63 protein-coding genes and 1 pseudogene are annotated in these 53,920 nt (G+C 47.3%); 45 read left to right on the top strand and 19 right to left on the bottom strand.

Translation table 11 applies throughout. The features are described from left to right. Positions 1 to 119: 119 nt before the first annotated feature. The 3 genes from QUB51_RS20350 to QUB51_RS20340 form a co-directional block, all read right to left on the bottom strand. Entirely contained in the window at positions 120 to 2,207 is a 2,088-nt protein-coding gene (locus tag QUB51_RS20350) for an acylase (protein ID WP_333262969.1), read from the bottom strand. Positions 2,208 to 2,578: 371 nt separating this feature from the next. Continuing rightward, entirely contained in the window at positions 2,579 to 3,652 is a 1,074-nt protein-coding gene (locus tag QUB51_RS20345; protein WP_333058276.1) for a hypothetical protein, read from the bottom strand. A 102-nt stretch (positions 3,653 to 3,754) separates the two neighbouring features. After that, the gene (locus QUB51_RS20340; protein ID WP_333262972.1) at positions 3,755 to 5,224 is read right to left on the bottom strand and encodes a TonB family protein; all 1,470 of its coding nucleotides are present in this window, start codon (positions 5,222 to 5,224) and stop codon (positions 3,755 to 3,757) included. Between the two features lie 567 nt (positions 5,225 to 5,791). Between QUB51_RS20340 and QUB51_RS20335 the strand changes: the two genes are divergently transcribed. Genes QUB51_RS20335 through QUB51_RS20325 form a run of 3 tightly spaced genes read left to right on the top strand, consistent with a single transcriptional unit; the run spans position 5,792 to position 7,013 of the window. Continuing rightward, positions 5,792 to 5,953, top strand: coding sequence for a hypothetical protein (locus QUB51_RS20335; protein ID WP_333058278.1), 162 nt, complete (start codon positions 5,792 to 5,794; stop codon positions 5,951 to 5,953). 15 nt (positions 5,954 to 5,968) lie between these two features. Then, complete coding sequence (locus tag QUB51_RS20330) at positions 5,969 to 6,628, top strand: MotA/TolQ/ExbB proton channel family protein (RefSeq protein ID WP_333058279.1); 660 nt, start codon at positions 5,969 to 5,971, stop codon at positions 6,626 to 6,628. Continuing rightward, positions 6,612 to 7,013 (top strand): biopolymer transporter ExbD, encoded by a 402-nt coding sequence (locus QUB51_RS20325; protein WP_333058280.1) that lies wholly within the window; start codon positions 6,612 to 6,614, stop codon positions 7,011 to 7,013. Before QUB51_RS20330 ends, QUB51_RS20325 begins: the two co-directional genes overlap by 17 nt. A 236-nt stretch (positions 7,014 to 7,249) precedes the next feature. On the opposite strand, the gene hemL is transcribed toward QUB51_RS20325, so the two are convergent. Next, on the bottom strand, positions 7,250 to 8,548 hold the full coding sequence (hemL, locus tag QUB51_RS20320; protein WP_333058281.1) for a glutamate-1-semialdehyde 2,1-aminomutase: 1,299 nt from the start codon (positions 8,546 to 8,548) through the stop codon (positions 7,250 to 7,252). A 327-nt stretch (positions 8,549 to 8,875) separates the two neighbouring features. Between hemL and hisIE the strand changes: the two genes are divergently transcribed. Beyond that, positions 8,876 to 9,526: a bifunctional phosphoribosyl-AMP cyclohydrolase/phosphoribosyl-ATP diphosphatase HisIE gene (gene hisIE / locus QUB51_RS20315; RefSeq protein ID WP_333058282.1), complete on the top strand. Its 651-nt coding sequence runs from the start codon at positions 8,876 to 8,878 to the stop codon at positions 9,524 to 9,526. A gap of 226 nt (positions 9,527 to 9,752) precedes the next feature. On the opposite strand, the gene QUB51_RS20310 is transcribed toward hisIE, so the two are convergent. Continuing rightward, positions 9,753 to 11,015: an MFS transporter gene (locus QUB51_RS20310; protein WP_333262975.1), complete on the bottom strand. Its 1,263-nt coding sequence runs from the start codon at positions 11,013 to 11,015 to the stop codon at positions 9,753 to 9,755. A 322-nt stretch (positions 11,016 to 11,337) separates the two neighbouring features. On the opposite strand from QUB51_RS20310, the gene QUB51_RS20305 reads away from it, so the two are divergent. Continuing rightward, a complete protein-coding gene (locus tag QUB51_RS20305; protein ID WP_333058284.1) occupies positions 11,338 to 11,844 on the top strand; it encodes a hypothetical protein in 507 nt (168 codons plus the stop codon). A gap of 433 nt (positions 11,845 to 12,277) precedes the next feature. Here QUB51_RS20305 and QUB51_RS20300 read toward each other — a convergent pair whose 3' ends face one another. The 4 genes from QUB51_RS20300 to QUB51_RS20285 form a co-directional block, all read right to left on the bottom strand. Continuing rightward, the gene (locus QUB51_RS20300; protein ID WP_333058285.1) at positions 12,278 to 12,571 is read right to left on the bottom strand and encodes a TMEM165/GDT1 family protein; all 294 of its coding nucleotides are present in this window, start codon (positions 12,569 to 12,571) and stop codon (positions 12,278 to 12,280) included. A gap of 60 nt (positions 12,572 to 12,631) precedes the next feature. After that, positions 12,632 to 13,099, bottom strand: a complete 468-nt coding sequence (locus tag QUB51_RS20295) for a TMEM165/GDT1 family protein (RefSeq protein ID WP_333058286.1) — start codon at positions 13,097 to 13,099, stop codon at positions 12,632 to 12,634. A gap of 396 nt (positions 13,100 to 13,495) precedes the next feature. Then, a complete protein-coding gene (gene upp, locus QUB51_RS20290; protein WP_333058287.1) occupies positions 13,496 to 14,146 on the bottom strand; it encodes a uracil phosphoribosyltransferase in 651 nt (216 codons plus the stop codon). Positions 14,147 to 14,398: 252 nt separating this feature from the next. Beyond that, positions 14,399 to 14,632, bottom strand: coding sequence for a hypothetical protein (locus tag QUB51_RS20285; RefSeq protein ID WP_333209341.1), 234 nt, complete (start codon positions 14,630 to 14,632; stop codon positions 14,399 to 14,401). A gap of 24 nt (positions 14,633 to 14,656) precedes the next feature. Here QUB51_RS20285 and crtH point away from each other — a divergent pair, with 24 nt between their 5' ends. Further along, on the top strand, positions 14,657 to 16,201 hold the full coding sequence (crtH, locus tag QUB51_RS20280) for a carotenoid isomerase (RefSeq protein WP_333209339.1): 1,545 nt from the start codon (positions 14,657 to 14,659) through the stop codon (positions 16,199 to 16,201). 299 nt (positions 16,202 to 16,500) lie between these two features. Here the strand turns inward: crtH and QUB51_RS20275 are convergent, their stop codons facing one another. After that, positions 16,501 to 16,941 (bottom strand): pentapeptide repeat-containing protein, encoded by a 441-nt coding sequence (locus tag QUB51_RS20275; protein WP_333058289.1) that lies wholly within the window; start codon positions 16,939 to 16,941, stop codon positions 16,501 to 16,503. A gap of 530 nt (positions 16,942 to 17,471) precedes the next feature. Between QUB51_RS20275 and QUB51_RS20270 the strand changes: the two genes are divergently transcribed. Next, positions 17,472 to 20,837: an EAL domain-containing protein gene (locus QUB51_RS20270; RefSeq protein WP_333058290.1), complete on the top strand. Its 3,366-nt coding sequence runs from the start codon at positions 17,472 to 17,474 to the stop codon at positions 20,835 to 20,837. A 298-nt stretch (positions 20,838 to 21,135) separates the two neighbouring features. Here QUB51_RS20270 and sipA read toward each other — a convergent pair whose 3' ends face one another. Further along, positions 21,136 to 21,375 carry a regulatory protein SipA gene (sipA, locus tag QUB51_RS20265; protein ID WP_333058291.1) on the bottom strand — a complete coding sequence of 80 codons (240 nt, stop codon included), beginning with the start codon at positions 21,373 to 21,375 and terminating at the stop codon, positions 21,136 to 21,138. Positions 21,376 to 21,504: 129 nt separating this feature from the next. Next, a complete protein-coding gene (locus tag QUB51_RS20260) occupies positions 21,505 to 21,708 on the bottom strand; it encodes a hypothetical protein (protein WP_333262980.1) in 204 nt (67 codons plus the stop codon). 203 nt (positions 21,709 to 21,911) lie between these two features. On the opposite strand from QUB51_RS20260, the gene rbfA reads away from it, so the two are divergent. From rbfA to QUB51_RS20245, 3 genes are all read left to right on the top strand, one after another. Beyond that, a complete protein-coding gene (gene rbfA / locus QUB51_RS20255) occupies positions 21,912 to 22,322 on the top strand; it encodes a 30S ribosome-binding factor RbfA (RefSeq protein WP_333057776.1) in 411 nt (136 codons plus the stop codon). Positions 22,323 to 22,459: 137 nt separating this feature from the next. Next, the gene (locus tag QUB51_RS20250; protein ID WP_333057777.1) at positions 22,460 to 24,112 is read left to right on the top strand and encodes a glycoside hydrolase family 3 N-terminal domain-containing protein; all 1,653 of its coding nucleotides are present in this window, start codon (positions 22,460 to 22,462) and stop codon (positions 24,110 to 24,112) included. Positions 24,113 to 24,481: 369 nt separating this feature from the next. Next, on the top strand, positions 24,482 to 24,715 hold the full coding sequence (locus QUB51_RS20245) for a DUF4327 family protein (RefSeq protein WP_333057778.1): 234 nt from the start codon (positions 24,482 to 24,484) through the stop codon (positions 24,713 to 24,715). A 63-nt stretch (positions 24,716 to 24,778) separates the two neighbouring features. On the opposite strand, the gene QUB51_RS20240 is transcribed toward QUB51_RS20245, so the two are convergent. The 4 genes from QUB51_RS20240 to QUB51_RS20225 all read right to left on the bottom strand — a co-directional run bounded on the left by QUB51_RS20240 (position 24,779) and on the right by QUB51_RS20225 (position 27,445). Then, positions 24,779 to 25,183: a hypothetical protein gene (locus QUB51_RS20240; RefSeq protein ID WP_333057779.1), complete on the bottom strand. Its 405-nt coding sequence runs from the start codon at positions 25,181 to 25,183 to the stop codon at positions 24,779 to 24,781. Between the two features lie 362 nt (positions 25,184 to 25,545). Beyond that, positions 25,546 to 26,679: an ABC transporter ATP-binding protein gene (locus tag QUB51_RS20235; RefSeq protein ID WP_333209331.1), complete on the bottom strand. Its 1,134-nt coding sequence runs from the start codon at positions 26,677 to 26,679 to the stop codon at positions 25,546 to 25,548. A gap of 50 nt (positions 26,680 to 26,729) precedes the next feature. Beyond that, entirely contained in the window at positions 26,730 to 27,071 is a 342-nt protein-coding gene (locus tag QUB51_RS20230; RefSeq protein WP_445299452.1) for a hypothetical protein, read from the bottom strand. Positions 27,072 to 27,178: 107 nt separating this feature from the next. After that, complete coding sequence (locus QUB51_RS20225) at positions 27,179 to 27,445, bottom strand: HD domain-containing protein (RefSeq protein ID WP_445299451.1); 267 nt, start codon at positions 27,443 to 27,445, stop codon at positions 27,179 to 27,181. 144 nt (positions 27,446 to 27,589) lie between these two features. Here QUB51_RS20225 and QUB51_RS20220 point away from each other — a divergent pair, with 144 nt between their 5' ends. The 3 genes from QUB51_RS20220 to QUB51_RS20210 all read left to right on the top strand — a co-directional run bounded on the left by QUB51_RS20220 (position 27,590) and on the right by QUB51_RS20210 (position 30,376). Beyond that, on the top strand, positions 27,590 to 28,213 hold the full coding sequence (locus tag QUB51_RS20220) for a Uma2 family endonuclease (RefSeq protein ID WP_333057781.1): 624 nt from the start codon (positions 27,590 to 27,592) through the stop codon (positions 28,211 to 28,213). 76 nt (positions 28,214 to 28,289) lie between these two features. Next, entirely contained in the window at positions 28,290 to 29,840 is a 1,551-nt protein-coding gene (locus tag QUB51_RS20215; protein WP_333057782.1) for a thymidylate synthase, read from the top strand. Then, positions 29,837 to 30,376, top strand: coding sequence for a dCMP deaminase family protein (locus QUB51_RS20210; protein WP_333057783.1), 540 nt, complete (start codon positions 29,837 to 29,839; stop codon positions 30,374 to 30,376). Before QUB51_RS20215 ends, QUB51_RS20210 begins: the two co-directional genes overlap by 4 nt. 351 nt (positions 30,377 to 30,727) lie before the next feature. Here the strand turns inward: QUB51_RS20210 and QUB51_RS20205 are convergent, their stop codons facing one another. The 3 genes from QUB51_RS20205 to QUB51_RS20195 form a co-directional block, all read right to left on the bottom strand. Then, on the bottom strand, positions 30,728 to 31,213 hold the full coding sequence (locus QUB51_RS20205; protein WP_333057784.1) for a salt stress protein, Slr1339 family: 486 nt from the start codon (positions 31,211 to 31,213) through the stop codon (positions 30,728 to 30,730). 72 nt (positions 31,214 to 31,285) lie between these two features. Then, positions 31,286 to 31,891, bottom strand: coding sequence for a VWA domain-containing protein (locus QUB51_RS20200; RefSeq protein ID WP_333057785.1), 606 nt, complete (start codon positions 31,889 to 31,891; stop codon positions 31,286 to 31,288). A gap of 114 nt (positions 31,892 to 32,005) precedes the next feature. Beyond that, positions 32,006 to 32,482: an NAD(P)H-quinone oxidoreductase subunit N gene (locus QUB51_RS20195; protein ID WP_332978150.1), complete on the bottom strand. Its 477-nt coding sequence runs from the start codon at positions 32,480 to 32,482 to the stop codon at positions 32,006 to 32,008. Positions 32,483 to 32,912: 430 nt separating this feature from the next. Here QUB51_RS20195 and rplC point away from each other — a divergent pair, with 430 nt between their 5' ends. From rplC to QUB51_RS20035, 32 genes and pseudogenes are all read left to right on the top strand, one after another. Further along, complete coding sequence (gene rplC, locus QUB51_RS20190; RefSeq protein ID WP_190657996.1) at positions 32,913 to 33,548, top strand: 50S ribosomal protein L3; 636 nt, start codon at positions 32,913 to 32,915, stop codon at positions 33,546 to 33,548. A gap of 190 nt (positions 33,549 to 33,738) precedes the next feature. Continuing rightward, positions 33,739 to 34,371 carry a 50S ribosomal protein L4 gene (gene rplD, locus QUB51_RS20185; RefSeq protein WP_190657994.1) on the top strand — a complete coding sequence of 211 codons (633 nt, stop codon included), beginning with the start codon at positions 33,739 to 33,741 and terminating at the stop codon, positions 34,369 to 34,371. After that, entirely contained in the window at positions 34,364 to 34,672 is a 309-nt protein-coding gene (locus tag QUB51_RS20180) for a 50S ribosomal protein L23 (protein WP_006634999.1), read from the top strand. Before rplD ends, QUB51_RS20180 begins: the two co-directional genes overlap by 8 nt. A 175-nt stretch (positions 34,673 to 34,847) precedes the next feature. Further along, positions 34,848 to 35,711 (top strand): 50S ribosomal protein L2, encoded by an 864-nt coding sequence (rplB, locus tag QUB51_RS20175; protein ID WP_333057787.1) that lies wholly within the window; start codon positions 34,848 to 34,850, stop codon positions 35,709 to 35,711. Between the two features lie 113 nt (positions 35,712 to 35,824). Further along, complete coding sequence (rpsS, locus tag QUB51_RS20170) at positions 35,825 to 36,106, top strand: 30S ribosomal protein S19 (protein ID WP_041623488.1); 282 nt, start codon at positions 35,825 to 35,827, stop codon at positions 36,104 to 36,106. Positions 36,107 to 36,203: 97 nt separating this feature from the next. Beyond that, positions 36,204 to 36,563, top strand: a complete 360-nt coding sequence (gene rplV / locus QUB51_RS20165; RefSeq protein WP_006634996.1) for a 50S ribosomal protein L22 — start codon at positions 36,204 to 36,206, stop codon at positions 36,561 to 36,563. A 114-nt stretch (positions 36,564 to 36,677) separates the two neighbouring features. Further along, complete coding sequence (rpsC, locus tag QUB51_RS20160; RefSeq protein WP_006634995.1) at positions 36,678 to 37,406, top strand: 30S ribosomal protein S3; 729 nt, start codon at positions 36,678 to 36,680, stop codon at positions 37,404 to 37,406. Positions 37,407 to 37,521: 115 nt separating this feature from the next. Beyond that, a complete protein-coding gene (gene rplP, locus QUB51_RS20155) occupies positions 37,522 to 37,941 on the top strand; it encodes a 50S ribosomal protein L16 (RefSeq protein WP_333057788.1) in 420 nt (139 codons plus the stop codon). A gap of 160 nt (positions 37,942 to 38,101) precedes the next feature. Further along, positions 38,102 to 38,383, top strand: a complete 282-nt coding sequence (gene rpmC / locus QUB51_RS20150) for a 50S ribosomal protein L29 (protein WP_333057789.1) — start codon at positions 38,102 to 38,104, stop codon at positions 38,381 to 38,383. A gap of 68 nt (positions 38,384 to 38,451) precedes the next feature. Continuing rightward, entirely contained in the window at positions 38,452 to 38,700 is a 249-nt protein-coding gene (gene rpsQ / locus QUB51_RS20145; protein ID WP_006634992.1) for a 30S ribosomal protein S17, read from the top strand. Positions 38,701 to 38,816: 116 nt separating this feature from the next. Continuing rightward, entirely contained in the window at positions 38,817 to 39,185 is a 369-nt protein-coding gene (gene rplN, locus QUB51_RS20140; protein ID WP_006634991.1) for a 50S ribosomal protein L14, read from the top strand. Position 39,186: 1 nt separating this feature from the next. Next, complete coding sequence (gene rplX, locus QUB51_RS20135; RefSeq protein WP_333057790.1) at positions 39,187 to 39,549, top strand: 50S ribosomal protein L24; 363 nt, start codon at positions 39,187 to 39,189, stop codon at positions 39,547 to 39,549. A gap of 146 nt (positions 39,550 to 39,695) precedes the next feature. After that, positions 39,696 to 40,241, top strand: coding sequence for a 50S ribosomal protein L5 (gene rplE, locus QUB51_RS20130; protein WP_006634989.1), 546 nt, complete (start codon positions 39,696 to 39,698; stop codon positions 40,239 to 40,241). A 22-nt stretch (positions 40,242 to 40,263) separates the two neighbouring features. Further along, on the top strand, positions 40,264 to 40,668 hold the full coding sequence (gene rpsH / locus QUB51_RS20125; RefSeq protein ID WP_190657976.1) for a 30S ribosomal protein S8: 405 nt from the start codon (positions 40,264 to 40,266) through the stop codon (positions 40,666 to 40,668). Between the two features lie 123 nt (positions 40,669 to 40,791). Further along, entirely contained in the window at positions 40,792 to 41,340 is a 549-nt protein-coding gene (gene rplF / locus QUB51_RS20120) for a 50S ribosomal protein L6 (protein ID WP_333057791.1), read from the top strand. 2 nt (positions 41,341 to 41,342) lie between these two features. Then, positions 41,343 to 41,705 (top strand): 50S ribosomal protein L18, encoded by a 363-nt coding sequence (gene rplR / locus QUB51_RS20115; protein WP_333057792.1) that lies wholly within the window; start codon positions 41,343 to 41,345, stop codon positions 41,703 to 41,705. Between the two features lie 131 nt (positions 41,706 to 41,836). Further along, positions 41,837 to 42,385 carry a 30S ribosomal protein S5 gene (rpsE, locus tag QUB51_RS20110; RefSeq protein ID WP_190745441.1) on the top strand — a complete coding sequence of 183 codons (549 nt, stop codon included), beginning with the start codon at positions 41,837 to 41,839 and terminating at the stop codon, positions 42,383 to 42,385. Positions 42,386 to 42,531: 146 nt separating this feature from the next. Further along, positions 42,532 to 42,978: a 50S ribosomal protein L15 gene (rplO, locus tag QUB51_RS20105; protein ID WP_006634984.1), complete on the top strand. Its 447-nt coding sequence runs from the start codon at positions 42,532 to 42,534 to the stop codon at positions 42,976 to 42,978. A gap of 102 nt (positions 42,979 to 43,080) precedes the next feature. Continuing rightward, a complete protein-coding gene (gene secY, locus QUB51_RS20100) occupies positions 43,081 to 44,385 on the top strand; it encodes a preprotein translocase subunit SecY (protein ID WP_333057793.1) in 1,305 nt (434 codons plus the stop codon). Positions 44,386 to 44,390: 5 nt separating this feature from the next. Continuing rightward, on the top strand, positions 44,391 to 44,975 hold the full coding sequence (locus QUB51_RS20095; RefSeq protein ID WP_333057794.1) for an adenylate kinase: 585 nt from the start codon (positions 44,391 to 44,393) through the stop codon (positions 44,973 to 44,975). 293 nt (positions 44,976 to 45,268) lie between these two features. Beyond that, positions 45,269 to 45,493 (top strand): translation initiation factor IF-1, encoded by a 225-nt coding sequence (infA, locus tag QUB51_RS20090; protein WP_006276978.1) that lies wholly within the window; start codon positions 45,269 to 45,271, stop codon positions 45,491 to 45,493. Positions 45,494 to 45,861: 368 nt separating this feature from the next. Next, positions 45,862 to 45,975, top strand: coding sequence for a 50S ribosomal protein L36 (gene rpmJ / locus QUB51_RS20085; protein WP_015178722.1), 114 nt, complete (start codon positions 45,862 to 45,864; stop codon positions 45,973 to 45,975). 83 nt (positions 45,976 to 46,058) lie between these two features. Beyond that, a complete protein-coding gene (gene rpsM / locus QUB51_RS20080; protein WP_006634981.1) occupies positions 46,059 to 46,442 on the top strand; it encodes a 30S ribosomal protein S13 in 384 nt (127 codons plus the stop codon). A gap of 84 nt (positions 46,443 to 46,526) precedes the next feature. Next, positions 46,527 to 46,925 carry a 30S ribosomal protein S11 gene (rpsK, locus tag QUB51_RS20075; RefSeq protein WP_332978136.1) on the top strand — a complete coding sequence of 133 codons (399 nt, stop codon included), beginning with the start codon at positions 46,527 to 46,529 and terminating at the stop codon, positions 46,923 to 46,925. A gap of 174 nt (positions 46,926 to 47,099) precedes the next feature. Next, entirely contained in the window at positions 47,100 to 48,044 is a 945-nt protein-coding gene (locus QUB51_RS20070; RefSeq protein ID WP_333057810.1) for a DNA-directed RNA polymerase subunit alpha, read from the top strand. A gap of 124 nt (positions 48,045 to 48,168) precedes the next feature. Further along, entirely contained in the window at positions 48,169 to 48,519 is a 351-nt protein-coding gene (gene rplQ, locus QUB51_RS20065) for a 50S ribosomal protein L17 (protein WP_006634978.1), read from the top strand. A gap of 29 nt (positions 48,520 to 48,548) precedes the next feature. Then, positions 48,549 to 49,391 carry a tRNA pseudouridine(38-40) synthase TruA gene (truA, locus tag QUB51_RS20060; RefSeq protein ID WP_333057795.1) on the top strand — a complete coding sequence of 281 codons (843 nt, stop codon included), beginning with the start codon at positions 48,549 to 48,551 and terminating at the stop codon, positions 49,389 to 49,391. A gap of 139 nt (positions 49,392 to 49,530) precedes the next feature. After that, positions 49,531 to 49,986: a 50S ribosomal protein L13 gene (rplM, locus tag QUB51_RS20055; RefSeq protein ID WP_015178725.1), complete on the top strand. Its 456-nt coding sequence runs from the start codon at positions 49,531 to 49,533 to the stop codon at positions 49,984 to 49,986. Then, positions 49,986 to 50,399, top strand: coding sequence for a 30S ribosomal protein S9 (gene rpsI, locus QUB51_RS20050; protein WP_194067224.1), 414 nt, complete (start codon positions 49,986 to 49,988; stop codon positions 50,397 to 50,399). The genes rplM and rpsI overlap by 1 nt, the downstream gene beginning before the upstream one ends. Positions 50,400 to 50,704: 305 nt before the next feature. Further along, positions 50,705 to 51,013 (top strand): 50S ribosomal protein L31, encoded by a 309-nt coding sequence (gene rpmE, locus QUB51_RS20045; protein WP_333101798.1) that lies wholly within the window; start codon positions 50,705 to 50,707, stop codon positions 51,011 to 51,013. Positions 51,014 to 51,359: 346 nt separating this feature from the next. Further along, a complete protein-coding gene (gene prfA, locus QUB51_RS20040; RefSeq protein ID WP_333057797.1) occupies positions 51,360 to 52,454 on the top strand; it encodes a peptide chain release factor 1 in 1,095 nt (364 codons plus the stop codon). Positions 52,455 to 52,858: 404 nt separating this feature from the next. After that, a pseudogene (locus QUB51_RS20035) lies at positions 52,859 to 53,920 on the top strand (type II toxin-antitoxin system HicA family toxin); the annotation flags it as partial.

Here is a 53,920-nt window from a genome sequence, read left to right as displayed (position 1 = left end):
AACCGCAGAGGGCGCAGAGAACGCAGAGGGAGAGAATACAGAGAGGAATAATTCGGATGCTACCGGATTTGATATCAAGGGGAAACGGCGCACAGAAGTCTTCTTCCTTCTGCCTTCTGCTATAGTTTTTGGCGCGAACTTAGGTGAGCTTCAATTTCCGATCGCGATCGCCATACAGGGCGCAATTCCTTGCGAGCAAAAAGCTGCAACTGATCGCCTGCGTGGGGCGAGCCAGGTTGAGTGGCGTTGCCGTAACTGTTTAGCGCCATCGCTTTCACCGGATTGGAGAACTCGATCGCAGCGACAAAAGAATCGCCTGCAACCGCTTGAAAGCGATCGTCCTTCCCAGGAGCGAACCAGACTGAGCGAAATACACCCAAAGCACCGTCAGCTCCATTTGCCGGCAGATTCGCCACCCCAGGCAATCGGAAGACTTCCCCCCATGCCACATCTAACGCGCCATAAGTCGCCTCAACTTTGGTTGCTGTCGCGGACAGCACCCGCACCGCCTCCGCAGGATTTGCCAACCCGTCTGGCGTCGTTAGCGGCGCATCTTCGCTCCAAGGTTTGGCGAATAACTCATCAGCATCCATCGCTTTTTTCCAAAAGGCAAACAGCACCGCACCGCGACTGTCAGCATCGACTTTGCGATCCCAAGTGGCGAGAACTTCCGCAGCGCGGCGCGCTTGAGCACTGCCTTGCCGTGCGGCGGGAATTAAATCATCGAGGAGGCGATCGGCGAGTTCTACATGAGTGGAATGTTTGTATTGCATCAATTCATCGAAAGAGATTTTTTCATCTTCTAAGAGCATTTTTGCCGATCGCTGCGATCGCAAATCCATCGGGCCGCGCGGTGCCATGTAGGCGGGATAATTATTCGGTGCGATCGCACTGGGAAACGTCGTCGTCCAGGGAGGATCGTTGGTATTTTGCAACCAACCGCTGGGCGGATCGACAACGCGCGGCAAATCCGCATAGGGATGATTTTTGCTCCACAAAGTCTCTGACGTATTGCCTGCGATCGTGCCTGACCAGTATTTAAAATCTCCGTTTTTGCGTATGGGGACTTGACCGTTAAACAAGTGCATGATATGCCCCTCTCGATCGGCATACATGACGGTAAACATGGGAATTTCTAAGCGCTTTAAAACAGCCTCAAATTCATTGAAATTCCGGGCTCGTGCCATATCCCACCACTGCTGAAGGGCTGCTGGTTTATCGAGTCCGACAACGCGCAGGGCGATCGCTTTGCCCTGTTTTTCTGTGAGAATCGGCCCGTGAACAGAACGCCGCACTACTAGAGATTCCGATCGCAAATTCCCATTCTTTTCTTTGACTTTTAAAACCTTCTCTTCCCTGTCAAAACTTCGGACTTCGCCATCGAAGCGATAGCCATCGTTAGCGAGGGGCAATTCGTAGGCATCCCAGCCATCGTGAGTGTTGACAGTATGAGTCCATCCCAAGTTGTCGTTAAAGGCGATCGTTAATACAGGAAATCCGACGAGAGTCGCTCCGTAAGCGTTAATTTCTGGGGCAACCAGTTGTGCTTCGTACCATAAATATAAATCCGACCAAGGAAGGTGAGGATTTGCCAATAGCATGGCATTGCCACTTTGAGAATGGGAAGGAGCGATCGCCCAACCATTAGAGCCTTTGGGGGTGTGATTTTCAGTGAGATTTTCAACGCGCTCTGGATCGACTACAAAAGTAAAATTGATGACACGCTGCTCGTGTGCCAATACATCTGCCGGTTTGAGGGGCAATGCTACCTTTAATTCTTCCGTGAGCGCCTCTGGGTGTTCTTTTGCATAGGCATTCATTCCGCCAACAAAAGCATCGAGATAGTTGCGAAAAATGGGAGTTTGTGATTCATACCACGCCTTTGCACGATTAGGAATTCCCATAGTTTGCACCCAGCGATCGGATTCCAGATAATCTTCACCCCAAAATTCCGCAGCTTGTCCGCGAGCTTGCCCGTAAAGACGCAAAATCAGATTACCGTGACTTTGCATCTGCGCCCACCCAAAAGCGTAGAAAAGGCTTTTAGTATTCTCTCCGTAAATATGTGGAATTCCATAGGTATCCCAAAGAATTTGAGTGCCTGTTTGAGGCGAGGATTGAACCCCATTATTTAGAAGCAAAACTAAAATAAAACTCATTAATAACGAAACAATCCGTCGGTCTTGTTTTTTTAGTTGTAGAAACACTGGAAATTAATTGGCTAGGGTGGTTTAAACTGAGAAATTGCAGCCTTTTAAACAAGCTGCATGAACAAAACGCCGAGGATTTAAACCCCTTTTATGGAGAACAAGGGAAAAATTTATACCAAATCCGTTGCCCCAAAATGTAATCTATCTACGTCTATCTGAGTCGATATGCAGTTAAAAAAATAACTTTTCTTCGAGCTATCCAGAAAATCCTAAAAAAGACCCTGTGTAAATCGGATGTGAAATTAAAAACCCTCCGCTAGCTCACCAACTTGAAAAGCGCTATAAAACGCCGCTGTGCCTACTGTAAAGCGCCTTATGTTATTGGTGAGGAGGGGGGGTAAACAAGTAGGGCGAGATAGGTTATAAGGTTATTTTTTAATTTGACCTTGTTGCCAATTTCCTTCTACTTTCGTTCCATCTGCATAAATGTAGGAACCTTGCCCGTGTTTCTGGCCGTTGAGGAATTCACCTTGATAGCGATCGCCATTGGCGTAAATGCAGGTACCTTTGCCGTTGAACTGACCATCGCTAAATTCGCCTTCGCAGCGATCGCCATTCTTAAAAACGTAAACTCCTTTCCCGCTCATCTTACCCTTGACAAAAGTGCCTTTATAGCTATCTCCATTGGCGAACTCGCGGACACCTTCACCACTAAATTCTCCATTGTCAAACGGCCCTTGATAACGTCCTCCTTCTTTAAAAGTAAACAACCCCTGACCTTGAGTGTTGCCCTTGACAAACTCTCCTTCATAGCGGTTGCCATTCGGATATTCGCGAACCCCTTTACCGTGAAATTGCCCTTCACTAAATTGCCCCTCATAACGGCCTCCGACCGCAAAGGTATAAATTCCCTGTCCGTGAGGCAAGTTATTCAGCAACTCTCCTTCGTAGCGGTTCTTATTAGCATATTGACAGACGCCTTTGCCGTTAACTTTTCCTTCTTTAATATCTCCTTCGCATCGAGTGCCATTACTGAACGTAAAAGCCCCACGACCGCTGGGAGAACCACTCGTAAAAGAGCCTTCGTAACGAATGCCGTTAGTCGAGGTAAAAGTGCCTGTACCGTCGAACTCACCGTTTTTAAAAGTACCTTCGTAGCGGTTGCCGTTAGCAAATTCGCGGACACCTTTACCGTTGAATTCACCCAAGGCAAATTCTCCTTGATATTTACCTTCTTCTTTAAAGGTATAAATTCCTTGACCGTGAGGTTGGCCGTTGAGAAAAGAGCCTTCGTAGCGATCGCCGTTGGCATATTGACACATGCCGGGGCCGCTGAGTTTTCCCTCACTCAATTCTCCCTCGCAACGTCCGCCATCGGGTAAAGTAATTACTCCTGCCATTGCGCTGTGAGGGTTGGCAAACAACAAAGCCATTCCCAAGTTGGTACCAAGTAATAGAGTGAGTCCAACTCGCTGAAGTTTACTTAATATTGCTGACGACATTCCCACATTCATAATTCACAAAAAATTCAACTTTTAACTTTGCTATTCCTTGGACGGTGCTATAGAATTCCCAGCCAAATTGCTATAGTCTCAATAAAATCCCTAGTCAGTGAGCCGGAAGATAATGACTATTCTTTCCCCTTGAATGCCACTCTCTGATGGGGCATATTTCCTTTCTTGTACTTGTTTCATCGCTGCGCGATTCAAGTCGTTGTATTTGCTAGGAGTCAATATCTTGATGTTGGATGTCTTACCGTTGGGGTCAATGTCACAAATGAGTTCCACTTGGCCTTGGCGCCCTTCTTCTCTGGCTGCGATCGGATATTCAGGTTTACCGCAGCCACTAATGCAAGTGGCCAGAGGCGCGCCGGCAGGGCGCGAAGGACTCCCCCCTCTTCCTGGATTTGTCGGTTTTGGCATTGGCCCGGAACCGTTGCCAAATGGCTGTGACGAACCCCCGCCGCCATTTCCACCTCCACCGGGTGATGAGTTCGATGCACTTCCTGCTGGGCTACCAGAGGAAGGGAGGTTTCCTACATCCCCGATCGCACTTCCCGAATTTCCGCCACCTCCTGGCCTGGTGGCCGTGACTGGGGAGCCAGCCGCAGGCGATCGGGGCGATCGCCCCGAACCAGCCGCAAATGGCTCATCAGAAGGTATGTTGCCATTTTCGCGGGCACCGGATGGTGAGTTCGACGCACTTCCTCCGGGGCTATCAGGGGAGGAGGGGTTTGTGAGATCCCCGATCGCATTTCCAGAGTTACTACCGCCTCCTGGCCTAGTAGCTGTGACTGGCGGGCCAGCCGCGGGCGATCGCTGTAGGGGCCCGGAAGAAGGATTTAATGGCTCTGAGGAAGGTTCCCCGCTACCCGCCGAAGCAGGCGGCTGGTTTTCAGGGCTGTCTGAGGAGTTGAGATTTCCAGCATCTTTTGTAAAGTCTGGGAGACTCGCAGCACCCTTGGGGCGGGAGTCGCTAACGGGTGGTTCGCTTTTTGGAGGATCGGGCGAGGGGGTTTCGGGTTCCTGAGCGATCGGGGTTTGAGGAGTTTTTGGGGAATTGAAATCCTCTTGAGGTGCGGGGGAAGGCTCGATAGGAGTTGGTGGTGGCGTTGCCGCTACCGGTGGCTCCTCTGGAATCGGCGGTGGCGTTGCCGCTACCGGTGGCTCCTCTGGAATCGGCGGTGGCGTTACCGCTACCGGTGGCTCCTCTGGAATCGGCGGTGGCGTTGCCGCTACTGGTGGCTCCTCTGGAATCGGCGGTGGCGTTGCCGCTACTGGTGGCTCCTCTGCGGGAGTTGGATCTGGTGGCGGTTCTGGTTTTAACGTCTCAGGCGGGGGAGATGCCTTTTCTGGAATAGTCTGCTCTGGCTGGGTTTCCTCTACTTTTGGCTCATCAAGCACAACAATTTCAATTGCATCCTCTTCAAATTCAGCAGGTTTGACGAACTTGAGGCTCAACGGCAGCGCGACACCGTGCAGTAAGGTTGAGGCTAACAGACTGATCGCCAGAACTTTTTTGAGAGCTTCTTCTTGTTGTTGTCTTTGCGTCGCCGAAATATTTGAAAAACTCATGCCTTCTCACTCTCCTTTATGGATGGCAACATCCTCGCTGGCTCCCCGACATCACCCGAAACAAGCTACCAACTGCGGGTTGAGCTTGCTATCACTGATGAACCTACCCATCCTATAAGAAGACTGTCACCCTGTTCAAGACTCTTGCAATTAATTTTCATTATTTAATTTTGAGATAGGGGCTAGAGGCTACCAATCAGCATTTTCTTTGGGGGCGTCTACTTTGCTCTTATGGGCGGTGTCAATGTTCTGATTCTGGCAGGGCCAGGTTCCACAACGCCTTAAATGCAATACTCTAGCCCCTAATCTACCAACAAAATTCCACATTCTCAAGCTTTTCATAAAAATCAATTAATTAGTAAAACTTATTTTTTTTTGCTATCAGTTCGATAATTATTATCTAAAAGTGTGGCGCATGACTTGACAAACCCTGAACTTTGTGGAAACCTAGTTGAGAATCTTTTAAATTATTGAAGATTATTGTCAAGTCCTAACGCAAATATTTAGCAAAGAAGCACTGGCAGAACAATCTGTCGCGATCTCGATCGGGATCGCAGTAGGAGCATTTTGGGTACAGACGAAGATAGTCACATACAGGTAGTGCGATCGCCCTTGAGTGAAACAATTCGCAGCCTGAATCACTTGTGCCGACTTGACGCAGAAACTCTACCAACCTTCGATCGGGCTAATTACAGCATTAGGCAGCTTGCGATCACTCAACCGAGCTAGCGAGAGTACAAATCAATGGATGCTTTCATTTACATTTTTCGCGCCGCAGGCATTGTTGCTTGGCCGCTATTTGCCTCCTCAATCGCAGCAGTCGCGCTGATCATAGAGCGTCTTGCCTTTTGGTTTAGGGTAAATCGGCGGCAGCGGCGAGTCGTGCGAGAAGTGCTACAGCTTTACAGTCAAAACCCCGATTCCGCCATCAAAAAGTTACAAGTAAACAGCGATTTGCCCCTAGCCCGGATTTTTTTAGAAGCTTTAGAATTAGACTCCCCCAACATCGAAGAATTTCGTTTGGCCTTAGAGAGTGGTGCTCAGGCAGAAATCCCCATCCTGAAGCGATTCAATACAATATTTGACACCATTATCAGCCTTTCCCCACTATTTGGGTTGCTCGGAACAGTTTTGGGGTTAATTACCACCTTTAGTTCTCTCAAACTGGGGAATGCCACGGGCACCAATGCCGCAGGCGTTACTTCTGGGATTAGCGAAGCCCTCGTTTCTACGGCAATAGGGTTAGTTGTGGCAATCTTTACACTCTTATTTGCCAATATGTTTCGCGGGTTTTACTTACAGCAGATAGCTTTTATTCAGGAAGCTGGAGGCCAGCTAGAGTTAATGTACCGTCACCGCTACGAAAAACTACCAAGAGAATCTAATTATGCGCCTACCCGATGAACCTGAGACTATTGCCCAGATTAACATCGTGCCAATGATTGATGTGGTCTTCGCCATATTAACGTTTTTAATTGTTTCCTCTCTGTCTTTATCCAAATCCGAGGGTCTACCCGTAAATTTACCGAAAGCATCAACCTCTCAAGTTCAGGACTCGCCTGCTAAAATTACCGTCACCATTGATGCTAATGGAAAATTAATGGTTGATAAAAAGTTAGTCAACTTAGACCAGATTGAGAGTACAGTGCGACAGGTAATGGGGTCAAATCAGAACTCCTTAATTGTGTTGAATGCAGATAAAAGCGTCAATCACGGAAATGTTGTGGAAGTTATGGATCGATTACGCCGAATTAAGGGAGCTAAGTTAGGGATTGCTACCGCAAAGTAGAGAGTTCCTATAATTACTAATTTGTAATTCCCTCACACCCTTAAACATGAATTACCCCGTGAAAATTTACTAAAAAAGCCTGTAAGCCTGATTAAAAGGTAGTCCTGAATAGTCTGTATGATTCAGGACTTTATTTGATAAAGCAGTTAAAAATTAAAGTCCTTACTGCCAACAAACAGCAAGGACTTTAATTATTTATTCCTGAGTTTTAAGGATGAAAATCCTTACTACACACGTTAAATACTGGCCATCACTTCACGCGCTGCAGCCAAAGTTCGATCGATATCTTCCTCAGTATGAGCCAAAGAAGTAAATCCCGCCTCAAACTGCGAAGGAGCCAGATAAATTCCGTGCTCCAACATTCCCCGGTGAAAGCGGCTGAACTTTGTCAAATCCGACTTCTTCGCATCCTCATAATTGTGAACCGGGCCAGCCGCAAAAAACAAGCCAAACATCCCGCTAATTTGCCCGCCCCAAGCCGCGTGCCCGGTTTCCTTAGCAATTTTTAGCAATCCGTCAGACAGTTTTTTAGTAATCTTATCCAACTGTTCGTAAGTGCCGGGTTTTTGCAGCAATTCCAAAGTCTTAATCCCAGCAGTCATCGCCAAAGGATTTCCCGAAAGCGTACCCGCTTGATACATCGGGCCAGCAGGAGCCACCATCCCCATAATATCCCGCCTTCCCCCGTAAGCTCCCACCGGCAAACCGCCACCGATAACTTTACCCAAAGTAGTCAAATCCGGGGTGACACCGAATCTTTCCTGAGCTCCACCGTAGGCGATGCGGAAACCAGTCATTACTTCATCAAAAACCAACAAAGCACCGTTATCTTTAGTAATTTCCCGCAAACCTTCGAGAAAACCTGCATCCGGGGTAATAAAACCGGCATTCCCCACCACTGGTTCGAGAATTACGCCTGCTATCTCGCCGGGATTTTCGGCAAATAAAGCTTTGACTGCTTCTAAATCATTGTAGGGAGCGTTGAGGGTATTGGCAGTAGTGGATTTCGGGACGCCCGGAGAGTCGGGAAGGCCCAGAGTTGCGACACCGGAACCGGCTTTTACCAAGAACATATCGGCGTGCCCGTGATAGCAACCTTCAAATTTAATCAGTTTATCGCGTCCGGTGAAAGCTCGCATCAGGCGCAAAACGGCCATACAGGCTTCGGTGCCGGAGTTGACAAATCGCACCATTTCAATGCTGGGAACGGCATCGATGACCATTTCGGCGAGTACGTTTTCCAACAGCGATGGTGCGCCGAAACTCGTACCTTTTTCTAAAGATTCGTGCAAGGCTTTGATGACTTCCGGGTGGGCGTGGCCACAGATGGCGGGGCCCCAAGTGCCTACATAGTCAATGTATTGGTTTTCGTCAACATCCCAAATGTAGGCTCCTTTTACCCTGTCAAAGACGATGGGCTGTCCGCCCACGGATTTGAAGGCGCGGACGGGGGAACTGACGCCACCTGGCATCAACTTCTGGGCTGCAGCGAAAATTTCTTCTGATTTGGTAGTTTTCAAGGTTGTGGAAACCAATGTTTTCTCCTTAGTGAACGTCTGTTGTTGGTAGAATAATTTTATAGCCAGTTCAACATAAAGGTTAGGTCGATTCAAGGAAACTATTCTAGTAGATTTTAGGGTACAAACCAATCAGTAGCAATACTAGCTTGGGTTTTTTAGGCTTTGTCGCACTAGCACCGAGCGCCCTAAAATGTAATTTTTTGTAAAATAGTTCTTGACAATTTAGCCATCCCTTGCTCAATCTTCTCTCTTCCTCTGCGTCCTCTGCGTTCTCTGCGGTTAATAAAAAAACAATCTCCGACAGGAAAGCGTTAATCTATATTACCAAGTTGAAATAAAATTATGTCTACTACTGATTTATCGAGTTTGAGCCGATCGATCCCAATTGAAAAGATTCGTTACGACGATCGCGGTTTAGTGCCTGCGATCGTCCAAGATTATTTGGACGGTACAGTGTTAATGATGGCCTGGATGAATCGGGAGTCCCTGCAAAAAACGCTCTCTACCGGGCAAACTTGGTTTTGGAGTCGATCGCGCGCCCAATTGTGGCCCAAAGGCGCGACTTCGGGACACATTCAAAATGTCAAAGGGCTGCGTTACGACTGCGATAGCGATGCTTTGCTAGTCACTGTCGAACAAGTCGGAGATATTGCTTGTCACACGGGAGAAAGAAGTTGTTTTCACCAAGTTGATGGGGAAATTCAACCGCCGCCAGGGGATATGTTATCTCAATTATTTGCGGTAATTTGCGATCGGCGAGACAATCCTAACGAAAGTTCTTATACTTGCAAATTGTTCGAGGGCGGCGACAACAAGATTCTCAAGAAAATTGGCGAAGAGTCGGCGGAAGTTGTGATGGCTTGCAAAGATGACGATAAAGAGGGGATTGCTGGGGAAGTTGCGGATTTATTTTATCACGCTTTGGTTGCTTTGGCTCACCATCAAGTTGATTTGAGAGAAGTTTACCGCAAATTGGGCGATCGACGAAAATAAATTAGTTATTGGTTATTGGGCATTGGGCATTGGGCATTGGGCATTGGGCATTGGGCATTGGTATAGCCATCCTAAATCATTTGTAAATTTCTTACTCCCTCCCCTTACTAAGGGGAGGGTTGGGGTGGGGTAAAAAATTTACGACTCATGTAGGATTGCTATAGCAGCAACAAATGACTAATGACTAATAACTAATGACTGCTGACTAATGACTAATTACTAATAACTAATGACTGCTATTTTTCAACATTCGATCGAGCTTTTGCAAAATAAAAATAGCCGCGCCCACACTCAAAGCCAAACCCAACCAAAAATTATCCGCCGCCCCTTTACCTCTATCCAAAGCCAAACCGCCCAGGGGCGGCCCGATTAAATAGCCGATCGCCCAACACTGAGAATTAACCGCCAAATACACGCCCCGCAAAGACTCCGGCGCTAAATCCACCACCAAAGCCGAAGCAAAAGGCGTATAAGCAACAGTCGCCACCGACAACAAACTCAAGCCTAAAACAGCTAAAAATAGATTGCCAATTGCAGCCATTCCCGTCAAGCCGATCGCAATAAATCCCATTCCCCACAGCAGCGCAGAAATCATCAAAGCTTTCGGATGGGAAAACCGCTTCAAAGCTTTAACAACCGGCAGTTGCAAAGCCACAGTTAAAAACGTGCTAAAAGCAAACAAAACCGTAATTGTACCTGTAGAAAAGCCTTTTCCCGATGTCCCCACCGCGACAAACTTGCTAAAGTACAGCGGCATTGTGGTTTGGATTTGGGAAATATATAGTGTGAACAGAGTATTTACTAAAGCATAAACTAGAAGACTGCGATCGCTCAGCGCCACCATCCAGCCATTTTCCCGATTCTTTTTGCCTCTATCCCCTGGATTAGCTGGTTTGTAGGTTTCGGCGATCGCGATCGCAACTACTGCAAACAGCACTAAAAACGAGATACCATCAATAATAAAGAGCGATCGATAATTCCCCGTTATAGAAATTAACAAACCACCCAAAATAATCCCAACTTGCAAACCCAAATTATCAGCCAGCCGCGTCAAAGCAAAAGCCTCCTGTCGCTGTTCGCCCTCGGTTAAATCCGCCACCATCGTCTCGGTTGGAGGCCAATACAAACCCACCCCAAAACCCATCAGTAAATTGCCCGCAATTAAGCCAGCGAAATCATTAGTCCCCGCCAGTACAAAAGAAGCCGCCGCCGAAATAATTGTCGCCAGCAATAAAGTTCGCCGCCTTCCCCAAAATTTGGAATCGCAAAAAGAACCGCCCAAAATTCTGCCGAATATTCCCGAAACTGAACCGCTACCCAAACCAATCCCAACAGCAGTAGCAGATAAACCGACGCGATCGACAAAAAATATCGGCGCGTAAAATAAAGTAAAACCGGTGCCGCTTTGGGAGAGGAATCTGCCGGCGGCAAGAATCCAGACTTGAGGCGGGAGACGGGGCAACCAAGAGGATAATTGAAATTTAGGCATATACACTTAAATTAGGAGTTATTTCTGGACGCAGAAACCCGGTTTTTTTATGAAAAAAATACGTTATGACCTTTAATCAGGTTCAAAAACAGATGTCTTTGGTCGCAGTGCATAAGTCCTGTGAGTAATTATTAATTTATTCCGTACTTTTTCGGAATTAGTATTAATTAACCGAGGTGATGACAAACATAAGTGAGCTTAACAATTCTTCAGCGTCTGTTACACAAAAGTTACCATTAATTTAAAAATACTTAACACGATTTGAGAAAAAAGTTAGTTAAACTCTAGAAAAGGCAGAAGAAAATTTTAGAGGCTCAATTATATGACAGCTATTACAACATCAAGAGTGGAATCAATCAAACCGCGCTGGCAAGCAATTGTCATGGTTGCCCTAATTTTCTGGCTCAGCGTTAGCCTGATTTTGGATCTAGTAATTATGCCCAGTCTCTACGTATCTGGCATGACGACATCACCGGAGTTTGCAACTGCCGGGAATTTAATGTTCTGGGGATTCAACCGCGTTGAGTTAATCTGTGCGGGCGTGGTGGCAACGGGTTTGATGGTTTTGAGCAATTTAGTCGGTGACTTCGGCAAGCGCAGCCGCACAGCAATTTTATTATCATTGGTACTTCTGGCGATCGCCCTGATTGACACCTACGCCCTGACACCCCAAATGAGCGCCTTGGGACTGCAGCTAAATCTGTTCGATTCCGCAGCAGAAGTCCCCGCCGGGATGAATCTACTGCACCAAGGCTATTTTGCATTGGAAGCGCTGAAGTTGGCTGTCGCCGGTACGCTGCTGGGCTGGTGCTACCAAAACCAAGTTTAATCGACACCCTGCTCAGAGGTTGAGTGGAGAAAAAAGACTCAACCCGCAGCGGGGGGCGTGAATTCACGCCCCCCGCTAATTTTTTTAAATTTTAACGCGATCGTAAACACCGGATTTGATATTCATCGGCGTTAATCTGTGTTTATCTGCCCTTATCTGCGGTTCAAAACAAGAGAATTTCTTGGGCCGCAGATGACAATGTATTGACGCTAATTCACGCAGATGAAGATCGGAGATATATGAATAATCTCCGATGCTAACTGATTTTATACAACTATACGGTCAAGTTTCCTGAACCAGCGCAAAAACGGATACTTGCGAACTCCTCCCGTGGAGAAAGCAAAATTTTAGACTCTTGTTTAAACTCCCAGATTCATCTGTAGAGTAAATCTAAAATCTAAAATCTAAAATCTAAAATCTAAAATCGACTGCCCTACTCCGATGCTTCCGGTAAATCTGCTTTTGGCCACAGCAGGCGCAAACCCATTACCGCAAATCCGATCGCCGCGAGTCCCTTTACCAGTCGTTCCGGCAACACCTCTGCCGTGCTGAAGCCAATGGCCACGCCGATAAAACTGGCCAACAGCAGCGCCGACGCCGTACCAAAAAATACAGCCCGCGGCGAGTTACAACTACTGCCCAGGGCGATCGCAGCTAATTGACTTTTGTCTCCCAATTCTGACAAAAACACTGTAATAAAACTGATTCCCAAAAGTTGCCAGTCCATGTTTTTTTAGTTCTTAGTTAGCTATTGTAAAAATCTACGACTTACCGACAAGGCAGACAATTAACCCAGCACTTCCCACAGCAGAACCGCCGAAATCGCCAGTAAAATCACTCCGGCTGCTCTCTCCAAAGTTCTCGGAGCAATCCGACTAGCCAGCCACCTTCCCAGCAACACCCCCAGCAAACTGGTTGCTATCAAAGCCGAACCCGCACCCGCAAACACGATCCAAGGATTTCGAGATTCAGCCGTCATCAGCAAAATCGCGATCTGAGTTTTGTCTCCAATTTCAGCTAAAAAAATAGTTGCAAAAGTCGAAGCAAAAATTGCCCAGTGCTTGGGCTTCAGTTTCTTTTGTTCCTGACAAATATCGGGATTTACAGTCACTGAGAGTTCAGCGGGCTCCGGGGTTAAAGCAGCACAAATCTCAGTAACCTCTTTTATTTGTAGTTGTACCTGTTGTGGTAAATCATAATTGGGGTTTACTGAGTCAGAAGCAGACAAGCTTGGCGGAACAGAATCAAGTTTCACGGGCAATGAGTGCTAAACGCTATTTATTTTTGACTTGTACTTTTGATTCTAACTCTCTCGGTGCCTGCTTTTACCAAACCAGGGTCAATCGATTTTAGATTTTAGATTTTAGATTTTAGAATTGAAGGATTGAAGGATTGACCCCACGGATAAATACGTTCGGCAAGTTTCATCGGATACAGGTTTTTTATTTCTGGATCCTGAGTTTGCGCGTTGGAATGAATCACGTGGCGGGTATCCTGGATGCTTGATTTTCATCTTTTTCCCCCGATATTTCAGCAACTGGTTCCTGGAACCACTCACCCCCCCCCAAAAAGGCCTACAAGCCCCCAGACTTATCTGTCGAGTCAATCTAAAATCTAAAATCTAAAATCTAAAATTGACTGACTGGCTGGTTCATGTGCCGTAAGTTCGATCGCCCGCATCTCCCAAACCAGGTACAATAAAGCCCTGTTCGTTGACTATTTCGTCGATCGTTGCCGTGTAAATCATCAAACTTGGGTACTCTGCACTCAGCCTCTTCAAAGCCGGAGGAGCAGCCACCACAGAGATAATCCGAATCAAGCTCGGATCAATTCCCCGTGCAGTCAATTCCTGCATAGTCGCTATAATCGTCCCGCCAGTCGCCAGCATCGGCTCGCTAATTATCACCCGCGTTTCCGGGTTAAACTGCGCCGGCAATTTGTTCAAATAACAAGTCGGTTCCAGCGTCTCCTCATTTCTTGCCATGCCGAGGTGGTAAACCGAAGCCAGCGGCACAACCGTCTGAATTCCTTCGAGCAGTGACAAACCCGCCCGCAAAATCGGTACCACAACTAACGGAGCTTCTGGGTTGATAAAAGTCGCCGGACATTCTGCCAAAGGCGTTTGCACCGTTGTTTCCACTGTCGGCAGCCATTCTCGAATCGCCTCGTAAGCCAGCCACCTTCCCAATTCTGTCATCGCAGAACGAAAAAGTACCGATGGGGTGGCGGCGTCGCGGGCAACAGCCAGCCAGTGTTTAATTAACGGATGTGGAGGAACGTAAACGCGCAGTTGCAGGGACATGAGGAAATTGGGGAGATTGCTAGGTTTGAGGGATTTTATGCGGTGCGATCGATCTGCTTCGTTGGCGTAGCCCCCGTAGGGGCGGGCTTCCCCAACGGGCGATCGATCGCTCTGTGCAACTTATCACATCCTTGAGGGCGCATACAAGCCAGAGATTGAGTTAGAACCCATTCGCCGATCGACCTCCATCCGCTTATTGAAATATTTTTCTAATAGTATTGACATTAATTAGCAACAAGGCTATATTGATTTTTAGTGTTCTCCTCTCAAAGGATCGGCAGACGGGGGCAGTCGGCAATGGTAGACTGTTCCCGCATTTTTTTTTAAAAGCTGGGGCATCGGCCAAACAGGGCATCGGCCAAACAGGGCATCGGCCAAACAGGGCATCGGGCATTGCCGAACTTCGGTCTTCTTGACATCCGCTACATCCGCTACATAATCCGTTGCCGAACTTCTTGCTTCTGGAGCGATCGACTGTAAAATCATAGAATTATTAAGATTTTTAACCGAATGTCAGCTCCTACCCAATCCCAGTTATTTTCTCCCAACTCCCGCCCAACAGAGCAAGAGTTTGATGTAATTGTCATCGGTTCCGGCATTGGCGGACTCGTGACAGCCACCCAGCTAGCAGCTAAGAAAGCCAAAGTTTTAGTGCTCGAAAGCTATACAATTCCGGGGGGTAGCGCTGGATATTTCGATCGAGAAGGCTACAGATTCGATGTCGGCGCCTCCATGATTTTTGGTTTCGGACAGCGCGGCACCACCAACCTCCTCACCCGCGCCCTGAAAGCAGTCAACGTCACCTTAGAAACCATTCCCGACCCCGTACAGCTTCACTATCACTTACCCAGTGGCTTGGAACTTGAAGTTCCCCAGGCTTATGATAAATACTTGCAAGAATTAACAGACAGGTTCCCTCACGAACGCGAAGGAATCCACAAATTTTACGGCGAATGCTGGAGCGTCTTCAACTGCCTCAACGGCATGGAATTGCTATCCCTAGAAGAACCCGGATATCTCGTTCGAGTCTTTTTTCAGAATCCTTTAGCCTGTTTGGGATTAGTAAAATATCTGCCTCAAAATACTGGCGACATTGCGCGGCGCTACATAAAAGACCCTACTTTGCTGAAATTTATCGACATGGAATGCTACTACTGGTCTGTAGTACCCGCAGACTTGACGCCAATGATTAATGCCGGAATGGTATTTTCCGACAGGCATTACGGTGGCATCAATTATCCCAAAGGCGGAGTCGGTCAAATTGCCCAAAAATTAGTCGAAGGATTAGAAAAATGTGGCGGGAAAATTCAATACAAAGCTAAAGCGAAAAAAATTATCACAGAAAACGGTCGCGCTGTCGGAGTCGAGCTCGCAACCGGCGAAGTTTACCGCGCCAAGCGCATAGTTTCTAACGCCACGCGCTGGGATACTTTTGAGAAATTGCTTCCCGCAGAAGAGATGCCAGCTAGCGAGAAGAAATGGCAGCAACGCTATCAAAAAGCCCCCAGTTTCTTGAGTTTGCATTTGGGAGTGGAAGCAAGCGTAATCCCTGCGGGTAGTGCCTGCCACCACATTTTGTTAGAAGATTGGAACCAAATGGAAGCGCCGGAGGGAACTGTTTTGGTGTCAATTCCGACCGTGCTCGACCCGGATTTAGCTCCCGCAGGATATCACATCGTTCACGCTTTTACTTCGAGCTGGATGGAAGAGTGGGAAGGACTTTCGCAGCAGGAATATGAGGATAAAAAAGAAGAGGCCGCAGGGAGAATTATTGAAAGATTAGAAAAGATTTTTCCCGGTTTAGATGCCGGTTTGGATTATATGGAAGTGGGGACAGCGCGTTCTCACCGTCGCTTTTTGGGGCGCGAAGACGGAACTTACGGCCCGATTCCGCGACAGAAGCTAATGGGTTTGCTGGGAATGCCGTTTAATCGAACTTCTATGCCTGGTTTGTATTGTGTGGGCGACAGTACGTTTCCCGGACAGGGTTTAAATGCGGTGGCGTTTTCTGGGTTTGCTTGCGCGCACCGAATAGCGGTTGATTTGGGTTTTTAGTGGTAGTGGTAGGGTGCGTCAATCGATTGCGCGATTTTAGATTTTAGATTTTAGATTGACTTGCGCGAGATAAATGCGGGGGGCAATAAGTGATTTTCGATTTTAGATTTTGGATTGATTCCACGGATAAATCACGTGGCGGGTACCACATGAAGAAATTCGTGGTCAGATTGTTAGCTTGAAATACGATAGAAAATGTGAGGCTTCGGGGCAGTCTACAAAAAGACTAAAAACCCGGTTTCTGGGGAGAAACCGGGTTTTTAACCTCAAAATTGGTGTTTTCCATTCTTTTAACGAGTTTACTGGTCGTAGCTGCCGCCGACGCCGATTTGGGTATTGTAGATTTTTGCATCAATGATGGTCATATCTTCCATTGATGCGCCGGATACGTCAGCGGTGTTAATGATAGCCGCGGTCAGATTTGCCCGATCGAGGTCTGCGTCATTTAAACTAGCATTAGTCAGGAAAACTTTAGTTAAGTTAGCACCCGTCAAGTCAGCACCCGTCAAGTCAGCACCTTCGAGGTTTGCCTGAGATAGGTTTGCTCCTCGTAAATTTGCTTCTCTCAAATCAGCACCAATTAAATGAGCTCCCGTTAAATCGGCTCCCGACAAGTCGCACTTAAAACATTGCCCGGTTGACAATAACTGTTCGACGTGAACGGGATTTTCAGCGCGAGCCGGGCCTGCCAACACTAGGGGAGCAATTAAAAAAGTAGCGGCGAATAGATTGCGTTTCATAATCTCTTTTCCTCACAGACTCTGTATTCAAGTTCTTGTCTTGATATCTACAATCGTACCATGGTTGTTTTCGCAACTTGCGATCTAATTCACACATTGGCTGTGATATCGATTGCCCTCAACAACGCATACATGGTCTCGACCAGCTTGCCAAACTTAATTTTGCAAAACTTAACACTGCCGAACTTAATACAGTGCCTTTTTGTAGTAACCTTTTCTAGGTTAGCTAATACAGCCAACAGATGCGTCTTTCTGAAGAGGGAGATGATTCGCAATGCTATGGATGATTTTAGCCGATAATCTTATCGCAAAAAGTTCACAACAAATACATTATTTTTAATAAATGTGTCACGGGATAGAAAATTTAACTTAAAATAAAGATAAGCTTCTAACTTTATAGGTAGAAGAAAAGCAGTCACTGGCCCGATCCCCAGCCCAAGCTCTGCTGCATTTTTAACAATAAATTTTAATTAGGTCTCACCAGCGCCGTAAAAATCCACCTAGTGCTTGGAAATCAGCACTTTTTTGGAATGTCGCAGATTCCACGCGATCGCAAAACTCAATTAAATATGCTCAAAAACGATTCATCCAAGTATCTGCCCACCTTAGCTCAAGTAATAGACCGCTACCCCTTGACAGTGGCGCCCGATACCCCACTAGCAGAAGTAATTACCCTGATGGGCCAACGGCGCCCAAGTTGCTCTCTAAACGCAGTCATTCCACCAACCGATATCTATCAGCCACTAACAGAAATCGTAAATCCGCCCACATCAAGTGCATTCAGAGACGCCACAGGTATCTGCGTCTTTGTCGTGGAAAAATCACTCTTAAAATTATCCTCGCCTTGTGCTCCACATTCTCAATTGCAAGGAATCTTCACAGAAAGGGATCTTGTCGATTTGATTGCCTCGGGCAAAAACTTAAAAGGTGTCACCATCGCACAAGTGATGAGGCAGCCGACAGCAACTCTGACAAAATCCGAGAGTCAAGACATTTTCAGCGCCCTAATTCTGCTGGGGCAACGAAGAATTAAGCATCTGCCAATATTGGATAGTGAAGGTCAACTCTTAGGAGTAATTACGCCGGAAAGCATCCGCCAAGCCATGCTCAAACCGGCAAATATCTTAAAAATGCGCTGCGTGAAAGAAGTAATGACCGCACAAGTCATTCAAGCACCTCGCTCCGCGTCAGTTAGGAGTTTAGCTGAGTTGATGGCGCAGCACCGCGTTAGCTGCGTAGTAATTACTGAATCAACAGAATTATCGAGGGATTCACCGTTCCCTATTCCAGTAGGTATAGTCACAGAACGGGATATTGTGGAATTTCAAGCTTTAGATATAGATTTGTCGCAAACGATCGCCCAAACAGTGATGAGTACCCCCTTATTTAGCCTCAAGCAAGAAGACTCGCTGTGGGTAGCTCATCAGGAAATGCACCAGCGTTTAGTCCGCAGGTTGGTAGTAACGGGAGAATGCGGAGAACTCCTGGGAATAGTTACTCAAACCAACATACTGCGCGTACTTGACCCCATGGAAATGTCCGGGGCGATCGATGTTCTGCACGATTCAGTGGCAGAAAGAACTAGGGAATTGGAAAAAGCGATCGCATCCCTCAGCTTGACTAACGCCAGACTAGAAAGCGAAATTGCTATCCGCGTTAGGGCCGAGGCCAGACTCCACCTTTTAGAATCTGCTGTAGTGAACGCTAACGACGCAATCGTGATTATGGATGCCGGAGACAGCGATATCTCCGACCCCACCATCATCTATGCCAACGAAGCTTTTACCCAAATGACGGGCTACCTACCCCAAGAAATCATCGGACAAACCCCCAGTTGCTTGCGCGGCCCAGAAAGCGACCCCACCCAAGTCGCTAAAATTCGCCTGGGTTTCTCTCGCCGAGAACCCCTACGCCTAGAATTGATTAACTACCGCAAAGACGGTTCAACTTATTGGGTGGAACTCAACAGCGTACCCATTGCCGATACCTCCGGGAACGTTACCAACTGGGTGTCCGTGCAGCGAGATATTACCGATCGCAAGCGCATGGAACAAGCATTTTTTGAAGAAAAAGAACTCGCTCAGGTAACACTACAATCGATCGGCGATGCCGTCATCACTACTGACGCCGACGGCTGTATTTCCACCCTGAATCCAGTTGCCGAAACACTCACGGGTTGGTCTACCTCGGCAGCTAAAGGTTTGCCCCTCGCCAGCGTGCTGAGAATAGTTGACGAAACTACCAGGCTGCCGATCGAAAATATCGCCGAAATCGCTTTGTGCGAAGGTCGGATTGTTGACCAAGGGCGCAACAATTTGCTGATTGCCCACAACAACACCGAATTTGCGATCGACCACTGCGTCGCCCCCATCCACGCTAGCAGCGGCGAAATTGTCGGGGCCGTTGTTGTGTTCCGAGATGTCACCCAAGTGCGAACTCAAGCGCGGCAACTCACCTGGCAGGCAACTCATGACCCCCTGACGCAATTAGTCAACCGCCGGGAATTTGAGTACCAGCTAGAGCACGCCCTACACGGCGCTCAAGGTTACGGCCAAGAACACGTGATGCTTTACCTGGATCTCGATCGCTTCAAAATAGTTAACGACACCTGCGGTCATGCTGCTGGGGACGAACTGCTGCGCCAAGTCAGCCAGCTATTTAAAAGCAATATCCACAAAACCGATATTTTGGCGCGTCTCGGCGGCGATGAATTTGCCGTACTCCTGTACAATCGTCCCGTCGAACGAGGATTGAATGTTGCGGAAACGCTGCTGCGAAGCATTCAGGGCTTCCGCTTTGCGTGGCAGGACAAAACTTTTTCGATCGGCGTCAGTATCGGTTTGGTAGCAATCAATCCCAAAACAGCCTCGACATCTGCGATTTTGAGCGCCGCCGATATGGCCTGCTACGCTGCTAAAAATAAAGGTCGCAACCGGGTACAGGTTTATCAAGCCGGCGATCGAGAATTAATCAAACAGCACGGCGAAACCGAGTGGGTGGTGCAAATTCATCAAGCTTTAGAAGAGAATCGCTTTTGCTTGTACTCTCAGCCGATCGTACCTTTGCTCAACTCTCCCACCACCGGAACCCACTGCGAAATCCTCCTGCGCCTCCAGTTGGAAACTGGTGAGTTGGTGTCGCCGATGGCGTTTATTCCGGCTGCAGAACGCTACAACTTAATGCACGCGATCGACCGCTGGGTAATTAGCACGTTATTTAGCAATTTATCTAAAATTTTCACGGCAAATTTATTAGTTCAAAACCCCGGGGTAGGCAGCGATAAAATAGTTACCTTCCCTGCTTGCTCTCTTTTGTCTGATCTGCAATCCTCATTTGGCCAATATCCCAACCTTTATTCAATCAACCTTTCTGGGGACAGCCTCAACGAAGAAAAGTTTATCGAGTTTATTCAGGAACAGTTTTCTATCCATCAAATACCGCCGCAAATAATTTGTTTTGAGATTACCGAAACCGTGGCGATCGGCAATCTCAGCAAGGCAGCCAGCTTGATTTTGCAGCTCAAGGAACTAGGCTGCCAGTTTGCCTTGGACGACTTCGGCAGCGGGATGTCTTCGTTTGCTTACCTGAAAAGTTTGCCGGTTGATTATCTCAAAATAGACGGCAATTTTATTAAGCATATTGTCGATAATCCTATTGATGTCGCAATGGTGGAAGCTATTACCAAAATCGCTCACGTCATGGGAATTAAAACTATTGCCGAATATGTTGAAAATCAAACAATTATGGATAAACTCAATGAACTTGGGGTAGATTACGCTCAAGGTTATCATTTGGGCAAGCCTCAACCTTGTAACTTCACCTCTCCGATTTTAGAGGAAGTTTTGGGGGAGTTTCCTGTTAATTCTTTGGCTTTTGAGGCTAAGCTGGCTTGTTGAAGAAGGAACTTCGGCAACGAGCAAGCAATGAGATTTAACGGATTTAAGGGAGGGATGTTGAGGGAACAAGGAAAAGGGCTCGGAATGATTTAACCGCAGAGACCGCAGAGGGCGCAGAGGAAGAGAAGAGAGAGATGAATAATTCTGATACTAACGGATTTTATAGCAATCCTTGCAGGACTCGTGATTTGTTTACCCCATCCCAACCCTCCCCGAACCCCCTGGGAGTCCGTAAGAAATTCACAAATGATGCGAGGATTGCTCTATCAGATTAATTTTCCCCATTCCCCCTTCTCCATTACCCATTACCTTCTACAATTGTTTCTGCCGCTTCAATGTACTGACTGTCTAACAGAAAAGCACCTTTTTCAAAGCGAATGCCCCAATAATTGCCGGGACGCCGATCGATCACAACGCCTTCAGCGCCGATCGCAATTAAATTCGCTGGCCGCAGCATCGGCATCGGTTCGGCTGTTTTGACGTAAGGTGGCATCGCCACAACTCGGACTTTTTGACCGATTGTAAATTCTTTTTCCATGAGTTTTATTCCCTAAAAAAACGCGGCGATAAAGTAATTTTAACAAAAAATGTTTCTGTTTGATTGATTGATTAGGGATGATAATAGAATGGATAATTATGAAGTGTAATCAAGGGAATTACGGCGAAATTATTGATATTTTAGGGTTCCATCTTCGTTATATTCAAGTTCATAATATTTTCCGCCTAACCCTAAGTCATGAATACATCGTTGGTAGTTTTTGGCTCCCAGATCGAAAGGGTTAGTCCTGTTCAATCTTGCCCATTCAGCTATCTTTAGCTGGTTAGTTACCCCTGAAGCATCGGCTACGGTTTTGACAATCCAATCAAACATTTTTTTTCCTCTAAGCTGTCTCTCACTCTACCTCTCTATATTAGCTGCTATATATTCACCTATAGGCAATCAAACATTTTTTTTCCTCTAAGCTGTATCTCACCCCTAACTTGGACGATCGCCCGTAAAACCCCTGACCGATCGCGCTACAATTGTCAATCGGGATAAAAACGGCTGATTAGGAAAGTAGAGGAGTAGGTGCTATGGCTACAAGTCGTCGCATTGAGCGTGTAGCTTCAATGGTTAAACGGGAAGTCAGCCTGATGTTGCTGAATGGAATCAAGGACGATCGGGTAGGTGCCGGTATGGTTAGCGTTACCGATGTAATTGTTTCGGGAGACCTTCAGCATACAAAAATTTTTGTCAGCATCTACGGTACTGATGAGGCGAAGGCTGAAACTATGGAAGGTTTGAAATCTGCTACTAGCTACGTCCGCAACCAGTTGGGCCAACGATTGCAACTGCGCCGGACGCCGGAAGTGATTTTTCTGGAAGACCGTTCTTTGGAACGGGGCGATAAAATGTTGATACTGCTGAATCAGCTTTCTGCCGATCGCAAACCGGATACTTTAGATCCCGATGAAGAATTCGCTGAGGATGAAAGTCCCGATTGAAGCGAGAAGGAAGAAGGAAGAGGGGAAGAGAAGGAGATAGGGAAAATTCTCAATTCCCTGTTTTGCCGATTCCCGATTCCCAATTCCCGATTCCCAAATCTAAAATCTAAAATCTAAAATCTAAAATCTAAAATCGAATGATTGACAATCTTTCCTTGCCCGAACTGGTCGCCCAGATGTTCGTGGTGCGCGCTTCTGGCTGCTTGTTCGACCACCAAATTCGCTATCGGGAATGGGAACCAACTGCCAGCAAACTCCGCTATTATCTGGAAAATTTGGGCGTCGGTGGGGTGATTTTGGTCGGGGGAAGTGCTGCGGAGTTGGCAGTTCGATCGCACCAATTGCAGTCTTGGGCTAAGTTTCCGCTGTTGCTGGCGGCTGATATTGAAGAAGGTGTCGGCCAGCGGTTCGCGGGGGCGACTTGGTTCGGGCCGCCGATGGCGATTGCTGAAGTGGCCCGGCAGGATGCAGGTAAAGCCGATCGATATGCTGAACAAATGGGCGCTGTCACTGCGATCGAAGCTAGGGCGATCGGTCTCAATTGGATTCTCGCACCAGTGGTTGATGTTAACAACAATCCCGACAATCCTGTGATTAACGTCCGCGCTTTTGGCGAGACACCGGAAATTGTCGGGAAATTAGCCGCTGCTTTTATTCGCGGCGCAGGCCCGCACCCGGTTTTGACTACAGCTAAGCATTTTCCCGGCCACGGGGACACCGCGGTTGATTCTCACTTGGAATTGCCGGTTTTGCCGCATTCGCCAGCGAGATTGACTGAGGTTGAGTTGCCTTCTTTTGTTGAGGCGATGGCTGCTGGGGTCGATGCTGTGATGAGTGCTCACTTGCTGATTCCGGCTTGGGATGCCGAGTTTCCTGCTACTCTTTCTCGCAAAATTTTGATCGGGAAGCTGCGAGAAGAGTTGGGATTTGAAGGTTTGATTGTGACGGATGCTTTGGTGATGGGTGCGATCGCCAATAAGTACGGCGCTAATGAAGCTGCTGTTTTGGCTGCTGAGGCTGGTGCTGATGTTTTGCTGATGCCGCTTGACCCGGAAGGGGCGATTCTGGCTGTCTGCGAAGCTGTCACTCAAGGGCGGATTCCCATATCACAAATCCAGGAATCTGTCAAGCGAATTTGGAAAGCGAAAATAAAGGTGGGTTTGCCGATTTCTGACCCCCCCCAACCCCCCCTTGCTAAGGGGGGGAGCAAGAATCTACAATCGATCGACTCGATCGAGTCGATCGACTTAAGTTGGCTGGCAACTCCTGATGCCAGGGCAACTGCTGCCGATATTTTGCGAGATTCTTTGAAATTTGGCGGCAATCTACCTTTGCAGGTTGCAAAACCCGCAGAAAACCAGCTTTTGCGGAATTTGATTGTTGTAGATGATGTTTTGGGGTGCGAGTTTTTGGGCAACCACACTCCGGCGATCGCCCTTCCCGAACAGTTTGGTTACGAATTGCAACTGATTGACGATCGCACAGGGGCGATCGCTGAAAATACAGGTGCAGAGCATTTTTCTCCGACACTGCTGCAAATTTTCATTCGCGGCAATTGCTTCCGAGGCAGTGCTGGTTTGACCCAAGCAGCTCAAGATTGGTTTAAGAAATTATTAAAAACGGGAGAACTGCAAGCTGTGTTAATTTACGGCAGTCCCTACGTTTTAGAGCAATTTTTGCCACACTTGCCTCCGAGTCTTCCTTATGTATTTTGTTTTGGCCAGATGCCCACAGCGCAATCTCTCGTTCTAGAAGTGCTATTCGGCATTGACGCCACTGGTAATGATTGAGTTGCTTGCGGGAATTCTGAATCTTTCCTTTGCTGCTTGCTGCGTGAGGAGTTAAATTTATCAACCCGGTTTCTCGCGAGAAATTCTGCCTTTGGTGGCGAAGTATCCAGAAACCGGGAATTGGAGGCGGGTTCCTAAGTTCTCAATAGAGCTTTCCAGCAGATCCGCTTGCTACTGAGGAAAATGTGCTGCGTCTGAAAATCCCAAGACTGATCCCATCACTTACCGATCGTTCCTATAATTTTTTTAAATGGACGGCAGTGAATTGTATAGCTGTATACGGACAAAATTTAACTTCCATATTCCTAAGTTTGGACTATATTATTACCAGGGCCATAAAATTTTTTAGTAAAACATTGAGGGCGCATTATGATTCACTCCACTATTCCCCAAATCCAATACTCTTTAGATGTGATCCAAGATGAAGCGCGTCACCTTGTCCACGAGGGCGTGCTGAGCCGCCAACAGCCGATCTACACGCTTTGCCAATTCATTCCGCCTCGGGAATGGGCTTGTGTAGAGTGCGAATTAGAAAAATGCGACTTCTTGCTGCGCGATCGCATCGCCGACCTGATCGGTTCTGAAAAATGGGACAATGACTAAAGTTTGGTTCTGTTAAATTAAGTTGGCAAGTAAACTCCGGCTGTGTTAAAGACTCTTGATTCTTTAATACTGGGAATTTTCGGCGCGCAAATTTTCCAACTCGGCCCTTAGCGCTGCCATGTGTGCAGTTAATTCTTGAATCTCTAGCTTTACGTTAGACTGTACAACCGACTCGGGAGGAGCATCATTCGCTGCATCTGATTGCTTGGGCGAGACAGATTCACTGTCTGCATTCTCCCGATCGCCCGGTTGAGAGAAAATAGTATCTACAAAATTCCGGGCTTCTCGCTCAGTCATTTCTCCTTTTTCCAGCAGATCATCGGCTAGCTGACCAAAATCTGACTTCAGTTTGTCCAGATTTTCTTCTCGCTTCAAGGGATCTTGCAATGTCTCAATTAAAAAGGAAGTTGCACCTAAAGTTAGGTGAAATCCTGTTTGCAGCATTTGAGGCAGGTTGTCGGGATTCATCTAAAAATGCCGCTAGAACGTTTTTCTGAGTTTTTGGTTCGCTAGTTGCTCCCAAGTCGGGGCGCAAAGCCGCTTTTTAGCGCGAAGATGCTGGCGTTGTGGGTCGCGATCGCCCCGATTCAGGAAATATCAACTTTTGGGGGGAGGTTTTACCGTTGTGCCAATACTAATCGTATCATTACTGCGTAAATTAATAAATGTCAAGTGTAAATTTTTGTAACTACGAATCGAGACTTTCCCACTGGAAGGCTCAGTCTATTTTAGATTTTAGATTTTAGATTTTAGATTGAAGAGGACTTAGGCACGGCGACTAAAAAAACCCCGGTGGCTGATTACCCGTGCGTAAGTCATGTTCAAGCCCGTTAAGGATACAGCGCTTCACCGGTGGAAGGGTCAAATATAAATAGTCGATCGAAGTCAAGCTGTACCTTTAGCCGATCGCCCGATCGCAAGCGAACACTTGCAGGTATTTGTAACTGTACAGTAGTTTCAGCACTCAACAACGGCAAACTCGCCCGAATTAAAGTTTCTCGCCCCAGAGGTTCAACTACTTTTACCTCTAGATCGAGGGGGACTTTTTCTAAGGCCCAAACATCGCTTTTCAAATCATCTTCTTCTACTGTTTGTGGCCTAAAGATTTCTATATTTTCTGGACGGATGCCCAAATCAAATCCTTGTCCTTCTCTCGCCTGCAATTTTTTCTGAATCGAGGGCGGACAGGCTAAAGATTGATCTCCTACTTGAAAGGAGTCGTTAGTATAAATTGCCGGCAAAATGTTCATGGCGGGATTGCCTAAAAATGTCGCAACCATGCGGTTAGCTGGTTTGGCGTAAATGCTTTGCGGGTCTCCAATTTGTTGAATTTTTCCCCCATTTAAGACTACAATCTTATCAGCTAAAGTCATCGCTTCCACTTGGTCGTGGGTGACGTAAATTGTGGTAATTCCCAGCCGTTGATGCAGTTGTTTGAGTTCTGCTCTAGTGTCGTCTCGCAGTTGAGCGTCGAGGTTAGAAAGCGGTTCATCTAAAAGAAATACTTTCGGTTCGCGGGCGATCGCCCTTCCCAGTGCTACCCGCTGCTGCTGTCCGCCTGATAGCTGTTTGGGCTTACGCTTGAGGAGGTGGTCGATCGAGAGCGATCGGGCTACTGTTTCGACTCGTTCTTGAATTTTAGTCGGGTCAACATTCCGCATCCGCAATCCAAATGCCAAGTTTTCTGCGACAGTCATGTGCGGATAAAGCGCGTAATTTTGAAACACCATTGCTACATCCCGCTGTCTCGCCGGAATGTTGTTAACTAAATTATCTCCGATGTAAAGATTACCGGAAGTGGCGGTTTCTAAACCTGCAATTGTCCGCATAATTGTGGATTTTCCGCAGCCGGAGGGCCCGACTAATACCCAAAATTCCCCGTCCGGGATTTTGAAGCTGATGTTTTCGATCGCGGTGACGTTTTGGTAGCGTCGGGTAATATTTTCTAAGCGAACATTTGCCATTTTTTGACTGTAATTGGTAATTGATAATTAGTGCTTTTTACCTTCAGTCTTCAGCTTTCAGAAAACTGTTCTAATTCTAAAACTGTGCGGTCTAATTCTTCCACTATAGGCGTTAACTCAGCTTTGCGGAATGCTTCTACTAAAGAACGATAATACCAGAGAGAACCCTCTTTGCCGCCTTTGAAGCGTTCCCAAACAGTATCTCCTAATTGACGGGAATCTTTCAGGATCGATCGAGCATTATAAAGTTTATCAGCAGCCGAGACTAATCTGACTGAGGCAGAAGCTGTAGAAATGCGATCGATATAAGCTTGTTTTCGCTGTCCCCAAGGGGGTTTCGGCGTCTCGTCACTGTCGGTACAGCCGTCTACAATCGCTGTTACCGAAAGCATCCAGGATACCCGCCACGTGATTCATCCGTCCAGAAATAAAAAACCTGTATCTGATGAAACTTGCCGAACGTATTTATCTCGCGCAAGTCAATTCTTCAATCTAAAATCTAAAATCTAAAATCTAAAATCGATTGACGGTATCCCCAAAGCGGCGGCGGATGGCTTCGCGGGTGGTGGGGCCGCCTCGATCTTCGATCGCCGGAGTGAAGCAAAGCTGCGATCGCCTCATCTTCATTTGCCCCATATTCTAAAGCTATACTAGCAGTGCCCAACAAATGGGCAATGTAGGGAACGCCGGAACCTTTGCGAACTTGGGTAGCGTGCAATTCGGCCCCATAGGTGAGGGCTTCAGAAAAACGGTTTGAGAGAATCATGAAAGTCACCTTTCTGAATTGCTATGATATATAAATTGTCGGGCTAAGTTGAAAAGACAAAATCTACCAAGTTCAATCATGTCATCGAATGCGATCGAGAGCGATCGCTTGTAAAATTATAATCGTTAAAGAGATGTTTATAGCATGACAGCTACTATAATTATACCAAACAGTGGCGACCAAAACTCAGACCAAGAACTACCGCAAAAATTAGAAAATGTAGCAGAAATTCCGCCACAATCTGAGACTAAAAAAGTCATATCTCTCGAAAAGTTTTTAGTCAAGCCTCCTGATAGAATGGAATGGGTTGACGGCAACTTAGTTGAGAAAACAGGAATGACATTCAAGCACGGTCTCGCTCAAGCTAAATTATCTACATCCTGGAGAAATTACAAACATTCCAGCGGACAGGGAGGAGAAGTTGTTACAGAAGTCCTTTGCCGCACTAGCAAACAGGGTCGCCGTCCCGATGTTGCTTACATTACTCCTGAACTGCTGCCACAATCAGGCAATTTTACAGCCTTTTCCCAAAGTTTTCCTTTGATAGCGGAAGTTGCTTCTCCCGAAGATAGTGGCGAAGAGTTATTTGCCAAAGCTCAGGAATATTTGGAATCGGGATGTTTAGAAGTTTGGTTGCTGTTTCCTGAAGCTAGATTAATATTTGTCAATGCAGGGCAACGCTGGCGGTTGTTTAATGCCGATGAAGTTGTTAACACTCAAAGTGTGCTTGCAGGTTTTAGCGTAGCTGTGAGTGAATTGTTGGCTTGAGGAATTTGTTCAAACAAAATTATCAAAGATTCTGCAGTATTGATATAGTAGTACGCGGTGCAAAAAACGGTAAGCCATGACAGCCACAAATCTCGTCAATAAATTTGAGTACAAACCCCTATACAAACCAAATCAATTAATTTGCGGAACGGGGCAAACAGCCATTGTCAGCGGCTGGACAGTAAAAAGTGCGATCCTTTCCAAGGGCAGCGCTAACGGCAAAAAATTACAACCCAATGAATTTGCTGTCATCGGACAACTATACTCTCCTACTCGCGGCATCAACTTCTTAATTAGAAACTTGCTGTGCAATCCCCACGTCCGCTTTTTAGTAATTCTCAACGCTACCAAAGAAGACCGCAACTCCGGTGCCGCAGCGTGCCTAATCGACTTTTTTCGTAACGGCTTTGAAGCAGGCAAAAGCGATACAGGTAGAGATTGCTGGCTAATTAAATCTTCAATATTTGGCTACATTGATATTGAAATAGCAGCAGAAGCCTTAGAACTATTGCGTCATTCAATAGAATGGAAAGAAGCAAAAAACATAGCAGAAACAGTGACTTTTGTCAAGTGTTTTTCTGAAAAAGAATCTGTTGAACCCTGGGGAGAACCCGTAACTTTTCCGCTAGTCGAAATCGTCCCCACCGTACTCCCCGGCCAGAAATACGGACACAGAATCGAAGGCAAAACTATCGCCGAAACATGGGTAAAAATCATTCACCGAATTAAGACCACCGGCACCTTGCGGCCGACTGGTTACGACGGACAGTGGCAAGAATTAATCGACTTAATGGCAGTGATTACAGATGAACCTGCGGAGTTCTATTTTCCCGAACCGAATTACTTACCAATCGACCGCGATTTCCTCGAACAGTACAAACCGCAAATGCTGGAAGATGCCCCGTATAACGAAGGCATTAAATATACCTACGCACAGCGGATGCGGTCGTGGTTTGGACGAGATCAAATTGAAGAAGTTATTACCAAACTAATTAAGGAAATTGACGCGGCAAGTGCTGTAATTAGTCTGTGGGATGCAGGCGGAAATGTTAACAGAAGGGCTGACGGTTCCTCAGACCACCAGCACAGCGGCAGCCCTTGTTTAAATCACATTTGGGTGCGAGTTGTAGACGGTGAAATATCGCTAACCGCAACTCTCCGCAGTAACGATATGTTTGCGGCTTGGCCGGCTAATGCCATGGGTTTGCGGGCTTTGCAGCAGCACATTCGAGATGAAATTGCGAGGCGTTCCGATTATAATTTGACGATGGGCCCGTTGGTAACGCTGAGTCAATCGGCTCACTTGTATGACGATACCTTTGAAAATGCCGATCGACTAATTCAAACCCAATATGCTAAAATCTGCGAAGATCGAGACTTTTTCGATGCAGCAGGCAATTTTTTAGTTGAAGTAGCCGACAATCAAATAGTTGTCACGCAAACCACCCCCGGCAGTGGCGAAGTTGTCACCTGTTATTCTGGAAAAAACCCTCTCAAGTTAGTGCGAGAAATTTGTGCAGCTTCCCCGGCTATCAAAGGCGAGCATATTGGTTATTTGGGAATAGAATTGCAAAAGGCGGCCGAGTGTCTGAAAACCAGCAACCAATACATTCAGGATAGAAAATGAATCTAGAAGAAGAAAGACCGAATTGGGACGAATACTTCTTAATGTTAGCAAAATTGGCCGCTACTCGATCGACTTGTTTGGCTTTTCCTGTAGGCGCAGTGATAACTAAAAACAGGCAAGTTTTAGCAACGGGTTACAACGGTTCGCCGTCTGGTTCGGCACACTGTACTACTCAAGGCTTCTGCTATCCCGGTTTGAGTAGTTGCGACGCCAGTAAAACTTTGCCCTCAAGGGCGGTTCACGCGGAAGCAAATGCGATCGCCAAAGCTGCTAAACACGGTATATCTACTGCTGGGGCAAGTATTTACGTCACTTTAGAACCCTGCATCTATTGTTTGAAATTAGTCATTGCGGCGGGCATTAGAGAAGTGTTTTACGAAACGAGTTTTAACAGCGGAGAAAAAGCTGCTTTGAGAGATACTTTTATCAGTGAAGGTATTGTTGAGTTAAAACAAATTCAGCTATCTGAAGATACAGCAAAAAAGGCGGCTTTGTTTTTGTTGCATCCTACATCTGTTGCCAAAAAATTAGTATAGGATCAATCCTTCCCGTGGTTGTCGCAGCCACAGGAAATAACTGTGCTGTGTCCCTATAAATGATATTTATTTGCTGGCAATTTGTAGGGATACGGCAGTGCCGTATCCTAAATCCCGTGTGATACACAGGATATTATTTCCGGTCCCTAATACGGTAGGGGCGGGTTCACCAAAAATATCTGCCAATAATTGACAATCTCAAAAACCCGCCCTTTTAATCGCTCGATCAGACAGGATATGATATTTATTTTACCCTTTGCAAAGACACAGCACTGCCGTGTCTTTACAACAAATAGAGATGGCAATTAACCAAAAAACGGCCTGACAAATTATGAATACGGTGTAGTTCAATCAATCAAACTCATTCACCACTTGCAAATAGTCGATCGCCGCATCTATCCTCGAAGAATACTTAAAAGCAAACTGATCGAACCAATATCCCTCATCGGAATTCTTATCCAACTTTTTCAGCCAAACCTGAGCTTGCCTAACTTTCTGTCTGTGCGTTTGTACCTCCAACTGCGGCACCGCGACTTTTTCTGCTGGCTGCGGTTCCAGTGAAGCTACTTCCTGAGCTTGATTTTGTGCTTCGTGCTCAGCCTTAAGCGGTTGCTGTGAAGCCACTTCTTGAGCTTTATTTTGCGCTTCGTACTCAGCCTTAATTTGAGCTAAATCCTTGTCCAAAGGACTAGCATACAAATTTATATCTGATGTTTTAAATGTTGGATTTGCCGGCGCTTGTGCTTGCACCGGCGCCTGAGTTTTCAACTCAGCATTTTTTTGAGATGCTTGATACTCTGCCTTAAGTTCACCTAACAGGCGTTCGATAGATTCCATAACTTAAACCCCCTAAAAAATGCTGCTGGGCTAACTAGCCCAAATATAATCGCGTGAACTTCGCCCGCCTCCTCAATCAGTTATTGCATTCAGCAATACCTCTGTCAGGGTCATTCCTTCAATATCATCCATCGTGACAGTATCAACGATATCAAATTTAGCCCCGGCGCTTTGCAGTTCGTCATCCAATATTTTGAGAAACTTAGTAGCTTCCGGCGCATTTCCTACTTGAATGAAAGAAATCGCCAACTCTTCATCTCGATCGAGCTTCCGGGAAGCCTCTATAATCGTTTTCATCACTTCTTTGCGATCGTCCGGTTCGCCGTCCGTCACTACTAATATTGTTTCCCCATTTTGCTTAGTCTTACCGGATGCTTTGCGCTGAAAATAACTGTTCAAGGCGTCTTGCAGAACAGCCGCTAAATTCGTAGTTCCCGAAGGTTCGTTTTCTTGGAAAATTTGCACGACTTTAGCTGATGTTACGTTGTCGTAGCGCTTGAAGCGACCGGAAAACACATAAACTGTTATGCCATCAGGATCGAGTTCTTCGCATTTATTCGCCAATGCGATCGTCGATTCTTGCATGAGCGCCCACCGACTTTTACCGCCCATCTGGTCTTTTGTGTACATACTGCCGCTTTTGTCAATAATGATGGTATAATCGCGGTTCTGAAGCATAAGATTTTTCCTGTTAATTAAGTTCCAAAAATATCAAAACCAGCGAGCAGAAGCTGTTGAGCTTTAGTTGCTCGCTGCGTTTTTTAGTTGATTTGCGATCGCAAATACCGGAATTTAAGCTGCAACTAAAGCATCTTTAAGTGGCTTCCAGCTAAAAGCTCGATCGCCCCCCATCTCAACTGCTATTTTAACTCGCGGTTCTAACGTCGGCAAAACAGTCAAATACTCAATCTCCTGACTCGACAAAATCTGCCCTTCAATAATCCACAGCACCAGTCCTTTTGCTTTAGGTGGCAAATTGTCTAATTGAGTTTTCAACATCGGCGGCACGTAGTACGTATAACCCACAGCCCCTTCATTGCCAGTAGTTTTCTTGCCCAAATGCGGTGGCCGCACGCCGTGAACCCCCGTTAAATACATCGCCAAATCACCCAAACCCCGCGCCGAAATCGTGTACGCACCGTAGCCCGCAGCCCTCAGCCTGCGGAGGTAGCGCCCCTCAAATCCTCCTTCTAAAGGAACGTACAGGGCCAGCGACCCCGACTTTTCCAAATCCCGAATCAGATCAGATCCTGTCGTAATCAGTCCCATAAATTGTGTTTCCTGCTGTATCAAAATTTGGTCGATCGCTGCTTGCGAGCTGGAAATATTATAAATCCTAAAGTTGAGGCGAAAAATTCTCATCGCGGCCTTGACAAACGGCAAACACTTCATGTACTATTGTGAATTGTCGCCGTAAAGGATACTGAGTGGTTTGCTGCTCAAGTCCTGGCGCAAACAAGCAAGACCGAGACAAAACTCGGAGATAAAGCCGGTAAAAAGCCGCGAATCTCAACCCTTGCAAGACTTCCACAAGCTCGCTCCCAAATTTAAAACTCAAATTTTAAACACCGAGGAAGGCTGTTGGTTGATAACAGTTAATTGCAGGAACACTGAAATAAATGTTTCTGCACAAGAGCAAGCGGATTGACGTAAATTTCGCAATCCGAAACCTCTTGCGTAAATAAAAGGAAGAAAATCCGTGTCTGTAGGCATTCTTGGCACTAAACTAGGCATGACTCAAGTGTTTGACGACCAAGGGAGAGCCATCCCCGTCACCGTCATACAAGCAGGGCCTTGTACAGTAACTCAAATCAAAACCAAACAAACTGACGGCTACGGTGCCGTTCAAGTTGGATACAACGAAGTCAAACCAAAGGCTCTCAACAAGCCAGAACTAGGACACCTTGCCAAGTCGGGGGCGAATCCATTGCGCCACTTGCAGGAATACCGCTTGGAAGACACCAGTTCCTTTGAATTAGGTCAACAACTAAAAGCAGATACCTTTACACCGGGACAAATAGTAGATGTCATCGGTACAAGCATCGGTAAAGGTTTTGCAGGTTTTCAAAAGCGCCACAACTTTAAACGAGGCCCCATGTCTCACGGTTCCAAGAACCACCGCGAGCCTGGATCGATCGGACCTGGAACTACTCCCGGTCGCGTTTATCCTGGGAAAAGAATGGCAGGACGTATGGGCAACGTTCAAGTCACCGTCCGCAAACTAACAATTGTCCGGGTGGATACAGAGCAGAATTTGCTGCTAATTAAGGGAGCAGTTCCCGGCAAAGCTGGCGCCTTAGTCAATGTTGTGCCTGAGAAAAAAGTAGGACGTTAGTCAGTAGTCATTAGTCAGTAGTCAGCAGTCAGTAGATAGTGGTTGGTCGTTAGTAGCAAGCAATAACTAAGAACTAAAAGCTGAAAACTAAGAACCCAAAACTAAGACCTGAAAACAGACAACAGACGACAGACAACAGACAACAGACAACTAACAACAGACAACTAACAACAGACAAAGGACAAAAGATATGGTTAATTGTGTAGTGCGAAATTGGCAAGGCGAAGAAGTTGGAGAAACAACTTTAGAACTGCGCGTAGCCAAAGAAGAAAATGCGTCTCACATCGTTCACAGAGCATTGACGAGGCAACTAAATAATGCCCGTCAAGGAAATGCTTGCACCAAAACTCGATCGGAAGTCAGAGGCGGTGGCCGCAAACCCTGGCGTCAAAAAGGCACGGGTCGAGCCAGAGCAGGTTCTATCCGTTCTCCGCTGTGGCGGGGCGGCGGTGTCATCTTCGGGCCAAAACCGAGAGACTTTGAAGTCAAAATGAACAAAAAGGAACGCCGTCTCGCTTTGCGGACAGCATTCCAAAGTCGCACCGAAGACATCATTGTGGTTGAAGAATTTGCAGAGCAATTTCCGAGACCGAAAAGCAAAGAATTGCTGAGTGCGATCGCCCGCTGGGGCATCGAACCCGATACAAAAGTTCTGTTAATCTTGCCAGAACCGCAACCAAACGTCTACTTATCCGGACGCAACATCGAATTAGTAAACGTCATCTTGGCAACCTCCCTGAATGTTTACGACGTTCTCGCGGCTGACAAAATTATCGTCACATCTACAGCCATAGCTAAAATTCAGGAGATTTACGGTGAGTAAAATCGACCCCCGCGACTACGCAGATTTGATCCAGCGTCCGATTCTCACCGAGAAAGCTACCCGAATGATGGAATTAAATCAATTCACATTCGACGTAGCTCCCAAAGCGACGAAGCCTCAAATCAAAGCTGCAATCGAAGAACTATTTAAGGTCAAAGTCATCGGCGTCAACACCCAAAACCCGCCGCGCAAAAAGCGTCGAGTTGGCAAATTCGTCGGCTTTAAACCTTGTTACAAGCGAGCAACCGTAACTCTGACCGACGGAGACTCGATCCGCAAACTCCTATTCCCAGAAGTCTAGACGATTTTGGATTTTAGATTTTAGATTTTAGATTTTAAATTGCGGTTAACTGGTGGAAATTCTCGAACCAGAAAACTCGTAAGTTAACCAAATATCGCCAATCTTCAACCTAAAATCTAAAATCGATAAACGTCAAATCCAAAATCCAAAATCCAAAATCTAAAATAGATCGATTATGGGCATCCGTTCTTACCGACCTTATACCTCCAGCACCCGAGAACAAACCGTCTCGGACTTTGCTGAAATTACCAGATCAGAGCCAGAAAAGTCTCTAACCAGCAACAAGCACACCAAACAAGGCCGCAACAACCGAGGCGTCATCACCTGTCGCCACCGGGGAGGCGGTCACAAACGGCTGTATAGAGACATTGACTTCCGCCGCGACAAACACAGCATTCCCGCTACCGTCAAGGCGATCGAATATGACCCCAATCGCAACGCCCGCATCGCCCTCCTGTTCTACAAAGACGGCGAAAAACGGTACATCCTGCACCCGCTCAACTTAAACGTCGGTACAGTAATTGTCTCAGGCCCAGACGCGCCGATCGAAATCGGTAACGCCCTCCCCCTGAAGAACATTCCCCTCGGTACAAGCATCCACAACGTCGAGCTAGTACCCGGAAAAGGCGGACAAATCGTTCGCTCCGCCGGCTCCAGCGCTCAGCTAATGGCAAAAGAAGGTAGCTACGTCACCCTCAAACTGCCATCCGGCGAACAGCGCAAAGTCCGCGCCGACTGCTACGCCACCATCGGTCAAGTCGGCAACACCGACGCCAGAAACATCAGCCTCGGCAAAGCAGGCCGCACCCGCTGGAAAGGTCGCAGACCCACCGTTCGCGGTAGCGTCATGAACCCGGTAGACCACCCGCACGGCGGTGGCGAAGGCAGAGCTCCCATCGGACGTCCGGGGCCTGTCACTCCTTGGGGTAAACCAGCATTGGGTGCAAAAACTCGACGCAAAAACAAGCGCAGCGACGCTTTAATAGTCCGGCGCCGCCGCAAAGCTTCCAAACGCGGCAAGGGCGGCAGACAAAGCTAGTCATCAGTCAGCAGTCTTCAGTGCTTAGTTATTAACTGCTAACTAATGACTGAGGACTGATGACCAATGACTGCTGAAAGCTGACTAATGACTCCTGAATTACTAAAAAAATCATGTCTCGATCGCTAAAAAAAGGCCCCTTTGTCGCAGATCATCTGATGACAAAAATCGAAAAACTCAACGCCGCCGGCCAAAAACAAGTAATTAAAACTTGGTCGCGCTCTTCCACAATCCTGCCCCAAATGGTAGGTCACACGATCGCCGTTCACAACGGCAGACAGCACGTACCCGTCTACCTCACCGACCAAATGGTAGGTCACAAACTCGGAGAATTTTCCCCCACTCGCACCTTTAGAGGTCACGCGAAAAGTGGTGATAAAAAGGCAAAAAGATAGCCGAATTAGGTGACAGGTAATAGGTAATCGGACAAACTTTTTCCCAATTACCAATTACCTTTTTCCCAATTACCAATTACCAATTACCCAAATCGAAATGGTTATAGATACCACATCCGAAATTAAGGCGATCGCCCGTTACATCCGGACATCCCCCTTCAAAGTGCGCCGAGTCCTCGACCAAATTCGCGGCAAAAGCTACCAAGAAGCGCTGATTTTACTCGAATTCATGCCCTACCGCGCCTGCGAACCAATCGTCAAAGTTTTGCGATCGGCAGTAGCAAACGCCGAACACAACGCAGGATTGGATAAATCCAAGCTAGTAGTGTCTCAAGCTTACGCAGACCAAGGCCCAGTCCTCAAACGCTTTAGACCCCGCGCTCAAGGTCGCGCCTACCAAATCCGCAAGCCAACCTGTCACATTACCGTAGTAGTAGCTCCGCTCGTAGAAAACTAAACCAGGGAAAAACGTAAGAGGTAATAAACAGCTTAAAGTTGAAAAAAATGGGTAATCACCAATTACCAATTACCAATTACCAATTACCAATTACCAATTAACTCATCAACTATTATGGGCCAAAAAATACATCCAATTGGTTTTCGCCTCGGCATTACCCAAGAGCACCGCTCTCGCTGGTTTGCCGATCCCAAAAACTATCCAGAACTCTTGCAAGAAGACTATAAAATTCGCAAGTACGTTCGTAAAACCCTCAGCAATGCCGGTATTTCATCGGTCAAAATTGAGCGGAAAGCCGATCAAATCGACCTAGAAGTGTTCACAGCCAGACCAGGCGTTGTCGTAGGCCGCGGCGGAGCAGGCATCGAAACCTTGCGCGTCGGTTTGCAGCAGCAACTCGGTAGCAACCGCCAAATCCGCATCAACGTCGTCGAAGTTCAGCGAGTAGATGCCGATGCCACATTGATCGCAGAATACATCGCTCAGCAACTAGAACGGCGCGTATCCTTCCGCCGAGTAGTCCGCCAAGCAATCACCCGCGCCCAAAAAGTCGGCATCCAAGGCATCAAAATTCAAGTCAGCGGACGCCTCAACGGTGCAGAAATTGCCCGTACCGAATGGACGCGCGAAGGAAGAGTCCCCTTGCACACGCTGCGGGCCGACATCGACTACTCTTACTGCACTGCTCAAACCATCTACGGTATTCTGGGCATTAAAGTTTGGGTTTTCAAAGGTGAAATTATTCCCGGACAGGAACAAGAGGCAGCACCAAATGCCGCAGTGCCCCGTACCAAACAAAAGCGCCGCCGCCAGAACTTTGAAGATCGATCGAACGAAGGCTAGCTAATTGTTAACTGTTAGTTGTCACTTGTTAATTGTCAGTTGTTCCAAACCAATTAGCAATTAGCAATCACCAATTACCAATTACCAATTACCAATTACCCAACTCCCTTTCGCCATGTTAAGCCCTAAAAGAACCAAATTCCGCAAACAACAGCGCGGGCGAATGAGCGGTGTTGCCACCCGCGGCAACACAGTTAGCTTTGGCGACTTCGCGCTCCAAGCCGTCGAACCCGCCTGGATCACTTCCCGCCAAATAGAAGCCGGACGGCGCGCCATGACCCGCTATATCCGTCGGGGTGGCAAAATCTGGATTCGCATTTTTCCCGACAAACCAGTCACCCAGCGCGCAGCAGAAACCCGGATGGGTTCTGGTAAAGGCTCACCAGAGTTTTGGGTTGCCGTGGTCAAACCGGGCCGGGTAATGTTTGAAATTGGCGGCGTAAGTGAAGAAACTGCCCGCGAAGCAATGCGTTTGGCATCTTTCAAATTACCAATTAAAACCAAGTTCATCACTCGCGAAGAAGACCAGTCATAGCGAAGAGCGAAGGTAGAATTAGGTCTGTATTAATCAGCATTTTAAACGGCTACAGCATTTTAAAATCTGGCTTTCATAACTTTTCTTTCCTTCGACCTTCAGCCAAGCGAGACAATTCTGTCTTCTGTCATACCGCTCGCTAACGATAAAGCACACAATTATGTCTTTGACCAAGATTAAAGAAGCTAGAGAATTAAGCGATGCTGCAGTAGCAGAGCAAATTTTAGCCGTCAAGCGCCAACTAATGGAATTGCGGCTCCAGCAAGCTACCGGCCGCATGGAAAAGCCTCACCTGTTCAAGCACGCCAAACACCGGCTAGCTCAATTGATGACAGTTGAACGCGAGCGCCAAATCCTTGCTGAGAAAGAAGCTGCAGCAAAATCAGCCCCAGCTAAAGAAACAGCAGATTCTGCTCCCAGCCCAGAAGTCAGCCCAGAGTGAGCAGCAGCCTAGCCTCGGCTCGCACAGTAGCTAAAAACAAGTCAATTGCACAACAAAAATAGGTAGCTATGGCAATTAAAGAACGAGTTGGCGTAGTAGTCAGCGACAAGATGGATAAAACCGTCGTGGTAGCAATCGAAAACCGCTCCTCCCACACCAAATACGGCAAAATCGTAGTCCGCACCAAGCGGTACAAAGCTCACGACGAAGAAAATCAGTGCAAATCCGGCGATCGCGTCCGCATCACTGAAACTCGCCCACTGAGCAAAACCAAACGTTGGACGGTTGCTGAGATTTTTGGGACAAAAAACGGCTAAGAGTTAATTGCGATCTCGCGCTCGCCCGATCGGTACTTGATTAATCAATTAGCCGTCAACAGTCAACAGTTAACAGTCAACAGTTAACAGTCAACAGTTAACAGTCAACAATCACCATGATTCAACCCCAGACATACCTCAATGTCGCCGACAATAGCGGAGCCCGCAAACTGATGTGCATCCGCGTATTGGGAGGCGGCAACCGTCGCTACGGCGGAGTCGGCGATGTCATCATTGCCGTCGTCAAAGACGCCATCCCCAATATGGCCGTCAAAAAATCAGATGTCGTTCGGGCTGTCATTGTCAGAACCCGCAAAGGTTTGCGCCGCGACAGTGGCATGAGCATTCGTTTTGACGATAACGCCGCCGTTATTATCAACGTAGACGGCAACCCCAAAGGCACTCGCGTCTTCGGCCCCGTCGCCCGCGAACTGCGCGACAAAAACTTTACTAAAATCGTTTCCTTAGCCCCGGAGGTACTTTAAAATGTACGGAAAAAAGGGTAAACCAACTAGCGAGCCGCAGCGCTACAGAATGCACGTCAAAGCAGGCGACACCGTGCAAATAATTACTGGCAAAGAGAAAGGAAAAGTCGGAGAAATCTTAAAGACATATCCTAAAGTCAGCAAAGTAATTGTTAAAGGTGTAAACATCAGAACAAAGCACGTCAAGCCCCAGCAAGAGGGAGAGTCCGGGAAAATACTCACGTTTGAGGCTCCCATTCACAGCTCCAATGTCATGCACTATTCCGAAAAAGAAAAAATAGCTAGCCGCGTTTGCTATACATTTAGCGAAGACGGTCGGAAACTGCGACAGCTCAAAAAAACTGGAGAAATCATCGATAATTAGTCATTAGTCTTTAGTCATTAGTCATTAGACAAATGCTTTCCTGACAACAGTCAACGGACAACAGTCAACGGACAACTGACAACAGTCAACTGACAACTAATAATTCCCTGACCAAGCCCAGGGACAGTTAACGAAACACAAAAACTATGCCGGACAAACTCAAAGTTCTTTATCAAGGAAAAATCGTTCCCACACTGATGGATCAGTTTAAATATACTAATATCCATCAGGTTCCTAAACTCGTCAAAGTCACAGTGAACCGCGGTTTGGGAGAAGCATCTCAAAACGCTAAGGCACTGGATTCGTCGATCAACGAAATTGGCATCATCACCGGTCAAAAACCAGTGGTGACGCGGGCGAAAAAAGCGATCGCAGGCTTCAAAATCCGCAAAGGAGTACCCGTCGGCGTTATGGTGACGCTGCGCGGCGATCGGATGTACGATTTTCTCGATCGGCTGATCAACCTCGCACTTCCCCGCATCCGCGACTTCCGCGGCATCAGCCCCAAAAGCTTCGACGGGCGCGGCAACTACAGCTTGGGTCTGAGAGAACAGCTAATTTTTCCAGAAATAGAATATGACCGCATCGATCAAATTCGAGGCATGGACATTTCAATTATCACCACAGCAAACACCGACGAAGAAGGACGCGCCTTGCTTAAAGAAATGGGAATGCCGTTCCGGGACAACTAAGCACTAGAGTAAGAAGCAAAAGATGGCAGCTAACGATACCATAGCAGATATGTTGACGCGCATTCGCAATTCTTGCATGGCGCGCCACCAAACAACGCAAATTCCAGCTACAAAAATGACCCGCAGCATCGCCCAAGTCCTCAAAAGTGAAGGCTTCATCGGCGAATTTGAAGAAGCAGAAGCAGAAGGGGTCAAGCGACATTTAGTGCTTTCTCTAAAGTACAAAGGTAAAACTCGCAAGCCCATTATCACGGCACTTAAGCGAGTCAGCAAACCAGGACTGCGCGTTTACTCGAACCGTAAAGAATTGCCCAGAGTATTAGGCGGAATTGGCATTGCCATTATTTCCACCTCCAGCGGCATTATGACGGATAGAGAAGCTCGACGCCAAGGTTTGGGCGGTGAAGTGCTTTGTTATGTTTGGTAGTCATTAGTCATTAGTCATTAGTCACTGGTCGTTGGCAACAGACTCAAAAATCAATCACTAAGGACTAATAACTAAGCACTAATAATCAAGGACTAATAACTAAAAACAAAGGACCAAAAAACTATGTCGCGAATTGGCAAGCGTCCGATTAGCATCCCCACGAAAGTCACCGTCACCCTAGACGGTCAAAAAGTAGCCGTCAAAGGCCCTAAAGGTGAACTTTCCCGAGTTATCCCAGCCGAAATCCTCATGGGAATTGAAGGCGAGACTTTACTCGTTACCCGCCGAGACGAATCTCGCGTCGCCAGACAACTGCACGGCTTGTGCCGCACCCTCGTCGCCAACATGGTCGAAGGTGTATCAGAAGGTTTTCAGCGGCGTCTCGAAATTATCGGCACAGGTTATCGGGCACAGGTTCAAGGACGGAACCTGATTTTAAACGTCGGTTACAGCAAACCCGTTGAAATGCCCCCTCCAGAAGGCATCACAATGGCAGTTGAAGGCAACACCAACGTCATTGTCTCCGGCATTGACAAAGAACTCGTAGGCAATACAGCAGCCCGCATCCGCGCGGTGCGTCCGCCCGAAGTCTACAAGGGCAAAGGCATTCGCTACAGCGGCGAAGTTGTCCGGCGCAAAGCTGGTAAAACAGGCAAAACAGGTAAGAAGTAACAATGAAGCTTACTCGCAAAGAATCAGTCCAGCGCAGACACCGCCGTGTTCGGCGCAAGGTGTTCGGCACCGCCGAACGTCCCAGACTAGCGGTATTTCGCTCAGATCAGCACATCTACGCTCAAGTCATCGACGACACCGCCCAGCACACTTTGGCCTCCGCGTCAACCCTCGATCCCGAATTGAAGTCAACTCTCAGTTCTGGCGGCAACTGTTCCGCGAGCGTGCAAGTCGGTCAGTTGATTGCCAAACGCTGTTCCAGCGCTGGCATAGTCAAAGTCGTATTCGATCGCGGGGGCAACCTCTATCACGGTCGTGTCAAAGCCCTCGCAGAAGCAGCTCGCGAAGCGGGGTTAGACTTTTAGGAAGAAGGAAGAAGGAAGAAGGAAGAAGGAAGAAGGAAAAAAGAATATACAACAAAATTCTTAATTCCTAATTGTTAATTTCTCATTTCCAACTACCAGTTACTAATCCCCAATTCCCAAAGAACAAAACTATGGCAGAACAAAAAGAACAGCGCAACAAGAAAAAAAGCAGCAGCAACAACAAAGGGCGCGAAAAAGAATCCGAATGGCAAGAACGGGTTGTTCAGATTCGGCGCGTTACCAAAGTAGTCAAAGGTGGTAAAAAACTCAGCTTCCGCGCCATAGTCATTATCGGCAACGAACGCGGTCAAGTAGGAGTAGGAGTCGGCAAAGCTAGCGACGTAATCGGTGCCGTTAAAAAAGGCGTCGCTGACGGCAAAAAGCACCTAATTGAAGTCCCCCTCACCAAATCTAACTCCATCCCTCACCCCATCAACGGTGACGGTGGCGGAGCTAAAGTGATGATGCGGCCGGCCGCTCCAGGAACCGGGGTAATTGCAGGGGGAGCAGTGCGAACTGTTCTCGAACTAGCAGGAGTCCGCAACATCTTAGCCAAACAGCTAGGTTCTGGAAATCCCTTAAACAACGCCCGAGCCGCAGTCAATGCCCTCTCCACCCTCCGCACCTTGTCCGAAGTTGCTCAAGAGCGCGGAATTCCAGTAGAAAATCTCTACGGTTAGGGCACGCGAGAATGGGAAACTGTAAGTTTTGAGTGTTAAGTGCTTGCGGTGAAAATAAAAAAATCCGCAACTCAAAACTCACGCACTCAAAACTACTGCGTACCCCCTCTCTAAATACCAATTACCAATTACCAATTACTAAAACTATGAGATTGCAAGACGCCCGACCCAAAGCAGGCTCCCAAAAGCGCCCCCGACGCTTGGGCAGAGGTATTTCTGCCGGTCAAGGCGCGAGCTCCGGCAAAGGGATGCGCGGTCAAAAATCTAGAGCCGGTAGCGGCACTAGACCCGGTTTTGAAGGAGGTCAAAATCCTCTCTACCGCCGTCTCCCCAAGTTGAAAAGCTTCCCTCTAGTGAACCGGAAAGAGTACACTACCATTAATGTAAGTAAATTAGCATCGCTGCCAGCAAACACCGAAGTTACTCTCACCTCTCTGATCCAAGCAAAAATTGTCACCACAGACGACGGGCCGCTGAAAATCTTAGGAGATGGCGAACTGAATGTACCTTTGCAAGTGCGCGCCTCGGCTTTTACCGCAGGTGCTCGCACCAAAATTGAAGCTGCAGGCGGAAGTTGCGAATTAGTTGCGTGAAGATTTGAGGTTTGAGAGTCTGTCCAAATCTCAAATCCTCAAGCTTGCTATCAGAAAATGATTTAGTCGAAAATCCCAAATCTAAAATCCAAAATCGTAACTATGGACGTTAGTAGAGAGAAAGCGCCAACTGCACAAGAGACGTTCATGCAGATGGCTCAAGCTGCTGGTTTGCGAGGCCGCATCCTCGTAACCGTTGGCTTACTGATTTTAGTACGCCTGGGTGTCCACTTGCCAGTCCCCGGCATCGATCGAGTCGCCTTTGCCCAAAACGTCCAAAATAGCCCTTTAATTGGCTTTCTGGATTTGTTCTCAGGAGGCGGCTTGTCTGCTTTGGGGATTTTCGCGTTGGGGATTTTGCCCTACATTAATGCTTCAATTATTGTGCAACTTCTAACTGCGGCTCTGCCAAGCTTAGAAGACTTGCAAAAAAATGAAGGGGAAGCGGGGCGGCGCAAGATTTCTCAAATTACTCGCTACGTTTCATTGGGCTGGGCAATTCTGCAAAGTATTGGCATTGCGATTTGGGTCAGCCCTTTTGCTCAATCTCCAGCGCCTTTATTCATAGCAGAAACTGCTTTGGCTCTGACAGCCGGCTCAATGTTTGTGATGTGGATATCGGAAGTGGTGACGGAACGAGGTATCGGGAACGGAGCTTCGTTGTTGATTTTTATCAATATTGTGTCGGTATTGCCACGCTCTTTGGGACAAACTTTTGAATTGGCTCAAAGTGGGGACACGCAAGTTGTCGGCCGCGTAGTCGTTCTACTGCTGGTCTTTTTGGTGACGATTGTCGGGATTGTTTTTGTTCAGGAAGGTACTCGCCGCATTCCGATTATCTCTGCCCGGCGCCAAGTCGGCCGCAAAGTTTATCGGGAGAGCCGGAGTTATCTGCCCCTGCGCTTGAATCAAGGCGGAGTGATGCCGATTATTTTTGCATCTTCGGTGTTGATTGTGCCTTCTTTCCTCGCTCAGTCTCTCAATAACCCGTTTTTGGTTCAAGTTGCTAATGTTTTGAGTCCGAACGGCCCAGCCCCTTGGGCTTACGCGCTGTTTTATCTGACTTTGATTCTATTCTTCAGCTATTTCTACGCTTCGTTGATTGTCAACCCCGTAGATATGTCTCAGAACTTGAAAAAAATGGGCGCTAGCATTCCGGGAATTCGTCCGGGTCAGAAAACGAGTGATTATGTGGAGAAGGTTTTGAACCGTTTGACTTTCTTGGGAGCGATTTTTCTCGGTCTGGTGGCCATTGTACCAACTGCTGTAGAAAGCGCGATCGGAGTGCAAACTTTTAGAGGTTTTGGCGCAACTTCCCTACTGATTCTAGTAGGTGTCGCGATCGAAACTGCTAAGCAAATTCAAACTTACGTCATCTCCCAGAGATATGAAGGAATGGTGAAGTAATCGTAATGCAATTTATTTTCATGGGGCCTCCAGGGGCGGGAAAGGGAACTCAGGCTCAGATATTAGGCGCTCTCTGGAAAATACCCCACATTTCTACCGGCGAAATCCTGCGCGCCTGCGTGGTGGCGAAAACTGCCTTGGGTCTAAAGGCGCAAGCCTACATGGACAGGGGTGAGTTGGTTCCCGACCAATTGCTGATGGATATCGTGCAGGAACGCTTGAATGAACCGGACGCTAATGCGGGCTGGATTCTCGACGGCTTTCCCCGCACTGTTACCCAGGCAACTTTTTTAGACAAACTGCTGCACGAGCTTAGCGGTGCCGAGGGGAGTACATCGAACCCAAAGTGTGGTCTCAAAGCTGTTAATCTCGACGTTCCTGACGACATTTTGGTGTCTCGCCTGCTGTCGCGGGGCCGGCAGGATGACAATGAGGAGACGATCCGCCGTCGGTTGCAAGTTTATCGCGAGCAAACTGAGCCTTTGATTGATTTTTACAGCGGCCGTCAACAGTTAGTTGCGGTTGATGGCGATCAAGCAATGGAATTAGTCACCGCAGAACTGCAACAATCTCTCTCGATCGACTCTTGAACCCTCTCAATACAGCTTGTTACTCACAAGCTTTTGCTAAGATATGTTAACTAGGAGCTTTTTGTGCTATCAGGTTTTGTGAGGGTTGCTAGAGACCGGATTGAACTCGATACTAATTGCCACAACTTTACTCAAGTAAAGCTAAAACAAGCGGTTGGTTGAGTATTAAAGTCGATCGAGGCGCCCTAATTATTGCCCCCCGTTCCCGTTGGACTCCTACCAGTAAATAGGTTTTGAGGCTCACGCCGGGACACTCCTAGTTAATCAAATGTAGAGTTGAGGTAAATACCAAATTGTCTAAGCAAGATTTAATTGAAATGGAAGGGACAGTGACGGAATCCCTGCCCAATGCGATGTTTCGCGTTGACCTAGATAATGGGTTTAACGTGCTGGCTCACATTTCCGGCAAGATCCGCCGCAACTACATCAAAATTCTGCCTGGCGATCGCGTCAAAGTCGAATTGACTCCCTATGACTTGACCAAAGGCAGGATTACATATCGCCTTCGGAAAAAATAGGCTTAGATAAAACTTTCTAAAAACTAATTCTAAGTTTAATTTAGAGAGAATTTGGTAAAAAGCTTCAAATTTATGCTATAATGCTACGTTTGTAGTGTTGCCGAGAAGGGCGTCAACAACCTACCGGTGTATCGGGTTAAGTCATTGTTACACCGTAAAAACATCGCTCGCCACCACTCTGGCGCAGGCGAACTTTACCCAGCAATGGGAGTGGGTGCAAGCGGGCTCCTTCATGAAACAACCCGCACTTTATACAATTTAATCGAGGAGAGGTCTACACCTTGCCCAGCCTCTCCTCCCACCGCTCTACGGGCAGTCCCAGCGTGCCTGTTCTCCGCTAGAGCGGGGTTCTCCAGGCAGGAAGAAAGATGAAAGTTCGAGCATCTGTCAAAAAAATTTGTGAGAAATGTCGCGTCATCCGCCGTCGCGGTCGAGTGATGGTGATATGCACTAACCCGAAACACAAACAACGCCAAGGTTAGAAAAAAAGAAGATTGGGCACTGCACGCAGGTGCATCCTAATTGAACATTGTAGCCAAACAGGAAAACTAGGGAGAGAAAAAGTGTGGCACGGATTGCCGGGGTAGACCTTCCACGCGATAAGCGCGTCGAAATAGGTCTGACATACATTTACGGAATAGGCTTGTCGCGAGCCCAAAAAATTATCGCTGCAACAGGCGTAAATCCTGACACTCGCGTCAAGGATTTAACAGAGGCCGACGTGACAGCTCTGCGGGCTCATGTAGAAACAACATACCAAATCGAAGGAGACCTCCGGCGCTGGGAGTCAATGAACATCAAGCGCCTGATGGACATCGGAACTTATCGCGGTCGGCGTCACCGTTTGGGTCTGCCGGTGCGGGGACAACGAACCCGTACCAACGCCAGAACCCGTCGTGGCGTCCGCCGAACAGTTGCGGGCAAGAAAAAGGCACCTTCCAAGAAGTAACATCTTTTTGGGAAAAATACGCTGGGGGCTGCTGGCTCCTAGCGCTTCGGGACATTAGTTGAGAGAAACGTTAAAGAGACTAATATGGCGCGACCACAAACAGGCAAGAAATCTGGTGCAAAAAAGCAGAAACGGAATGTACCCAATGGGGTAGGCTACATCCAGTCTACCTTTAACAACACGATTGTAACTATTACCGACCTCAACGGCGAAGTGATATCCTGGGCATCTGCAGGTTCCAGCGGTTTTAAAGGAGCTAAAAAGGGAACTCCCTTTGCCGCTCAAACAGCAGCAGAAAGTGCTGCCCGCAGAGCCAACGACCAAGGAATGCGCCAAATAGAAGTAATGGTGAGCGGGCCTGGAGCAGGTAGAGAAACTGCAATCCGGGCGCTGCAAGGGGCGGGACTGGAAATCACCCTGATTAGAGATGTTACCCCAATTCCTCACAACGGCTGTCGCCCTCCCAAGCGGCGTAGAGTCTAAAACGATTTGAGATTTTAGATTTTAGATTTTGGATAATGGCTAACTGCTTAAAGTCAAAAACTAATGGTTCTAACTGTTGCCCCGTCCATCCAAAATCCGAAATCCGTTCAGGGGTATGCTCTGCAATCTAAAATCCAAAATCAAAAATCCAAAGTGGAAAAGGGAGGTCACTCCGTGGCGCAGTTTCAAATTGAATGTATAGAGTCTAACACTGACAAAGACCGCAGTCAGTACGGAAAATTTGTCCTGGAACCGCTCGATCGCGGTCAAGGAACAACTGTTGGGAATGCGCTTCGGCGAGTTCTGCTGTCAAACTTGGAAGGAACAGCAGTAACTTCAGTCCGAATCGCGGGCGTCAATCACGAGTTTGCCACGATCGAAGGGGTACGTGAGGATGTTCTAGAAATTCTCCTGAACATGAAAGAGGTCGTCCTCAAAACTCATTCTCAGCAGCCCCAAATCGGCAGGTTGCGGATTGAGGGGCCTGTCACAGTAACGGCCGATAGATTCGATTTGCCCTCTGAGGTGGAATTGATCGATCGTTCCCAGTACATTGCAACTCTCTCCCCAGGCTCAGTTCTGGAAATGGAATTCAGAATTGAAAAAGGCATCGGATACCGAGCAGTAGACCGCAGTCGCGATGATGGGTCGGCTTTGGATTTTCTCCAAATTGACGCCATCTTTATGCCGATTCGCAGAGTCAACTACAGCGTTGAAGATGCTAGGGTAGGCGGTACTGTCGAGAAAGACCGGCTGATTATGGAAATCTGGACTGATGGCAGCGTGACTCCTCAAGAAGCTTTGAGTCAATCTGCCAACATCCTGGTAGATTTATTTTCACCTCTCAAAGACATCACCCAAGATTCTCTCAAACCAGAGTATCCAGGTGAAGCCGATCCTACTAGCCAAATTCCGATCGAAGAATTGCAGTTGTCCGTCCGGGCTTACAACTGTCTCAAGCGGGCTCAGATCAACTCAGTCGCAGACTTATTGGATTATACCCAAGAAGACTTGCTCGAGATCAAGAACTTCGGGCAGAAGTCTGCTGAAGAAGTGATTGAAGCTTTACAAAAACGCTTGGGCATTACCTTGCCACAGGAAAAATCAGCTAAAAGTTAATCAACGGGTAACGGGTAAAAAAGTTCTGAATTTTAAGTAGGTGAGTTTTTAAGTTAAAGAAATCACCCCCCTAGATCGCGGACTATCCCGGCACCCAATTACCAATTACCAATTACCAACTGCCATGCGTCACCGCTGTCGCGTTCCCCAACTCAGCAAACCGGCTGACCAGCGCCGCGCCCTACTGCGCTCGCTGACCACCGAATTAATCCGCCACGGTAAAATCACTACCACTCTCGCCCGCGCCAAAGCGCTGCGCTCAGAGGCGGACAGGATGATTACCCTGGCCAAAGATGGCTCCTTAGCCTCTCGCCGCCAAGCTATGGGCTATATCTACGATAAACAGTTAGTACACGCCCTGTTTGAGGCTGCCCAAGAACGGTACGGCTCGCGCAACGGCGGCTACACCCGCGTAGTGCGAACTGTCCCCCGTCAAGGAGACAATTCCGAAATGGCGATCGTTGAACTGGTTTAATTCAATTTTGGGTTGGAGATTTGTGATTTATGACTGACAATCCAAAATCCCCAATCGAAAATCCCCAATCGATACAGCGCGTTGCTCTAGTAATCCAATACCTCGGCACTAACTTTCACGGTTGGCAGCGACAGCCGAACCAGCGTACAGTACAAGAAGAAATTGAAACAGCAATATCGACTGTTCTGGAACGCCCGGTAACGCTGCACGCTGCTGGGAGAACCGATGCGGGAGTTCACGCCGCTGCTCAAGTAGCGCATTTTGATGCCCACGGCCCAATTCCGGCTCACCGCTGGGCAAGCGTTCTCAACTCTCGACTGGCAAAAGATATTTTAATTCGAGCTTCGGCAAAGGTGGAACCTACCTGGCACGCTCGGTTCTCAGCCAGTTGGCGGCGCTATCGCTACACCCTTTATACAGACCCGACCCCTAATTTGTTTGTGCGTCCTTTTGCTTGGCACTGCTATCACGCCCCTGTGGATGAATCTTTGATTCAAACAGCTTTGACACCGCTCATCGGGCGGCATCACCTGGCTGCTTTCCACCGCGCGGGTTCTGCCCGCCCCCATTCCTGGGTGGACGTGCAAGCGGCCGAGTGTCAGCGTTCTGGGCCTCTTATCTATATAGAGGTTCAGGCGAGCGGGTTTCTGTACGGGATGATGCGGCTGCTGGTGGGGTTGCTGGTGCAGGTGGGTCGCGGGGAAAGGCCGATCGACAATTTCACCGATATCTGGGTCAACGAACGCCGAGAAATGGTAAAATATGCCGCTCCCGCTCAAGGTTTGTGCCTGCTGCGGGTTGGCTATTCAGAATTTCCCTTTCCCCCAGAGGTCTGGTACGACACTCAGCCAAAATTAGTCATTAGTCATTAGTCATTAGTCATTAGTCATTAGTCATTAGGTAACTACTAATAAAAAACTAAGGACAACTAACAATTAAAAACTGACAACTGACAACTGACAACTGACAACTAACAACAGTTAACAGTTAATAGACAACTAACAACAAACAATGAACAAAACTTACGTCCCTACTCAAGACTCCCTAGAGCACAAGTGGTACGTGGTCGATGCCGCCGACCAGCGACTGGGCCGTCTGGCAACTGAAGTTGCCATGTACCTCCGGGGGAAACACAAACCGACTTACACTCCTTCTATGGATACCGGCGACTTCGTAATTGTCATCAATGCCGACAAAATCGCTGTTACTGGCAAAAAACGCACCCAGAAAATCTACCGCCGCCATTCTGGAAGACCGGGCGGGATGAAAACAGAAACTTTTGCCAAATTGCAAGCACGTTTACCCGAAAGAATTGTCGAAGAAGCTATACGAGGAATGCTGCCTCACACTTCTCTGGGCAGACAACTGTTTACTAAACTCAAGGTGTACGCTGGCCCCAACCACCCGCACCAAGCTCAAAAACCAGAAGAATTAATTGTTCACACGATTCCGGGAGGAAATGAGTAATGCAAGCAACAGATACATCGGGTCGCGCTGTGTACTGGGGTACCGGCCGCCGCAAGTGTTCCGTAGCGCGGGTGCGCTTGGTTCCCGGCACTGGCATACTGACTGTCAATGGTAAAGAGGGGGATTTGTACCTGCAATTCAATCCTACTTATTTGGCTCTGGCTAAGGCTCCTCTGGAAACTTTGGGTCTGGAAAATGAGTACGACATTTTGGTAAAAGTCGAAGGCGGTGGCTTGACAGGTCAGGCTGACTCGATTCGCTTGGGTGTCGCTAGAGCACTTTGTCAATTAGACCCGGACAACCGCAAGCCTCTGAAGACTGAGGGCTATTTGACTCGCGACCCGCGGGCCAAAGAACGGAAAAAGTACGGTTTGCGGAAAGCTCGCAAAGCTCCTCAATACTCGAAGCGGTAATCGAGGTTCGGCAGCGGATTGTGTAACGGATGTAACGGATGTAATGGAAGTTCGGCAACGGATTTTTTAACGGATGTAACGGATGTAACGGAAGTTCGGATTGACGGAAGAAGGAAGAAGGAAGAAGGAAGAAAGAAAAGGCAAAAATTATCTATCCAGATTTTATCTGCCTTTTTTTGAAGTTTATTTCCGATTCCTGATTCCTGGTTCCAACAGATATAAGGCAAAATTCTTGCTGTTGTTGGTGTACAAGTCCTGCGGCAGCTAAAATGGTTGTAAAGTCAAAAATTAGAGAGTAAAAAACAATGGCAAAAGAAGGCATTCACCCTGAGTGGTATCCCGAATCTCAGGTTTATTGCAACGGGGAACTTGTGATGACTGTGGGTTCAACTAGACCAAAGCTTCAAGTTGATGTCTGGTCGGGAAATCATCCTTTCTATACTGGCACTCAGAAGATTATTGATACTGAAGGTCGTGTGGAGCGCTTTATGCGGAAATACGGCATGACCGAGGTAGAAATGCCGAAGGCAGATGCTTCCTCTGGACCGCTGAAAATGGAAGATCCGAAAGCAGATGCTTCTAAGGCTGCTGGTAAAGGCAAAAAGAAGAAGTAGCCGGATTGTCATTTGTCCGCAGTTTGTTGAGAGTAGTTCTTTTTACTGGCAACTTACCGCCCTCGGATTTTAGATTTTAGATTGAAGACTTCGCTATGCAGGCAGTTGAGTTCTATCGCGTAGAGTTCGATCGACATTCTATCCGAACTGCTCTTGATTTCTAAAATCTAAAATCTAAAATCTAAAATCTAAAATCGATCCGCCCTCGGATAGGAGAGTTTAGATTGAAGACTTCGCTATGCAGGCAGTTGAGTTCTATCGAGATTCTATCCCGACTGTTCTTCAAATCTAAAATCTAAAATCTAAAATCTAAAATCTAAAATCGATTGACAAAGGACAACTGACAATGGCTGAATCTTATTTGCTGGATAAATTGAAGTCGGTAGAGCAAACTTTTAATGAGTTGACTCGCCGCATGGCTGACCCGGATGTGGCTAGGGACAATCAAGAGTTTCAACGGGTAGCGAAAGCTCGATCGTCCTTGGAGGAAGTGGTCGATACTTTTGCTCTGTGGAAAACCACTCAGGAAGATTTGGTGGGCGCGCGACAGGTTCTCAAGGAAGCCGCGGGCGATCGAGATATGCAAGAAATGGCTGGGCTGGAAGTTCAGGAACTTGAGGCGAAGCTGGAGAATTTGGAAAGTCGTTTGAAGGTTTTGCTGCTCCCCCGCGACCCGAACGATGACAAGAATATTATGCTGGAAATTCGGGCGGGTACTGGCGGAGATGAGGCTAGTATTTGGGCGGGAGATTTGCTGCGGCTGTATTCGCGCTACGCTCAAACTCAAGGCTGGCAGGTGAAGTTGGTGAGCGAGTCGCTGGCGGAAATGGGCGGCTTTAAAGAGGTGATTCTGGAAGTTACAGGCGACAGCGTTTACAGCAAGCTGAAGTTTGAGGCTGGAGTACACCGGGTGCAGCGAGTGCCTGTGACTGAGGCTGGCGGCCGGGTGCATACTTCGACGGCGACGGTGGCTGTGATGCCGGAGGTTGATGATGTGGAGATTCACATCGATCCGAAGGATATTGAGATGAGCACGGCTCGATCGGGCGGCGCTGGCGGTCAAAACGTGAACAAGGTGGAAACTGCGGCGGATTTGTTTCACAAGCCGACGGGAATTCGGATTTTCTGTACTGAGGAGCGCAGTCAGTTGCAGAATAAGGAGCGGGCGATGCAGATTTTGCGGGCTAAGCTCTATGAGATGAAGTTGCGGGAGCAGCAGGATGAGGTGAAGTCGCGGCGTTTGGCTCAGGTTGGTACTGGTTCGCGATCGGAGAAGATTCGCACCTACAACTATAAGGACAATCGGGCTACTGACCACCGTTTGGGGGAAAATTTCTCGCTCAATAGTGTTTTGGAAGGGGATATTGAGGGGATTATTCAAACTTGCATTTCTCAGGATCAGCAGGAACGTTTGGCTGAGTTGGCTGCTTCTACTAATTGATGGAGTGATGGGGGCACATCTTGGGGTGTGCCTTTGTTCTCTGATGAGGTGGTAGATGTGGTTGAGTAGGGTGTCCCAAATTTGGTTGGCGATGCCTACGGCTGGCTACGCCAACGCGATCGGATAGTTGAAATGTTCGAGGTCGTATTGTACAACTTCTTCTAGTGGTTGTAAGGTTTGCTGGTTTCGGCGGGTTTTTATGGCTGCGATCGCCTCTTGTTGCCAACGCGCAAATAGTCTGTAGCTGAAGTTATATTAGATATATTCTCACTCAGATTCATTTGGCTGTTGACCTTATGAAGCACATTATGAAGCAAAAACTTCCCCGGATCAACGCGACTACGCTGATTAAGAGTTTGGGGCGATTTACCCTGCTCGCGACCTTTTCTTTTGGTCTGGGGACTTTGAGAAACTGGGAACATTATAACAACTATTGGCATGGCACAATCTTTCGTGTGCAAACAGTTGATTTCAATATGTTATCTCATACTCTGCCAGTAAAACTATCCTATACCTTATTACAAGGAAGCATAGGAGAATTGCAGCGAACTTTAGACAGCAACTATGGATTATTTGGGCTGATTGTTACTGATTGCAAAATATCTACCAAAGATTGCCTATCCGAGCAAATTCTTTATCAATCAAAATCTTCTCAGCAGTGGACAAAGGAAATTTCATTAGCAACTTTGTCAAATCATCCATACGACTTACTACAAAGTCCACCTCCGCTGCAAGTAGAGCGGCAATATGCTAAACCTGGTGATAGTAAACCCATCCCTACTGGTAAAGTTAACTCAGGAGAAATAATCGGTCGTGTGTACTATGTCCGGGGAGTACCGCCGACATTTATTGAAGATTATAATAATTGGATTAAAGAGCCATTTAAAGTAACAGGTTCCCGGACTCTTTACACATCGACAGTCGCTTTATTTTTGGTGAGCGGTTTGATCGCGTGGATAATTATTGAGGTGATTTTATATGCCAAACGGAATGAGCAGCACCATGCACAGCAACAACGGGAACAATTACAGCGGGAAATTCAACAGATTAAGCTGCAATTAGAAGAGAAAAACCAGCAAACTATCGAATTAATTGACCAGCGAGAGAGAGGTCTTGCTGAACTGCAATCTTATCGGCAAGAACAGGAGCAAAATAAGAGAGAACTGGAAAATCAAATTGCATCTTATGAAAGCGAACTGGCTCTTAAAGAACAGCAACAGCAAGAAACTGCTCAAACTTTAGAAGAATTGCAATTACTACGGCAAAAGTTGCAAGAAACGTCTCAACGAGAATCTGAAGCAAAGCAGCTGATTAAGCTGCAATTAGAAGAGAAAAACCAGCAAACTATCGAATTAGCTGACCAGCGAGAGAGAGTTGTTGCTGAACTGGAATCTTATCGGCAAGAACAGGAGCAAAATAAGAGAGAACTGGAAAATCAAATTGCATCTTATGAAAGCGAACTGGCT

It is taken from the genome of Microcoleus sp. AT8-A3 (assembly GCF_036705675.1).
GTDB lineage: Bacteria > Cyanobacteriota > Cyanobacteriia > Cyanobacteriales > Microcoleaceae > Microcoleus.
The sequence above is the reverse complement of the archived record's forward strand: the minus strand, read 5'-3'. Positions and strand labels throughout refer to the sequence as shown.

Coding starts and splice junctions, on each gene's coding strand:
- QUB51_RS20345 (WP_333058276.1), bottom strand. CDS start 3,652: ATGTCGTCAGCAATATTAAGTAAACTTCAGCGAGTTGGACTCACTCTA.
- QUB51_RS20340 (WP_333262972.1), bottom strand. CDS start 5,224: ATGAGTTTTTCAAATATTTCGGCGACGCAAAGACAACAACAAGAAGAA.
- QUB51_RS20330 (WP_333058279.1), top strand. CDS start 5,969: ATGGATGCTTTCATTTACATTTTTCGCGCCGCAGGCATTGTTGCTTGG.
- QUB51_RS20325 (WP_333058280.1), top strand. CDS start 6,612: ATGCGCCTACCCGATGAACCTGAGACTATTGCCCAGATTAACATCGTG.
- hisIE (WP_333058282.1), top strand. CDS start 8,876: ATGTCTACTACTGATTTATCGAGTTTGAGCCGATCGATCCCAATTGAA.
- QUB51_RS20310 (WP_333262975.1), bottom strand. CDS start 11,015: ATGCCTAAATTTCAATTATCCTCTTGGTTGCCCCGTCTCCCGCCTCAA.
- QUB51_RS20305 (WP_333058284.1), top strand. CDS start 11,338: ATGACAGCTATTACAACATCAAGAGTGGAATCAATCAAACCGCGCTGG.
- QUB51_RS20300 (WP_333058285.1), bottom strand. CDS start 12,571: ATGGACTGGCAACTTTTGGGAATCAGTTTTATTACAGTGTTTTTGTCA.
- upp (WP_333058287.1), bottom strand. CDS start 14,146: ATGTCCCTGCAACTGCGCGTTTACGTTCCTCCACATCCGTTAATTAAA.
- QUB51_RS20285 (WP_333209341.1), bottom strand. CDS start 14,632: ATGATTTTACAGTCGATCGCTCCAGAAGCAAGAAGTTCGGCAACGGAT.
- crtH (WP_333209339.1), top strand. CDS start 14,657: ATGTCAGCTCCTACCCAATCCCAGTTATTTTCTCCCAACTCCCGCCCA.
- QUB51_RS20275 (WP_333058289.1), bottom strand. CDS start 16,941: ATGAAACGCAATCTATTCGCCGCTACTTTTTTAATTGCTCCCCTAGTG.
- QUB51_RS20270 (WP_333058290.1), top strand. CDS start 17,472: ATGTCGCAGATTCCACGCGATCGCAAAACTCAATTAAATATGCTCAAA.
- sipA (WP_333058291.1), bottom strand. CDS start 21,375: ATGGAAAAAGAATTTACAATCGGTCAAAAAGTCCGAGTTGTGGCGATG.
- QUB51_RS20260 (WP_333262980.1), bottom strand. CDS start 21,708: ATGTTTGATTGGATTGTCAAAACCGTAGCCGATGCTTCAGGGGTAACT.
- rbfA (WP_333057776.1), top strand. CDS start 21,912: ATGGCTACAAGTCGTCGCATTGAGCGTGTAGCTTCAATGGTTAAACGG.
- QUB51_RS20250 (WP_333057777.1), top strand. CDS start 22,460: ATGATTGACAATCTTTCCTTGCCCGAACTGGTCGCCCAGATGTTCGTG.
- QUB51_RS20245 (WP_333057778.1), top strand. CDS start 24,482: ATGATTCACTCCACTATTCCCCAAATCCAATACTCTTTAGATGTGATC.
- QUB51_RS20240 (WP_333057779.1), bottom strand. CDS start 25,183: ATGAATCCCGACAACCTGCCTCAAATGCTGCAAACAGGATTTCACCTA.
- QUB51_RS20235 (WP_333209331.1), bottom strand. CDS start 26,679: ATGGCAAATGTTCGCTTAGAAAATATTACCCGACGCTACCAAAACGTC.
- QUB51_RS20230 (WP_445299452.1), bottom strand. CDS start 27,071: ATGCTTTCGGTAACAGCGATTGTAGACGGCTGTACCGACAGTGACGAG.
- QUB51_RS20225 (WP_445299451.1), bottom strand. CDS start 27,445: ATGATTCTCTCAAACCGTTTTTCTGAAGCCCTCACCTATGGGGCCGAA.
- QUB51_RS20220 (WP_333057781.1), top strand. CDS start 27,590: ATGACAGCTACTATAATTATACCAAACAGTGGCGACCAAAACTCAGAC.
- QUB51_RS20215 (WP_333057782.1), top strand. CDS start 28,290: ATGACAGCCACAAATCTCGTCAATAAATTTGAGTACAAACCCCTATAC.
- QUB51_RS20210 (WP_333057783.1), top strand. CDS start 29,837: ATGAATCTAGAAGAAGAAAGACCGAATTGGGACGAATACTTCTTAATG.
- QUB51_RS20205 (WP_333057784.1), bottom strand. CDS start 31,213: ATGGAATCTATCGAACGCCTGTTAGGTGAACTTAAGGCAGAGTATCAA.
- QUB51_RS20200 (WP_333057785.1), bottom strand. CDS start 31,891: ATGCTTCAGAACCGCGATTATACCATCATTATTGACAAAAGCGGCAGT.
- QUB51_RS20195 (WP_332978150.1), bottom strand. CDS start 32,482: ATGGGACTGATTACGACAGGATCTGATCTGATTCGGGATTTGGAAAAG.
- rplD (WP_190657994.1), top strand. CDS start 33,739: ATGGTTAATTGTGTAGTGCGAAATTGGCAAGGCGAAGAAGTTGGAGAA.
- rplB (WP_333057787.1), top strand. CDS start 34,848: ATGGGCATCCGTTCTTACCGACCTTATACCTCCAGCACCCGAGAACAA.
- rpsS (WP_041623488.1), top strand. CDS start 35,825: ATGTCTCGATCGCTAAAAAAAGGCCCCTTTGTCGCAGATCATCTGATG.
- rplV (WP_006634996.1), top strand. CDS start 36,204: ATGGTTATAGATACCACATCCGAAATTAAGGCGATCGCCCGTTACATC.
- rpsC (WP_006634995.1), top strand. CDS start 36,678: ATGGGCCAAAAAATACATCCAATTGGTTTTCGCCTCGGCATTACCCAA.
- rplP (WP_333057788.1), top strand. CDS start 37,522: ATGTTAAGCCCTAAAAGAACCAAATTCCGCAAACAACAGCGCGGGCGA.
- rpmC (WP_333057789.1), top strand. CDS start 38,102: ATGTCTTTGACCAAGATTAAAGAAGCTAGAGAATTAAGCGATGCTGCA.
- rpsQ (WP_006634992.1), top strand. CDS start 38,452: ATGGCAATTAAAGAACGAGTTGGCGTAGTAGTCAGCGACAAGATGGAT.
- rplN (WP_006634991.1), top strand. CDS start 38,817: ATGATTCAACCCCAGACATACCTCAATGTCGCCGACAATAGCGGAGCC.
- rplX (WP_333057790.1), top strand. CDS start 39,187: ATGTACGGAAAAAAGGGTAAACCAACTAGCGAGCCGCAGCGCTACAGA.
- rplE (WP_006634989.1), top strand. CDS start 39,696: ATGCCGGACAAACTCAAAGTTCTTTATCAAGGAAAAATCGTTCCCACA.
- rpsH (WP_190657976.1), top strand. CDS start 40,264: ATGGCAGCTAACGATACCATAGCAGATATGTTGACGCGCATTCGCAAT.
- rplF (WP_333057791.1), top strand. CDS start 40,792: ATGTCGCGAATTGGCAAGCGTCCGATTAGCATCCCCACGAAAGTCACC.
- rplR (WP_333057792.1), top strand. CDS start 41,343: ATGAAGCTTACTCGCAAAGAATCAGTCCAGCGCAGACACCGCCGTGTT.
- rpsE (WP_190745441.1), top strand. CDS start 41,837: ATGGCAGAACAAAAAGAACAGCGCAACAAGAAAAAAAGCAGCAGCAAC.
- rplO (WP_006634984.1), top strand. CDS start 42,532: ATGAGATTGCAAGACGCCCGACCCAAAGCAGGCTCCCAAAAGCGCCCC.
- secY (WP_333057793.1), top strand. CDS start 43,081: ATGGACGTTAGTAGAGAGAAAGCGCCAACTGCACAAGAGACGTTCATG.
- QUB51_RS20095 (WP_333057794.1), top strand. CDS start 44,391: ATGCAATTTATTTTCATGGGGCCTCCAGGGGCGGGAAAGGGAACTCAG.
- rpmJ (WP_015178722.1), top strand. CDS start 45,862: ATGAAAGTTCGAGCATCTGTCAAAAAAATTTGTGAGAAATGTCGCGTC.
- rpsK (WP_332978136.1), top strand. CDS start 46,527: ATGGCGCGACCACAAACAGGCAAGAAATCTGGTGCAAAAAAGCAGAAA.
- rplQ (WP_006634978.1), top strand. CDS start 48,169: ATGCGTCACCGCTGTCGCGTTCCCCAACTCAGCAAACCGGCTGACCAG.
- truA (WP_333057795.1), top strand. CDS start 48,549: ATGACTGACAATCCAAAATCCCCAATCGAAAATCCCCAATCGATACAG.
- rplM (WP_015178725.1), top strand. CDS start 49,531: ATGAACAAAACTTACGTCCCTACTCAAGACTCCCTAGAGCACAAGTGG.
- rpsI (WP_194067224.1), top strand. CDS start 49,986: ATGCAAGCAACAGATACATCGGGTCGCGCTGTGTACTGGGGTACCGGC.
- rpmE (WP_333101798.1), top strand. CDS start 50,705: ATGGCAAAAGAAGGCATTCACCCTGAGTGGTATCCCGAATCTCAGGTT.
- prfA (WP_333057797.1), top strand. CDS start 51,360: ATGGCTGAATCTTATTTGCTGGATAAATTGAAGTCGGTAGAGCAAACT.